This window comes from uncultured Sneathiella sp., assembly GCF_963973085.1.
In the GTDB taxonomy this organism is placed as follows: Bacteria; Pseudomonadota; Alphaproteobacteria; order Sneathiellales; family Sneathiellaceae; genus Sneathiella.
This window is the reverse complement of sequence record NZ_CAXAXA010000006.1, coordinates 1-56,138: the sequence shown is the minus strand read 5'-3', so window position 1 is coordinate 56,138 and position 56,138 is coordinate 1. Positions and strand designations below refer to the sequence as shown.

Below are 56,138 nucleotides of genomic sequence, written 5' to 3'. Positions count from 1 at the left end.
ATGTTGCAGTGCGAGATCAAGTTGCTCAACATTATTTGCAAGGATTTTCAGCATGAATTAGCTTAGTCACGCTCCGGCGCTGACATGAAGCTGAACACCTTCATGCTGTCGCAGCGAGGCCATAAGCTTGGAGATATTCCCAAGACTGGGATTACCGCTTGCACTGAGCATACGCATCAGGCTTTGAGGTTTTTTATCTGTAAGGGTGCCGAGTTCCTGAAACCCGATAGTGGCGTTCACATAATCGCGTAGCAATGTTTTTGCCACATCCACTTCATTATTGAGAATGCATTCCGCCGCTTCTGTAAGCAGACCAACACGGAAGTCAGGGTCATTTTGCGCCCGCTGCTTGATGGTGTCTTTAAAATCACGTGTTAAAGCCATGGCTTTATCCTTTTCTCTTTCGGGTTTTGTAATCCTTCCAGTGCAGCTTTGCAGTCTCGATATCGCGGCTTTGCCGCTTTTTCGTACCGCCTCCTAAAAGGATCACCAGCTTATCGCCATCCTTGCCGAAATAAATTCGGTAGGCAGGGCCAAAATCAAGCCTATATTCGCTTACGCCCTGCCCTACGGATTTCACATTCGAGAAATTGCCGTTTTCCATGCGGGCTATGGCTGTACGAACCTTTAGCGCTGCGTGAACATTGAGGCTAGCGAACCAATTCGAATAAGGGTGCGATCCGTCTTCATTCTCAAATTCTACAACAACGATCATATTTATATGATAACATTTATGTTATTATCAAGCAATATCTAGTTTTACGGACTTTGAAGAACAATTGAGCTTATCGGCTTCCCCGCCCACATCTTCGAAAAACCGATCAAGCGCACTAAAACCAGACAGCGCAGCTAGCTGCGCTGTCTGGTCCGAGGGAGCAACTATACAACTTTCTCAAAGAGCTTTTTAACTGCCGCCCACTGGTCCATTGGGGGCAAGCCTTTGCGCTTGGTGTAGCCTTGCATTGGAAAGCGCATATAGCGTGGATGCCAGTCTTCGGGCATCTCAGAACCATTGCGGTCTTCCAGAAAGACTTTAATGGTCTCTTTTTGCAGCTTGGCGGTTTTGGTAACGCCATCTTTAGCAATGCGTTTTCCTGCAACCTCGCCAAGGATTGCATTGATGGCGGGTTTGTCGCGCAAAAGATCAAAAAACGTGTCTTCCGGCTCCCACCAATTCGCCATATCCACACTCAGGATTTGACCAAGCCCCTCAATAATGGGCGTGCCTGATGCAAGGGTTTCACCCATAGCAAAGGCAAGTACTCGCATTACCTCATTATCTTTAAGCTGCAAAGTCCTTGCAAATACAGCGGGAAGTTCCTGCACTCTTGAAAATCCATGGTTTTTCATCAGAGATTCACGCTCATCACCAAACCCTATGAGCTTCTTGATCGCTTCACGCTCCTTGGCAAAAGCCTTTTGCGCCTTGCTGGCTTCAATGCTTTGGGCGATTGCCTCATTGCCGCCCGCTCTCTGCGGCTCGGGCTTGACCTCCCATAAATCAGAGCCAGCAATGACATGGGCCACCATGAGCCGCAAAGCAATTTGCGGGGCTTTAAGTAACTCGACCCTGACCGCATTATGACGGTGCAGTTCAAGATAGCGGATCGCCGCTTTTGACAGTTCAGGCTTGGGGTTGGCTTTAACCTCGCCGCCCTCTTTCGCCGCTGCGTGGTCAAGGCGTTTGGCTTCTTTTTCTTCCAGCCAACCTTCATGAAACTCAACCTCACCATCGGAGCCACAGCGGATAAAAACCTTGCCGCCTTCCTTCTTACTGCGCTTTACCCTTTCATAGTTGCTCCAGTAATTCGAGTTTTCCAAGACAACGGCATCTGACCATCCATCTTCCAGATAGCGCTGCTGACGCTCGCCTACGACTTGCATTTGAAGTGTCCAGAACTTCCCAACATCATCAAAAAACTGTCCTTCTTCGAAGAGGTCCGTAATGATTTTTCCATTATAGATTTCAAGCGGGAAAAGCGCATGTGATACGGAGATTTCTTTGCCGCCAAACAGCCATGCTTTGAGCCATCTTCCGGTAGGTTCGCTTTCTTCTGGATCGCGGAAGAGTTTGAACCATGTTTTTTGCTGGGCCTTGCTCGCCATCGTCAAAGCCCGCAAGGTTTGGGCGTTAATCTCGTCTTTGCGGTAAGCGTTAAGAATGGGCGCATGAAGATTGGCTATCGCCAGCCTTTTAGAAACCAATAATTCGGTCACACCAAAATGCGCCGCAATATCTTCGATTGATTGGCCCTGTTTTTTAAGCATTGCAAAGGCTTCATACTGATCGATTTCATCCATCGGGAGGCGGGCGATATTTTCAGCTAGTGAGGCTTCAACAGCTTTGGCGTCTTCGCCGTCTTCAAGGATGATGCAAGGCAGCGGTTCAACTTCCCCGCCCTCTTCGGCAATAAGCTGACAGGTTCGCAAACGCCGTCCACCTGCTATAACCTCGTAGCCTTCGCAGTTCGGACGCACCAAGAGCGATTGAATAACGCCGATATTACGGATGCTCGGCAGCAAATCACTCACATCATCGCCGCCATGCTTACGCACGTTAACAGGTGAGATTTTTAGATTTTTGAGTTCGATATGTTCAAGTTTCATTGTTTTCTTCCTTCTATAAAGTTGGTTTCGCATCACACCGACACGCAGGAACGCACTAGCTAGGAGAGAGCCAATGCGCTCGCGCAAAGCGGCCCTAATACTCATCGGCAAGCATGATGGTGAGGACGCGGAAGGTTTTTTCGGGGTCTGCAGGGTCTTCGCTTAAATGCTGGCGGTCCGGCGCGTAGTAATCGAACTTCCAAAAAACCGTTCCCGCGCCTTCAATCTCAAGACTGCCAAAATCATGTTCACCACACGGATCGTTTGCCTCGGTAAATTCATCAAAGTTGCGGGTCTTGATGCAGATTTCGGCTTGAACCTCGCTCGGCAAATTGGCGACGCCTTGCGTAAAAATAATCACGCCCTCCCCTGTTCGCTCTGTTCGAAACACGCCCACTTGTGAACGGCAACGGTCATTTAATTCCGCAATGCGCTGCGCCTTAAGGTCTTGGTCGTCTGTGTGATTACTCATTGCGCAACCTCCTGTTCAGAGATGGTCAAAGGCGCGGCATGAGCCTCGGCGCTTTCCAGCGCAAAATCTGCTGCTTTCTGAGCGTGGCTTGCCGCGCTGATAATGAATTTTGGATCGCTGCGCTGATTGGTGAGCCAACCCTTGATATATTGGGCGTGATCGAGGCGCGGGGTTTGCGAAAGGCCAAGCGCGCCGCAAAGCATGGCGCTGCCAAGCTCGGCAACCAGTTCTTCAAAAGCGTAAGCCTGATCGCCAAAACGCCCTGACATATCGCGGTTCAGACGGTTTGCATTGCCTGTTGAATGGGTGATTTCATGGGCGAAGACGCTGTAATAGCTCTGGGGACAATCAAACTGACCAAGCTCGGGCATGGCGATATGCTCGGCAATACCTCCGGCGTAATAGGCACGATCAGAAACCCGCACAGGCAAACGCTCGCCAGCAATATAGTTTTTGACGAAACTCTCAGCCTCGGCAATCGGGTTATGGTCCTTGAGTTTGTCTTTAAATTTCTGCTCTACGCCCCGCGCATGCTCGCCTTCCACCTGCTCGGAATTGAACACGCGAAAATAACGGGTAGATACGGCACCAATTTTGCCGCTGTCATTGCCTTCATCATCCGTTTCATTAAAAAATTTCCACAAAACGACAATCTGCGAGCGCTCGCCTTTACGAACATTGCACTCTTTATCCTGCCACTGTTTGAAGGTTGCCCATAGGTTCGAGGCGTAGCCCGAATGAGACAGCAAAATATGATTGATGCCTCTATATGCTGTGCCCCTTAGATTGATGGGGGAGTGCCCCACACAAAACCACGGCGTTTTAAAATTGTTGGGGTCAACCTGCTCCAGTTGCCTGATGATTTGGTCTGTGACCATTTGATAAATTTTGTTCGACATTTCATTTGCTCCTTTGGTTCCTTTTTGGCACCGGATGGGCCAATTTCTCTGCACAACCGCGCGCATGAACCCTTGGCTAGCGCCGAGCGTCAGAACAAAAAAAGCCCCCGCACGTCTCTTTTTGCGGGGGCTTTTCTGGCGGGAGATCGAAGAGCGGATGCCTCAAGCACTTTTTGTACGCCACACGGATATTTGGCGCGGGCCAGCGTACAAAAAGTGTTTGAAACAGGTATCCGAAATTCGATGTAAGCTTGGAATTTGGGTTCCAAGCGCACCTTTTTTCAGGTGCGCTTTTTAAAACAGCTCATGCGCCGGCGGCGCATGCCTTTTCTCTCACTTTACACCAAGGATCGTGACCCGTATGGGGAGAAACCGCTTTTTCGCGGGTTCGACAATGCTTGGTGAATGAATATGAGCCTAGCGGCGTAGAGCCTGACGCGCTGCATTTTGCAGCGGGGGGGCGGGTCGCTACTTTGCTTATTTTATCTTCAAATTGAAAAACAAATAACCGCCGTTACGGTGGATGGTTTCCGCCGATGTATGACGACGGTGAGTATGCCCGGCTTCCAACGTGCATTCCCGAGCGGAAATGAGCGGGGTCTCCATAGAAAGAAGAGATAAAGAAGGATCAAAAGGCCGGTGATGATCACAGGCACATAGCAATTGTTCTCCATTGAAGTAAAATAGGGAAAGGGATTGCCACGGCCAGGATTGCAAGCATAATAATGGCGCCTGCAAGAGACGTCGGTTCCGCCTTTTAGGGAGCTTGGGGATTGCCGGAAATGTTCCTGGCAGAGGCTCCTATCTTTTTTCTGTCTCCCGCCGCACCAAGGGCAAAAATTCTCTCCGCCTCTTTCCCTCTAGCCGACAACACCATATGCTTCCCATCACTAAGGAAACATTGAGTATCATGTTCTTATCTATTTGTGTTTCCTGTATGACGGAACGGAGGTTCTTCGGTACAGAGAAAATGGCTTTTGAATCTGCCGGATTATCACGGGAACATTGGGCCAGTTCTATACCCGTAAGGGAAGTTTTTAAACGCGCCCTTAATAACGCTGTTCTGCGGTATTACCAGACTCACTCCTTACGAAAAACGCATGTGATAGGGCTGATGGAGAACCGCCGCCGATATCAGAAGCCAGAATATTGGCCATGAACATGTTATGACCACTTACAATGCGTATGGAAAATTAAATATGGGCGATCAACGAAAAGCCTTTTTCCGCAACGGAAACAACAAAACTGTTTCGCAAAATATATTCAGCGAAGAACTGATCTAAAAATTGAGCAAAAGAACACAAAAATAGCGGCCTTTTATTTTTAAATCTAGTAAACAACCATAAAAATCATTAATTTTTTCAATATGATATAGAATTAACCCACTCACCTTTTAGGAAAAAAGCAGCGTTAGTGATAATGATAGGGCACTGTTGTCTGCCCGCCAATACCGCCTGATAAAGTATGCCATTGATAAACCTAGCGCCCAATGTTATATAACAGCTATGAAGAACGTTTTACTCTTGATATGTGCATTTGCTCTTTTCGCCACTGGCTTTGTTTCGGCGGCGCATGCGGATGGTGATATGCAAGGTTCTGACCAGCAGATTGAGTCAAGCATGGATCAGGATAATATGAACGACAATGCAGCCGATCCGTTAAATGATCAGCACTGTGGTCACGGTCATATTGATTTTACTGATCATGCAAAAACCAACCTTTCAGACATCAAATCAAAGTTATTTGCCACGCTTTCCGAAGCTCCGCTTCCATCCCTTATTTATGGACTTAAACGCCCTCCCTGGATTTAATTTTCAGGAATGTGGTGTATCTTTATTCAGGCCAAAAAAGACCACGAGTCTGTCTGATCTAATCTCCAACATTCCCCTATATGCTGCGTAGCGAAAGTTCTCTTTCGTCCGCTAACTGCGTTTTTGTAGATTACTAAAGGAATACTTAAATGGAACAACGATTACGAATACTCGCGATGACGACTTTGGTTTTGCCGCTTATGTTTTCCGGCGCGGCGCTGGCCCAGCAGGAACAAAAACCCAGTATAGCTGCTTTCATCAACCATATATGGCAGGCCAGTCCCGCTATCCATGAAGCCGAAGCACGGGTTGCTGCCGCGCAAGCCGGACAAAGAGCCGCTTCACGTTGGCAACATAATCCGGAACTGGAATTCGAGGTTGAAGACGTTGATGGTGAAGAAAAAACCATGCTGCTTGGTGTAAGCCAGACAATTGATTGGAGCGGTAAATTCCGCTCATCAGGAAAGACCGCTGAGTTTGAATTGCTGGCTGCTTCCGCAGAACGTGATGGGACACGACAAAATATCGCTGTGGGTGTGTTGTCGGCTTTGGCGGACAACAGGGCTGCAAAGGATATTTTCGGATTGGCGGCGCAACGTTCAAGCCTGATGGAGCGTTTCGTGGGGTTGGTCGAGAAGGGCTTTAAAGCGGGTGATATTGACCAGAGCGAGTATAACCTTGCTCAACTGGCCTTATCCGAAGCCTTGATTGAGCAGGCGGATGCGGGAACAACGCTGGCAGAAAGCAGGCAGGGTCTTGATACCGCCATAGGCTTTCCGCTGGAAAACGGCTTTGCTCTGCCGGATTTACCGGGAACCCTGCCAGAGTTTTCAGATAGTGGTGAAAGCGAAGACGATAATCTTATGAACCTTCCCGCCATTCGCGCCATGAAAAGCCGCGAGGAAGCCGCCAAATCAATCATCACACAAGCCAATAAGGATAGATTTCCTGACCCCACCATAAGCATTGTGGGCGGGGAAGATGCTGGGGCCGGTAAAATTGGTTTTTCGGTATCTGTGCCGCTGTATGTCTTTAAAACCTACAGAGCTGAAGTTGATGTGGCGAAGCAGGAAGCGATTGCCGAAGCCAAAGCCGGGCAAAATGCCTTTCATGCCGCTAAAGCGCGTCTGCTAGCCAGCCGCAACGCTTATCAGCTTTCAAGAAGGGCTTGGGAGAACTGGCAGGAAAACGGGGCGCAAGCCTTGACTGAGCAGTTTAACATTCTTGATCTCAAATTCAAGGTCGGAGATTTAAGCGCGACTGATTATTTGGTGCAGATTGAACAGGCTCTGGATACGGAAGTCGCTGCCAAAGAACTGCATAGCAAGGTGTGGCAATCGTGGTTTTCATGGCTAGCCGCATCAGGAAAAACTGAACAATGGATCCAAAATTCAGGACAACAACAATGAGACACATATTATTTTTAACCGTACTGATAGCTTTAACTTTCTCATATCCTGTTATGGCTGCTGATGATGACCATGGGCATGAGGAAGCTGATCGCGAAAAACATGGTGATGCTCAAGAAGATCATGGCAAAAAAGATAGTCACGGCGATGAAGAAGGCGGCCACGAAGGGGAAGATGAAGAGGAAGAACGCGGTGGGGTTGATCTTTCTCCTGAATCCCTAAAAGAGGCGGGCATTCTTGTTGAGCCTTTAACCCTGCAAAATCTGGAAGGTGAGGTTAAAGCGCCCGGTGAGGTCACGCTTAATTCTTATCTGAGCAGTAAGGTTACGCCGCGCATTGAGGCACAGATTGTGGCTCGTCATGCCAAGCTGGGCGATACTGTTGAAAAAGGCCAGCCGCTTGTCACACTTTCTGGTGTTGAAATGGCCGAAGCCATTGGTGAATTGCAGGTGGCCCATAAGGAATGGAGGCGCGTGCAACAACTTGGTTCATCGGCTGTTTCTGCTAAACGTTACAGTGAAGCCAAAATTGCCGATGAACAGGCGCGGGCTAAAGCCATGGCCTACGGTATGACCAAAGAGCAGGTTAAAGTGCTGCACGAAAAAGGTCTGGGCGTTACTCCCGGATCATTTCAGCTTATTGCGCCGCAGAGCGGCACCATTGTCAGCGATGATTTTATTGAGGGCGAGTTGATTGAACCGGGCCGCGTGTTGTTTGATATTGTCAATGAATCCGCTCTATGGGTGGAAAGCCGTCTGTCACCGGAACGTGCCAAGGACGTTGAGGTTGGCGCAGGTGCGCGGGTTCACATTCCTGATAACGGCTGGTTGCAAGGCAAGGTCGTTCAAAAACACCATCTTCTGGATGAAGAAACCCGCACGATTGGTGTTCGCATTGAAGTAAATAATGAAGAAGACCGTTTGCACCCCGGCATGTATTTGGACACACGGATTCAAGCAGGAGACGAACAGAAATATTTGGCCGTTCCCACGTCCTCCGTATTGCGTTCTCCCGATGGTGATTGGGTGGTTTTTGTCGAAACAAAGCCCGGTGAATTTAAACCGCAGGAGATCAAAACGCTACGCAACATTGAGGACCATACCGTGATAGAGGGTTTGCCGGAAGGCACTCGGGTTGTCACCGAAGGTGCATTTTTTGTGCAGTCGGAATTGGCGAAAAGTGGTTTTGCCGTACACAACCACTGAGGTAGGGATTAGGAGACAAATTATGCTGAATACAATTATTGACGGAGCGATACGACATCGCTTGATGGTAGTTTTGATGCTGGCGGCGATTTTGGTCGGTGCTGTAATGATCTTGCCGAAACTCAACCTTGATGCTTTCCCCGACGTGACCAATGTTCAGGTTACGGTCAACACCGAAGCCGAAGGATTAGCGGCGGAAGAGGTCGAACAGCTTATTACCTATCCGGTGGAAGCGGTGATGTACTCTCTTCCCGATGTAGAAGAAGTGCGTTCAATATCAAAAACCGGATTATCCCTTGTCACTGTTGTGTTCAAGGAAGGGATCGATATTTATTTTGCGCGTCAACTTGTCTTTGAGCGTTTACAGGATGCACGGGAGCAAATCCCCGAAGGCGTGGGAACGCCAGAAATGGGGCCGAATACCTCCGGGTTAGGACAGGTTTTTCAGTACATGCTAAGTACTGATAACCCTGAAAAATACGACACCATGGCATTGCGCTCTCTAAACGATTGGGTTGTAAAATTATTGCTTATGCCGATTGACGGTGTAACAGAGGTTCTCTCATTCGGCGGTGACGTTAAACAATATCAGGTCAATCTGGAACCCGCCAAACTGCTGTCTTATCAGATTCATTCCGAAGATGTTGTAGAAGCAATTGAAGAAAACAATCGTAATGCGGGCGGGTGGTATCTCAATCGCGGCGCAGAACAGCTTGTCATTCGTGGTGTAGGCTGGGTGCGTGGTGGCGAAGATGGCTTGCGTGATATTGCCAATGTTCCCGTCAAGGATGAAGACGGTATCGTTGTAAGGGTGCGCGATGTAGCAAAAGTGGGCTATGGCACTGAAATTCGCCAAGGCGCGGTCAGTATTACCATGCGAGACGAGGCCGGAAAACCGGAACAAATGGGCGAAGTCGTCACGGGCATTGTGATGAAGCGTATGGGCGCGAATACAAAAAACACGATTGACCAGATTTATGAACGTTTGCCAATCATTCAAAATGCCTTGCCGGAAGGCGTGGTGATTGAGGCTTTCTATGATCAAGCGGATTTGATTAGCAAGGCTGTTGATACAGTCAGCAAAGCCCTGATTGAAGCCTTTGTCCTGATTGTGATTGTGTTGTTTCTATTTCTAATGAATATTCGGGCAGCGGCGCTTGTTTTGCTTTCTGTGCCAATCTCCATTGCGCTGGCGCTGATGGCTATGGCTTATTGGGGCGTATCCGCGAACCTTATGTCTCTTGGCGGTCTGGCAATCGCTATCGGGATGATGGTGGATGGTTCGGTTGTGATGATGGAGAATATTTTTAAACATCTTTCCCACCATGATGAAAACCCCAATCCCGAAGGTGTCAAACTCCGCATTCTGGAAGCGTCCCGCGAGGTCGGGCGTCCGGTGTTTTTCGCGGTATTAATTATTATCGTGGTCTTTACCCCGCTTTTTACATTGGAAGGCGTTGAAGGAAAACTATTTCAGCCTATGGCGGTGAGTATTGTACTGGCTATGCTGGCTTCGCTGATGGTGGCGTTGGTTGTGATTCCGGCGCTTTCCACCTACTTGTTTAACAAGAACGTAGACCACAAAACCAACTTTCTGATTGATGCGTTTGATGCCGCATATAAAAAAGTACTTTCCGGCGCGATGAAAGCCAAAAAGATGGTGGTAATTATTGCTGTTGCTCTGTTTATCGGTTCTATGGCGCTGGTGCCTTTTTTGGGTACAGAATTTGTGCCTGAGCTGGAAGAAGGCACAGTCAATATCCGTGTTACGCTGGCCCCGTCTTCTTCGCTGGAGACATCTTTGGGTGTTGCGCAAAAGCTGGAACGCAAGCTAATGGAATTTCCCGAAGTGCTTTATGCTTCAAGCCGGGTCGGACGTGCTGAATTGGGTGGCGATCCTGAACCTGTCTCTAATGTGGAAATTTATGTGGGCTTAAAGCCGGTCAAGGAATGGACTTCCGCTAAAGACCGCTTTGGATTGCAAAAGCTGATGGAAGAAAAAATGTCCGTTCATCCGGGCTTGCTCTTTACCTTTTCACAGCCGATTGCTACCCGTGTGGATGAACTGCTCTCAGGTGTGAAGGCACAGCTTGCTATTAAACTGTTCGGCCCTGATCTCAATGTATTGGCTGAAAAGGGTAAAGCGATTGAAGGGTTAGTACGCAAGATTGAAGGCGCACAATCCGTAGAAATGGAGCAAATAGCTGGGGAGGCGCAGCTTGTTGTACGGCCTGACCGGGATAAGTTGGCGCGTTACGGTATTCCAGTGGGGCAGATCATGTCTCTTGTGTCTGATGCAATTGGCGGCAGCGACGCCGGGCAGGTTATTCAGGGCAATGAGCGTTATGATATTTACGTTCGCTTTGCCAAGGAATACCGCAATGACGCGCAATCCATAGCTGACCTGATCATGCAGGCACCCAGCGGTGCATGGGTGCGGATGGGTGATGTGGCCGATGTGTCTATTGAAGCCGGACCGCCGCAAATCCGCCGTGATGACGTGCAACGGCGTGTGGTTATCCAATCTAACCTCTCCGGACGCGATATGGGCGGCTTTGTTGAAGAAATTAATAGGCGCATCAAGGAAGAAGTGAAACTCCCTCCTGGCTATTCCGTGGTCTATGGCGGACAGTTTGAAAATCAACAGCGAGCACAGGCACGGCTTATGATCGTTGTGCCGATTTCGCTGGGCATGATCTTCCTGCTGCTGTTTTTTGCTTTTGGCTCAGTACGGCAAGCTGCGCTGATTATGCTGAACGTCCCGCTGGCCATGATCGGTGGGATCGCGGCGCTGTATTTTTCGGAGCAATATCTTTCTGTTCCCGGTTCTATCGGTTTTATCGCCCTGTTTGGTGTGGCGGTGTTGAACGGTGTAGTGATGGTCAACGCCATTAACCTACTTGTGGAAGGTGGTACGGAAGCCGACAAGGCTGTTTTTAACGGCGCGTTGTCTCGTCTGCGGCCTGTTCTTATGACAGCCTTTATTGCAGCGTTAGGCTTAATCCCTATGTTGCTGGCTACAGGCATAGGCTCGGAAGTGCAAAGGCCATTGGCGACTGTGGTGGTTGGCGGACTGGTTTCTTCAACGCTTCTGACACTGTTTGTACTTCCTGTGCTGTACGGGACATTTTCGCGGCGGCTTATTGAGGATTATAAAACTACTAATTAATAAAATAGAATTGGTCAAATGCGGCAATGGTGCGGCAACAGGACAAAAGAAAAGCCGCCCGAAGGCGGCTAACTTATTGATTTTATTGATTGCGAGAGGGCGCATTACGCGCCAGTATGGCGATTACCTCCAAAAGCGGGAGGCGTTGGTTGCGGGGGACCGCAGCTGCCCTGAGGAAATTAAAATTGATACAGAATTCTTCACGATGGTTACGGGAGATCGCAACCATCGTGAAGATCTTGTCACGACCTTTGATATCTCAAGTTCCCACAATCGCGAAGACAAAGAAATAGAGCACTCCTGTCTCCTTACCGAGAATAAAAGAAAGCATGCCACAAACACTTGCGCCGGTGTTGTCACATTAACTTAGTGGCTGGAGTCTACTGCCCACCATACGTATTTCTTTGTGTCTTGGACATCAAAACGGTATTTTGAATCCAAACTCACGGTCAATATTTTTGCGGGATTCGACAAGAAACCGGTCACCATTCATCAACTGTGATGTTTGCCTATCAGCTGAAAGATATTCATTCCCGGCAGCAAACAGTCCCTCGGGAAGAATCTCGACGTCTTTTTTAACAAGGTCATCGAAAATTCGAGCATATTCAGCGCCTTTGCTAGTGATTTCGGCATCAGTAGGCAACAGACCAGCTTTTTTCTGTTGGTCTCTCCAGGTTAACATTTTGCTTTGTATTGCCTCAAGATCCGCTGGTGATACGATTTCCGCAAACTCATTCTGGATGTGGCGCTGTGCCGCTTCTTCGCGCACAGCCGGTTCGTATTTCTGCCAGTCCCAGTCAGGCGGGAAAACTGCATCATCGTCTTTACTCATCTACGCCTTCCTTTACCACTATCGGGCGCGGGAAAATGGTTATTGTTGCGAGGTAACAATTCGCCGGACGGCGGATTATAGGTGCTTGATAGGTTCGGGCGCTGTCCGAAAAACGTGAGTGTTTTCTGATCGCTGCGCAGATTGAGCCTTGCCCTTGCCAGCGCCTGATCAAAAATATTGTCAAGTTGCCGCCCAAGGTCACCGTTCATGCCAAGCAGAAGATTATCAGATGGCAAACGCCCTTCTTTCACTTGACGTTCCCACCAATGGTTAAGCTTTATGCCTTCATAGTCAGTGCAAGTGAGGCTGCTGCCGGTGTTTAATAGCTGCCCGTTGGGCGCAGAGGCTTCCTGGGTCTGGGCCAACCGGTTCATCAACTCCGAAAAAGCCGGTTCGTATTTCTGCCAACCCCATTTAGATGGAAAAATTGCATCGTCATCTTTGCTCATCTGCGCCTTCCTTTGCCGCGATCAGGATCATGCGGTTTAAATGGATCAATTTTTTTAGATTTCTTTCCGGAGCGATCTTCTGCATGTTTGCGCGCCGTTTCTGCCGCTAGCTTGAACTCAAGCTGCAAGTCACCCTGCTCTATCTTTTTTGCGGGCTCGGCGCGCTTGCGCATCTCTTGCGCTAACGGCGAGGTATGGCGATTCTTGGCTTTGCTCACAGCCGCCTTCCTGCCTGGCGGGCCAAGCGTGAAGTTCATGGCAGGCATATGCGGCTGACCCTTTCTGGCTTGAACTGCCCCACTCTGTTCGAGCGAGAGGCGAAGCGATTTCTGTTCTTTGGCCTGCGTCTGGCTAAGGGCGCGGCGCTGGCGCTCTTGATCGAGCCTTTGCATGTTATGACGGCGCTCTAGCTCAAGACGCTCAACGCGCTGGCCCTCATGCAGCGCACGCTTGTCTTCAAGAAAGGCGCTGCGGGCTTTGGCATCGTTATACTTATGCAGCTGAGAGCGCAGCAACTCGACGCCGCTGGCTTTTGCCAGAAACGCGCTCAAACCTTTTGGTTTGGCCGCCTCACGCTCGGCCCTGATCTCGCGCGCCTTATTCACATAGTGCCGGGACACCGTTGTCCGCAGCGTGAGCTGGTCCTTTGACTGCTGCGCTTTTTCTCGCTCGTGCAGGGCGCGTTTGGCTTCAACCCGGCTTTCGAGATTTTCGCGCTGGTTCTTATGAATTCCATTCAGCCTTTCAAGTTGCTCGTGAATTTTACGCGATTTTTCCTGATCTTTCAGGGCATGCAAATGCTGCGCGGCCAAGTCCTTCGCGTCCTCAACAGATGGCAGGGTCTCTTCGGAATATTCATCGGCCAGAAATTCACGGACGGCTTTGGTCGTTGCTGATTTATCGTCAATGAGCTTGGGGAGCGAATTTGTATGACCGTGAATATCGACCAACACAAAAGGTCTCTTACCTTGGGCCAATATGTAACCGTGATATTCAAGAGCCTGAACAAAAGACGAGGCGCTATCGCGCTGGCGCCAAAGCTCTTTGACTACCTCCATGCGCTCTTGTTTGGAGATACCAAGCTGATTTTCCTGAGCTTTATCGTAAAGAGAAAGCTGGCGGTAATTCTGGCGCTTGCGGTCTTCAAGTTTGTAATAACCCGGCGCAAGCTGAATATCGTGATCACGCGCAAATGCGCGCGTTACGCCCATGAGCTTATCGTAGTCATAGGCCATGTGGATGGCCTTGCATTCCTGCACGTCGATACGCGACCAGACGACATGACAATGCTCTCGAAGCACGCCGCGCTTATCCTCCTTGATATGAAAGACGACCGCCCTGCCCTGCCCGTGCAGTCCCAACGCCTCTTCGGCGCGCTGTATGTAATCCGCATAAAGCGCGCGCGCCATTGGACCTTGCGCCGTGTCCGGATTGATCGACAGGCTATAGAGATAATTCTTGCATTTGGTCATGGCCTGGGCTTGCGCTTCGAACTCGGCAAAGGCGCCGTGGAGATCACCGGCCATAGCGCCGCGAATGTCGGCCACTTCGACATACTCGTTGTCGTGCGCATTGAGAAGATGAGCGGCCAAATCCGCACCGCCACCGCGCTGAGAAGCAAAAGGAATGAGGCTCATGGTTTTCGTCCCAACAACAAAAACAGCGCCGAACGGATCTCGATCAGGATGAGCTTGATGTCTTCGAGCAGGACTTTGATTTCCGGATCGCGCGCAGCCACAGCATTGAAGGGTTTAAGCCGCTCCACAATAGCTTGACCAAGACCAAGAACCAGCGCGAGCTTCCTGTTTTCAGCGGGGCGATGACGGTTTCGGCCAAAGACGGCTTCGGTGATAAAGGCGTTGAAAGACAGGCCGGACACAGAAACGCGACGCTCCAGCTCCGCTTCCAGATCTTTGGGCGGGCGGTATGAGCGTTTGCGCCGGGTATTTTTCTTAAGCTGCTGGGTCATAATCCTCCCGTTTTACAGTACGGCGAAGAGGCAAATCCTCGCACCGCGCAGGCACCGGGGTTCTTGGGGCACCGGATATGCCCCAAGTCGTCATGCGGATGGCCGAGATCATTTGGCGCGCATCCAAACCGCGAAGGGTTGGTCAGGTTTTCTAAGGGCGCTGAAAGCTCTTAGATCGGTGACGGCGGAGAACCGAAATCTCTGACCGTCCTCCAAGGAGCGTTCCTTGGCCGATGGCTAATCCAAATGGAGAGCGGGCGTCTCCAATTGGTCGTACTCCGGGGTGGCGAAACACCCGGTCGTGATTGAACGGCGAAACGTTCTCCTCGCTTGCATCAAGGCTCGATGCCTGATGTGAGCGACCAACCCCTTAGTGAAAACATGCATAGTGCGTGTTTGAACCTAGGGGTTCCAAGGGGGGTTAGCGGGGGACTGGAAGTCTCCCCTCAAGGTAAGCGGTGGGACCAGCGCATACCTTGTACCACCTCACGTCCTCTCATATTTCATAATACCATAGGTTATAGGCATTACAGGCAAATATCTGTGCTGCACCTGCGTAAGACGCACTGCGATATACACTACAATATTTAGGCTCACGAGGATACCGCGAGGAAATTGCATAACGCGGGCATTGATACTGACACGCTCCTAACCGGATGCATCCGGATAATCAAAATTGATGGAGTGTACATTCCGATGTCTGATCTTATGAGAACGGGTTCCGCCCTGCCGGACACGACTAAAAACTTCGATCCATCCTTGCGGCCAACCCAGGACACGTACGATGCCTTACAAAAGGCCTATGACGAAGCAAATTACGCGCTATTCGAAGACCAGCTTCCCAATTGCCTGATAACGCTGCAACGGCGCGCCCGGACGATGGGGTACTTCTCACCGAAACGTTTTGCGCGCGGTGACGGCCGCCACACGCATGAGATGGCACTTAACCCGGCATATTTCCACGAATGCGAATTGATCGATATTTTATCGGTCCTTGCCCATGAAATGGTTCATGTATGGCAAGAGCATTTCGGCAGGCCCGGACGCGGTCGTTATCATAACCGCGAATTTGCGGAGAAATCGAAAAGCCTGGGTCTTTACCCGTCCGATACCGGCGAGGCAGGTGGCAAAGAAACCGGCGACCGGATGAGCCATTATATTATTGAAGGCGGCGTGTTTGAGCGTTTTGCTCAAAGCCTGATCACCTCGGGTTTTGTGATCGAGTGGACGGAAACACCGGCTGAGCAGCCGAAATCTGTCATCGATGGCGAAGACGAACAGAAGCCAAACAAAGCAGGTAAGCGTGTTAAATATACATGTTTATCTTGTGGTCAAAATGCCTGGGCCAAGCATGAAGCCGCCCTTGTGTGCGGCAACGAAATGGGGCCAATGGTTCCGGCGGCAGGACTAGCGTCATGAACGGCTGGATGCTTGCACCGTTGCTAATGGCCATGACCGCACTCTATGCAGGCGGGGGTTACTATCTGAGCCTCTACGCCAAGGACAAGGCCGGACTTGCGGCTGTGTTTGGCTCTTTTGCGCTCTATGGACTTGGGAACCTGTTTTATTTGGTTGTCATCAAGGCACATGGCTATGGTCTGGCTGTCACGCTATCAGGCGTTGCCGTTACGATCGTCAATCTTGGCGTGGCGGTACTGATCATGGGAGAGCGCTTTTCAATTCTTCAAATGTTCGGTGCGGCTGTCGCGGTGATTGGCGTGACATTAATTTTGATACCAAGCTCAGGCATTACGAGTTAGCAGCGAAGGACATGGCGGTGCTCGTGCGGACCGGCAATGCGGGAGCTGGCGCACTGCCGTAAAACCCCATTTCACCACAGCATAAAAAAAGCCCCGGGCCGGTGCCCGGGGCTTTTGTCTGGGCAAAGCCGCTAGAAACTGCCGGCGCTGCTGGTATCGGCTGGGCCGTTCTGGCTTACACCGTTTTTCTTGGGACGTGAACGGCTCCATTTGAGCTGATAGCTACCGTCTTCTTCTTTGACCAATGCTCCCCATATGGCTTTGGAAAGCTCAGGCGTATCGATCATGGTATTGAGGTAGGCTTTGCCGGATTTTTTGCCAAATTCATGGCGGGCAAAACCAACTTCAACATCCGTTCCGCTCCGGTAGAGCCTGAAGTCCGGGCTGTTGCCAACCTTTTCTTCAATGGGGCGGTATTCGATATCGAAGCTGTTTAGTAGCGTCGTAGCGGTGCCCGAGATGGTGCCGTTTTCGTGTTTTGTGAAAGTTCCAAGGTTCATTGTAGTGCTCCTTTTTTTGTTTGGTGCCGCAGACCATCTGCGGCTTTCCATGGACACCGATCAGAAGATTGGGGGGGACGTGTTCACTGTCCCGCCTTTCGCATGAAATGGAAGAAAGGCAGGCGGGGCAGGAAAAAAGAATTTTGTTTCGCGATGGAATGACCTCCGGTCATCGGAAAATTCTTTTTGAACCCGTTCCCCCCAATCTTCAGGTTGACCAATTGGAAAGACCGATTTGGACTGCGCTCCAGGATCAAAGGGCAACTGCAATTTCCGTTGGGACATTTTGGAACTTAAAGTGGCTTTTCTAGAAACCCACGAGGATCATGCCCGCCTTCATATGCGAACCTGCCCGATTGCAGACATGCAACCAACCCTCAAAGGCAACTGGAGAAAGATCAATGAAAATTCGACCCGCCCCAATAAATATAATGGATAGCATTCCGCGCGGCATATCGACAAAATACTTGAAAGACCAGCGCATACCGCAAGCACGCTGGCAAACGCAGGAAGCGATAGAAGCGCATAAAGCACTGGAGTATGACCCGGAGAATCCGGACGGTAAGATCCTGATCGGCGCTATCGGCGATAAGCTGATTGGAGTTGCGGAAGATCGGCATATCGGAACGGTTGCAGGCAACCGCTCAGGCAAATCTGTCGGCGTGAAGAATAATCTCTTCTTCTATAATGGCTCTGTTGTCGTCATTGACCTCAAAACCGAACATGCAAACGATACGGCGGAAAGACGCGCGAAGATGGGTCAGGACGTTTTTATGCTCGACCCCTATGACCGTGCCCGTGGCAACGCCCGAAAATACCGCGCAAGATATAATCCGCTTCGCGCGTTGACGCTGGGCGATGTGAGCGTGATCGAAAAAGCCATGCAAATCGTTGACGGGTTAATCGTTACCAGCGGGCAGGAAAAAGATCCTCACTGGAATGAGACAGCAGGCGCAAGTCTGCTCGGCTTCATTCTCTATACGGCCTTTGGCGCAGACGTGCCGGATAAAGAGCGCCATATGGGAACTGTGCGCCGGTTTGTGCGCAGTGCACGGCGGCAAGAGCAAACCGATGACGGCGCCGTTTATACCTTGCCGCGCCGCATTATGGCGGGCATCCAGATACTCTATGATACCGGCCATGAGGACGTCGCCGAAGCCATCGAGTTTAGCGTGCGCGGCCTGTATGAAAAATCACATGAAGAAATGGCAGGCGTGGCATCGACCATGAACCGGCACACGGCTTTTTTAGATTCCATCTCCATGAAGGATGTCATGAGCGGGCATGATTTTGATTTGCGAGACGTGAAGCGCAAAAAGATGACGATCTATCTCTGCCTGCCCGCGACAAAGCTGGATGCGTGCAAGCGCTGGCTCAGAATATTCATCAACCAGCTCATTGATGCGATGGAAGAAGAAGAAACCGTGCCCGAAGCGCCGGTTCTGGCTATCCTTGATGAATTCCCGGTGCTGGGTTTCATGCAGCAACTCCAAAACGCCATTGGACAAATCGCTTCGTTTCATCTGCTCATATGGTGGATTATACAGGATTGGGGGCAAGGAAAATCATTATATAAAGACCGCTGGGAGAGCTTCACGGCGAATGCGGGTATCTTGCAGTGTTTTGCCAATGTGGATTTGGTCACGACAGAATATATCTCAAAGCGGCTCGGCAAAACGCCGGTGCTGGCAACGCGTCAGGGCGATACATCTTTTGATCAGATTGAGAAAGGCATGAGCGGTCAAAGTCAGTCAAAGGAAATGTATGATCTTCTTATGCCCGATGAAGTAGCGCGAGCGTTTGCCCGCTCCGACCCGCTCAAGCGCCAGCTTATCATGCTGGCCGGGCTGCATCCGATGATTATCCAGCGCTGTGAATATTTCGATGAAAGCGCTCCTTATCATCATCATTTCGCCGGAAAATATGAGGTTAAGGCGTAATGCGATAGCCTATCTCTTCCTTTCTCATCTAAAGATCAACCGGTACTGACAGCATGGCTCTGTTATGGAACGAACCGTTTGCGGGGGACTAGCATTACTGAAGTAACAGGAGATCCCACCGCCTTGTTTGAAACCTTCTTAGGCATAGGGTTTTGTCCCAAAGTAGTTGGGATCGCAAAACTGGATATCAGGAAGACAGGATCAGATTTGCATAATTATGCACCATTGCTTGGCTCACTGATTTGCCTCAATACGTATCAGGAAGAAGGTTTGTAGAATTGCCGCAATCATCGAAATGACAAAGACCAATGTCAGCCCGAATACAGTGGCAACAACCCCCGCCAACAGGGGAAGCAGGAAGGCAGGAGCTGTGATCGCATTGAAGTAACCGCTGTAGGCAGGGCGCAGGTTGTCAGGCGATATCTCCATCAGGAAGCCAATCACTGCGATCGTCAGACCATTGGCGAGAGCGCCGAGAATGAAGAATATCCCGACAAACACAAAAAACATCTGGTTGTCATCAAAAATTCTAGTGAAGAGGAGAAGCAAGATAAATGTGGGCGGCAGAATTCTTCCAACGGCAATGCCCTTCAAGAGGCTGGCCTTGCCGAAGTGGTCTCCCCACCAGCCCCACAGAGCGTTTGAGACCAATGCTCCCGCAGTTTGTGCTCCCAGCAACAGCGCTACGTTAGCAAGATCTATCCCGTTCGCATCAGCCTGCACGATATAGAAAGGCATTGCCATAAGAACAGCGCCACCACACCATTGTGCGTAGACGAACTTCCTGAATTTAACGTCAGTTCGAAACACTGCAACGCCATCTTTCAGATACTGAAAGAAAGTTGGTTTTTGCGGTGTTTTCGAGGTTGTTTCTGGCTCTCCCATTGCAGTGAAAACCACGGAGGACAAATACATCAAGACGGATGCTATTGCGATGATTGCCGCATAGGATAACGGAAAGGCAAGTGTGCTGGCCAAACGGTCTGCGATGGCCACAACCCCCAAAGCAAGAACACCGCCACCAAAAAAACGGGTGGCCAGCAAGCGGCTTCGGAGTTCTGAGGGAACGGAACGGGCAACGATATCATTGTAGGGAACTGCTACAATTCCGCTTATGAATGAATAGGCTGTCCAAATTAACAGAACCAGAATTGATAGTGTCAAGGTAGAAATATCTGATCCGATGGCGAGAAGTAACGCCAGCAACGCCATGCAACTAGCGCGGCCAAATGCGCCGATAACATAGTAGCGCATGCTGGAGCCGCCACGTTGAGCGAGAAAACCAACAATTAATTGCGGGAACAACCACCCAAACCTCAAGATTGCCGTGACAGCACCCACGGCAATTGGACTGCCTGTTAGTTGGTAGACCAACGAGGACATTATGGTAGCTGAATCAATGGCCGCGGAACCTGCCTGAAAAGTTATTCCAGCCGTCGCTACACTTGTGAAACGGCTTTTCGCCCTCATTGCCCAGACCAATCTGCAGGATCAACATAAAGCCCAAACCAGATCGACCAGAGGCCGAGCAAGGCAAAAACAACACCGATGAGCCATCGCATCCGTTTCATTTTCTGCCCCAGTGTTTCGAGCCATGATGCAAGACTGGGGTCGGCAGCAAACAGCGCGAGTGGTGACGACAGAAAAAGCCCGAAGAGAAACATCATAACGAATCCAGTCATGACGGTTCCCGTGGTTGCGGCCAGCCCTAACAATCCGAACAAAATAGGCGCGGCGCAGGCCGGTATATTGAGGCCGAAGGCAAGGCCTAAAGTGAGTGGGTTTCGGGCGTGCTTCCATGCTGTGGGAGCTAGATTTACTTTTTGCTTGATAAGACCAGCTCTGCCAGTCAAGAAGGCGAGTCCGATAGTGAGATAAATCACTCCGAATACCAACCAAAACCCTGTTTGTACGCCGATTAGTTTTTGACCAAGAAAGGCAATCAATGCTCCAAACAACCCTGACACAAGTGAACGTACTGCTACGAAAGTCGATACAGCACTGACTTTTTCACGCCTTGGTCGGTCAGCCTGAGTTTCAAGAAAGAGCAGATGCCCCCCGATTGTGCACGGTTCGACAAACCCCAAAAGACCCAAGCCGATTGGCAACAAGATAAGTTCCAGTGCTGTAAATTCCATATACGCTCCCGCGTTGGCTAAGTGAGTCTAATCCATTGTCAATACCATGCTCAAAAAGAGACACGTTTTGGCTCAAAGCATTTATTCTGCTTAGTGCCAGAAGGGGACATCATAGAATAAAAACTATTCTATTTTGAAGCTGCTATAAACTTACCCCATAATTTCTCGGTAAAACACCAAAGTCCGCCACCGCCAACACCGATTGTGATGCCAAGCCACTTCCAACCTTCTGGGCCAAGTGGAACAATATCAAAACCATGGAGTAAGACGGGAATGACCATGATAAGGAAAAAGGGTCCGGTGAAATAACAATGTGTGCGGCCACATCTTCTAGCGTTCAATAAGCACGCTGATCCCATCCATAGGAGGGACGCAGACCAAATAAGTGTTTTCGCCAGCGGAGGAAGCCATATCGCAATGACGAGAGCGACGGTTGGAATACCCCAAGCAAGAATATAATTGCGTCGATTGCTAACCCAATCTTTCTCAATATTTGGTGCTGGCGCAGACATTGGTTATCCCGCACAACATGACAGTTTGGAAACGTCTTTTTCAAATGTTTGAGCTGCAAGCTTTAATCCTTCAACAGTCGTCAAATAAGGGAAAATCATTTCTCCAAGTTCAACGAAGGTCATTTTACTGCGTATAGCGAGCGCTGCTGTTTGAATGCTGTCAGCCCCTTCAGGCGCCAATATATGTGCACCAAGTAACTGTTTGTTCTCGGCATTCGCAACAAGTTTTATCAGACCTCTTGTATCTCTGGCGGCAAGAGCTCGAGGAACATACTCAAGAGGTAACACGGAGGTTACGACATTGTAACCTGATGCTGTTGCCCCTGCTTCCGTAAAACCAACACTCGCCACCTGAGGGTCTGTAAACACCACGGCAGGCATAGCCGTATTATCATACCGCTTACTATCACCGTTAAGTGCGTTTTCGGCGGCTATTTTTGCTCCGTATGCTGCCATATAGACAAACTGATCGTTACCGGTTACATCGCCAGCGGCGTATACACCTGCTCGAGAAGTGCGCATGCGGTCATCAATCGTAACGCCGCCTCTGCTTGTGGTATCAATGTTGCCAACGTCCAAATCAAGCCCACCAGTATTTGGAACTCTGCCAGCAGTCAGCAGAACTTTCTCTGCGGATATGGATTGATCCACGCCATTAACAAGAACATTAAGTTCAATACCCGATCCGATTTGGGAGATATTTTTATAGGAGAGGCCGTCATACACGGTTATTCCTTCATCTTGCAAAATACCAGCCAACGCATCGCTAATTTCAGGCTCAGCTTCTGGCAGCAACCGGCTACGGGTCACGATTGTTGTGTCGACACCGCATCTTGAGAGCATTTGAGCTATTTCGCATCCGATATAACCACCACCTATTACCACTATAGAACGAGGGAGTTCTTCAAGTTCAAATGCGGTGGTGCTGGTGAGATAGGGAACATTTTCTATACCGGGAATAGTAGGTACGGCGGGGCTTGATCCTGATGCAATAATGATTTTGTCGGTTTTAAGGGGCTCGCCATTTACGGTCACGCCTTTCGCCGTAAAACGTGCAAGGCCTTCGATATATCCAACATTGTTATATTCCGGCAGTAAATCCATATACTTCACCTGACGAAGTTCGCCAACGAGCTCATCCTTCTGTGCGATCATCGCCTTCCAGTCAACGACACGACCCTCTGCATGAATACCGTGAAACCGGCTTGCGGTATTCGCATGATGCACGGCCTCCGCAGCGCGAATAAGGGTTTTAGATGGGACACAGCCAAAATTTACACATGTGCCACCTATGGTACCATGGCCGATCAACGCAACTTGTGCGCCCTGTTCGGCGGCGGTTATCGCTGCTGAAAAGCCTGCTGATCCCGCACCGATTATCGTGAGATCATAATTTCCACTTGGCTTAACGATATTGAAAGACGATTGAGAAGTGTTTGTCATGAATTATGTTCCAATTTGGAAGAGTTATTTGTTGAGCGTTCTGTTGCTAGTTTTCGACGGTGCAAATAGAACGCGTAAGCCGCAACTGCGACAACAGCAGCGACGGAAATACGGATTGCGAACCTGAATTCCAGCCAGAACAGAAGGGCTAATAGGACAACGACGGCGATAATAATAAACCTCTTTGGATTTGGTCCGATTTTCCCTGACCGCAGGTAAAGGGCATAAGCGACAACCCCCATCGACGCAAACATGACAGGAAACAGCGCATAATCGATCCAGCCTAGCCAAGCTGATATTCCGGCAAATCCAAACACGATAACGAGTAGAGGGGTAAAACAACAGACGGCGCCAATAAGGGTTCCGGTTATCCCCAGTCGAAGGCTCTTTTTTTCATTCATCTGAATTTTCCTTCATCGTCGATATCTCCCGACGGTGGTTTTTACGCCACCGGAAAAGGTAAAATGCTCCTATCGCGACAAGAGCCATAACAAGCATAATGCGTAGCGGATCAATGCCGCCTATCCAGCTGAAAATACCGGCGGCAAATGATGCAAACACTATTGGCCCCAGACAACAGATCGCCAGAAGCGGCGCAACGATAAGAGCGGTTATGAGGCCGCCAGTTGGTTTATCACTCATGACACACCTATTTGATGATGGATGCGGGATAGCCTAAATCCGACACCGCTGCGGTAAGCTGGGATGAGGAGCTCTTGGTGGGATCAAATGTCACGGTCGCTTGCTTTGTTCGGTAGGATACATCCGCTTTGACAACACCATCGACGTCTTCCAACGTTCTGCGAACAATCGTCGGGCAGGCTGCACAGTACATATTCGACACCTTCAACGTCGCGATCTGAAGTCCCTCTGTTTGCGCGGCCTGTAAATGTTCAATAGTTTTCCGAGAATCTATTGATTTAGACCCTGTGGCTCCGGCATAAAGTGATCCGACGACGAGCAGGCCAGCTATCGAGACTATCGAAATTAAACCAATATGTTTCATACCAATATTCCTTCTTAAGGTTCCAACAATAATGGCGCGATATAGGGAAAGGCGATTGCGGCGGCTACCAAGACAGTTGCAGCCCAAAGACTTATTTTGACAATATTGCTTGGTAGAGGGCGTGCGCAGCTGGCGTCATCTGCGCAGGCCTTTTTGGGTTTCCAGTAGACGAGATAGTATCCATATCCAAGGAACGCAAAAGTGAATGCAATGAAGACGGGTTGATATGGCGACAATGCAGATAGCTGTCCAATCCATGATCCACTAGCACCGAGACTGAATAACACAAGAGGGAGTATGCAACAGGAAGATGCCGCTATTGCGCCAAGAATACCACCCGCTGCCAAAAATCCTTGTTTTTGCGACTCAGCCCTCTGTGGCTCGTCATATAAGCTTGTTTCATTATTAGACATAATTCAGTTCATCTCACTCTTATGAAATGCTAAGGTACGACCTGTAGTAACTACAGGTGCAAGAGAAAAAAATGCGGTCTCACAAGAAAGTTATGAATGTTAATATGGCGATTGGTGCGCTTTCAAAGAGCACAGGCGTTCATATTGAAACCATCCGCTATTATGAACGAATTTCGGTTATGCCCAAACCTCCTCGGAGCGCTGCTGGACACCGAGTATACAACGATGAACATTTTAAGCGTTTGAGGTTCATAAAACGAAGCCGCGAATTGGGTTTTACACTTGATGAAGTCCGGGCATTGCTAAGTTTAGTCGATGGTGGCGATTATTCTTGTGATGAAGTGCGTACGCTAACTTTATTACACAGAGCAGATGTTCAAAAGAAGATCAAAGATCTCCGCCGTCTTGAAACCACACTTACCCAGATTTCTGATAAATGCGTCGGTGGTGACGTTCCCGATTGCCCCATTATCGAGGCATTGTATGAAGGGGCGGCAGATAGCAATTAGTTTAACATGGTGCTTGCCGTGTGGGTGACGAGCTAGTTGAGCTGAATTCCTGACTGCTGTCTGACTATTGTAAGGGCAAAGATTTGTCCTTAATTGCAACTCCACTGAACTGGTACAGGATGAACCGATGCAAGGAGGCAAGAGAGTGGCAACATCTTGATATAGTTACGATGGCAAATGCGTCGGATTCTCCGGCAAAAGCTTCCAGCACATCACGTGGATTTGATCAGTATGCTGTCCTAAAGTTGATTTTGATCAATGTTGTTTTTTTTGCCTTGCGTATCATTCCTACTTCTCCAAGTCAGATGAGGGATTGGATTTCGCTATGAAGAAAATACTCAGTTTATCTGCACTTTCACTTGTTCTCGGCATCGTTTTCCTTTCTCCCGCTTTTGCGCATTCAAATATGCAAAGCGGGCAGATGATGGACGGAGGATGCTCAATGATGAATCATGGTGGTATGAGTCCGGGCTCAATGCAGGGCGGTGGAATGCAAGGAGGCATGAGGCAAGGCAATGCCATGGGGCCAGACCGAATGAGTTCGATGACTGAAGGCCGCCTCGCCTTCCTGAAAGCAGAACTTCAGATTAATGAAGCCCAGGAAGGCGCTTGGAAAAATTATGCCGATGCCGTGACCGACCGGGTCGGCGTAATGCAAAGCGTACATCAGAATATGATGGAAGCAATGCAGAGCGGTAACGCGATGCAGCGGATGGATGCGCGCATACAAAGTATGGAAACAATGGTTGAGGCCATGAAGGCCGTTGAACCTGCTACCAGCCAACTCTATAACGCCCTGAATGATGAGCAAAAGGCACTCGCGGATCAACTCATCGGTATGGATTGCGGCGGGATGTAAGACGGTAAATCTTATTTCATCTTATGAGTTTTTCTTCTCTGGGTGGACTGGGCGTGACTGCTTTATTGCATCCACAATAAGGCAAAATACGCCGAGAAAAATCGCCGTATCTGCGAGGTTGAAGGCGGGCCAATGCATCTGCAGATAATGAAAATCAAGAAAATCTACCACCTGTCCTCGTATAATACGGTCCGCCACATTACCCAACGCGCCACCGAGGACCAGACAATATGAAAGCCTTGGCAGCCAAAGAGGCTTCTGGCGCAGCATCCATACAAGCCAGACCGAAACACCGAGCGCAAGTGCCGTTAAAAGATATCTTTGCCAGCCGCCCGCATCGGCCAGCATACCGAATGCGGCCCCACTATTTCGGTAATAAACGAGATTAAAAAAGGGCGTGATCTGGATCATCTCGCCATACGTGAAGTTATGGGCAATTGAGACTTTGACAATTTGATCAGCAAGTAGCACCGTTCCAACTATTATCCAGTTCATTTTCGCAGTAACCTTAAACCATTACCAACCACCAACAAACTTGCGCCCATGTCGGCGAACACGGCCATCCACATGGTCGCATCGCCTGTGATAGTAAGGACGAGGAAGACGGCCTTAATACCGAGCGCCAGGGCAATATTCTGTGCAAGCACATGGGCCGTTGTTCGAGACAAACGTATAAAAGTAGGAATTTTGCGTAAATCATCGTCCATTAAAGCGACGTCGGCGGTTTCAATTGCCGTATCCGTGCCAGCGACGCCCATAGCAAATCCAATATCAGCTCGCGCCATCGCCGGTGCATCATTGATACCGTCGCCAACCATTCCAGTTTTTCCATCCGCCGACAGCAGTTCAACTTCCCGCAACTTATCCTCAGGCAGCAAATTACCCTTGGTACGGTCGATACCAACTTGATTGGAAATAGACGCCGCAGTATGGGCATTGTCTCCGGTAAGCATTGTCGTACTTACACCCAAAGAATGCAATTCAGCGACGGCCTCTCGGCTGGTTTCCTTAACAGTGTCAGCGACCGCAAATAGGGCTTCTACTTTGTCATCATTGACAAGCATGACAACTGTTTTTCCCTGTTTTTCCAGAGCCGATAGTTTCGTTTCCAATTCCTCCGTGACAATTCCCATTTCCTTTAACAGACGCAGGTTTCCGAGATGATATGTCCTCCCTTCGATGACGCCGCGGACGCCTCGGCCCGGCAGCGCCGCAAATCCATTCACGTTAAGAAGATTAAGCCCGTCTGTTTGAGCTGCGAGCGCAATTGCGCGGGAGACAGGATGATCAGAGCGATCCCCCAGACTGGCGGCAAGTTGTTGTGTTTTGCCCGGTTCCGCCCCGCCCCATACCATTACATCCGTTTGAACCGGCTTGCCATATGTGAGTGTCCCAGTTTTATCAAGCGCTAACCATTTGAGCTTCCGACCTTCTTCCAGATACACACCGCCCTTAATCAAGATGCCATGTCGGGCAGCTGCTGCCAGCCCGCTTACAATAGTGACCGGCGTTGAGATAACCAGAGCGCAAGGACAGGCAATCACCAGCAATACAAGCGCCTTGTAAATTGAATCTAACCAAGTCGCTTCGAACAACAAGGGTGGAAAGACTGCCACCATCAATGCAAGCATAAATATGACGGGGGTATAAATTCGTGCGAATTTATCGACAAACCGTTGAGTAGGGGCACGGCTACCTTGCGCATCTTCGACCGCGTGTATAATGCGTGCTAATGTCGAGTTACTTGCGGCAGATGTAACCTTATATTCCAGTGAGCCAGATTGGTTGATGATTCCTGCAAAGACGAGATCGCCTTCCGCCTTTTCGATGGGCAAGCTTTCCCCAGTGATGGGCGCTTGATCCACCGTCGAAAAACCCTGCGTAACGACGCCATCAAGGGCAACCCTCTCACCCGGTTTAACGCGGGCAAGACTTCCAATCGTGACAGACTTCGCATCAATATCTGCCCAGCTGCCGTCCTGTTGCTGAACTGTAGCTTGTTCCGGGGCAAGGTCCATTAATCCTCGAATGGCATTCCGAGCGCGATCCAGTGATTTGGCCTCAATGACTTCCGCCAACGCAAACAAAACCATGACCATGGCGGCTTCTGGCCAATGCCCAATAAGGACAGCCCCTGTAACTGCAATTGACATCAACGCATTGATGTTGAGATTGAAGTTTTTAAGGGCAATCCAGCCTTTCTTATAAGTTGGCAATCCTCCGCCTGCAATGGCGATGCAAGCGAGCAGTATCACCAGCCAATTACTGTCGCCATTGAACCAGTAAACGGCTTCTGATAACGCTGCCATAATAGCCGCTGCTGCCAGCAACCAAAGCTTAGTATCGGACTTAGGTTTAGAAGGTTCTGCGCTACCTTCCTCTTGCAATTCTGCTTCAAATCCCAAGGACGCCAATGCTGTCAGGATTTCTGGAAGAGCATTCTTTGCATGGCCGACTTTCAGTTTGCGTTGAATCAGATTAAACTCCAGCGATGCTACGCCGCCCATTTTATCAAGTTTTGCGCGGATCAATGTTTCTTCCGTCGGACAATCCATCTTTGCGATGTTCAACGTCGTAACTTTTTCTGCCAAACAGGACCGAAGAGAAGGGCCGGTCATTTCTGACGTTTCATCGCTCGATTGTAAGTCATGACGGTCCTTGGTTTTTCTCTCGCTCATGGCGACTCCTTGGCTGTGGTGTTCAGGAATAACTAAACTAAATCCTCTAGTAGCTAGAGGATCAAGAAGAATTATAGGTCACAGTCGCCGATTTTGGTGATCACTCTCACAGAGGTTATGCTTTGAAAGCGCCTCTATTACATAACATTCTCCAACATTGTCACCGGAGCATTTAGTGGCGATACGGGATAATTCCTTTTCCAGACTCTTCAATTGTTTAATACGAGCCCTTATTGCGGTGAGATGGTTCTTCGCAATTTCATTCGCTTCCATACATGATTTTTCTGGACTATTGCTCAGCTCCACCAGTTCCCGAATATCACCGATGCTTAAACCAAGATCGCGGGAATGTTTGATAAAAGACAGCCGGTCAATGCCAGACTTCAGGTAGCGCCGCTGATTACCTTCTGAGCGCTCAGGTGCTTCTATAAGGCCCATTTGTTCATAGTAACGAATAGTTGGGATTTTTACGCCAGTGTGTCGCGAAAGTTCGCCTATGGAATACATCCTAAATCTCCCTAAATCTATAGTCACTAGAGAAATCATATACTACAGAATATTGCCTCAATCCACTCGCTAATCCATAACTATTTTAGTCAAGAGCGTCAGCCAGTAGCGTGATACTTACTGAGTGACGGAGCTTGTCGGCAATCTTAGTTTCCTCTGACAATGTAGTCTGCGAGCAAAGGCCGACAAAGTTTTGCGGCGGCTTGACGGAAAATATGGGGGGAAAGTTTAAAACAGCGTCCAAATAGGATGGTTTTAAATTCCATGACTTCCGCTCTTGGCACAAAGCAGACTGATCTTTAACTTTGAAGGTCCTGCAGGGTTTATGAAAACCCTTCATGATAATGGCCTCCTGCTCTTCTGCGCGAATCCAATCTTTTACCAATGAATGTGTTTCATTGCCGATTAGTAAGCCCCCTGCTTCTGCACGAGTTTCCAAACGAGCCGCTAGATTTACGGCACTGCCAATGATGGTATAGTCCATCCGCTCGTCACTTCCAAAATTTCCGACATTACATTAACCGGTATTGATGCCGACGCGGGTCTGAAAAGGTTGATCGATCAGGCCACGGTCTTGCCACCCTTGCTGGATATCTGTTAGACGATGTTGCATGACAATGGCCATATGAACACAAGCGGATGCACCCTCTTTCACACCCTTGCTTTTTGGATCTCTAGAATAAATGACCACAGCATCGCAGATAAATTTATCGATGGTGCCACCATGATCGAGCGCAATTTTCGATATTTCCGTCAAATATACATTCAGCAATGCAGTTAGTTCCTCGGATTGTCGCCTGATCGATGGGATGCCGTTGGCGCCATTATTTCCATTGCTGGAGCGTTAGTCATACTTTTGGCTCCTCGTTCTGTGTAATCAGAAGGGAATTTTTCCGCCATTCTGGGTATGTCTCTTAACAAACTCTTTTTGAGCCTGAACTAGCAAACTGCTCGTATATAATGTGTCAAAGGGAAGTACTTCAGGTCGACATGAATTCTATGGGAGTAAAATCGAAACCTATCGTTGCCAAGATTTTCGGCCAACGCCTTTAAATAACGATACGAAGCTATTATATCTGGACTATTCCGAAAGCGTTACCAAGCTGTGGCAATTTGCCCATTGACAAAAAAGCGGGAAGGCACCTTAATAAACGCATGAAATCTGTTTGTTCAAATATAGCTGCTTTACTGATTATGCTTATGATCGGTGGTCTCGTGGGATATACTCCAGCCGGAGCAACGACGCAGGACAGCATGTCTTTAGAGGTAACGGATTGTCAGGATTGCGGTGAAACTGGAAAAATGCAAAACACAGGTGCTGTATGTTCCAGTGTCTGCGTTGTTTCAGTATCGGTTGATAAGACTGCAATTAATACGACAACGTTACTTAATGCTAAAAAAACCCAATTTGAAATTCAGAATTCTCGCTTGCACGAACGCAGCGAATACCCTGAGCCTCACCCCCCCAAATATACATCCTAATTAATCGCTAGCCCAGCGTATTGGCCGCTGATGGCTGGTGCATGCTTGTCATAGCAATCTATAGCTAACCAAGCAGTTGCAATCCGTAAAAGACCTTTGAGTTTCTTTTGCGGCTGGATCAACGCCTTACGGATGTTTAACCTATGGATAATCAAAGAGTCCCGGCTTTTACGCGTCGAAGCGTAATTTCATCGACCGCAGCCGCCACAATTGGAGCAGTAATCCCGAACCTGTGGGTGCCAATTAGCAATGCCGCCTCCAACCCGAGGGTAAATCTTCATGCGGCACCAAGCCAAAGCAAGCTTGATTCTGATTTTGCAGAGCCCGCAACTCTATGGCGCTTTAATGGATCAGTCCCGGGACCTGAAATCCGTGTCCGCCAGGGAACGCAGTTACGGGTTACCGTAAATAACGGACTGGCGGAAGATACAACAGTCCATTGGCACGGCGTTCGCACCCCAAACGCTATGGATGGGGTTCCCTATTTAACTCAGAAACCAATCTCTCCGGGCAATCAGTTTGAATATGACTTCAATGCGGTTGATGCCGGAACGTACTGGTATCATCCGCACCAGCGAAGTTTTGAACAAGTGGGCCGTGGCTTGTATGGTGCCTTGATCGTCGAAGAGGAAAATCCGGTGCTAGTTGATCGTGATGTGACTTGGATGCTGGACGATTGGCGGTTGGAACAGACGGGAGAGGTCGAAGATGATTTCGGAAATTCCCATGACATGAGCCACAGTGGCCGAATTGGTAATTTTGTCACCATTAACGGCAAAAAACGGGGAACGTTTCCGGTCAGCAAGGGAGAACGCATACGCCTCAGGCTTATAAATGCCGCGAATGCACGTATTTTTTCGCTCGATTTTCAGGGGCATAAACCATCAATTATAGCACTGGATGGGCAACCCGTAACACCGCATCAACCAGAGAACGGAGTTGTCACCCTTGGCCCCGCAATGCGGGTGGACCTCATACTGGATATGACCGGAAATCCGGGTGAAAGCAACGAAGTCATTGATAGTTTTTACGATGGCCTTGCATATCAACTTACGCACATCAGATATTCCGACGAAGTTATTCGGGACCGCCCGCCCGACTGGCCAATCCAATTGCCAGCTAATCCTTTGAAAGAACCAGATATGAAAACCGCAAAACGTCATGAAGTGGTGTTTAGTGGTGGCATGATGGGCAATATGGTTGCGCGCGACATGGGCATAAACACGACCACGTCGAACTCGATGATGGGGATGATGGGGATGATGCATTCCAAAAAAATATGGTTCGTTAACGGGGTTGCGGCTGAAGGTCATATTATGGACCCAATGCTTACACTGGATCTTGACCGCAGTCACGTAATTGCAATGACAAACGCCTCTGCCTGGTATCACCCAATTCATCTCCATGGTCATTCCTTTAGAGTGATTTCTCGAAATGGAAAAACAACTAAACATCGGGAATGGCAGGACACCGTGTTAATGGCGCCGCGTGAAATTGTTGAAATAGCGTTTGTTGCCGACAATCCGGGGGACTGGATGTTTCATTGTCACATTCTGGAGCATCAAGCCAGTGGCATGATGGGTGTAATTCGCGTCGCCTGAAAATTTGTACATTTGAAGAAGGATAATTTCAATGATCAAGAAAGCTTTGGCCTTTATTACAATTGGCGTAATTGCAGTCGCGGCCTACATTTTTTATGGACAAGAGGCAGTTGCAACGGAAGTTACGCTTTATAAAAACCCTCAATGCGGATGCTGTGAGTCCTATGCGGATTATCTGCGAGAAAATGGCTTTGTCGTTACCGTAAAGCCTACGCATGATCTGGTTCCTATGAGTAAAAAGGCTGGAATTCCAGAAGAATATCAGGGATGCCATCTGGCCTTCATCGACGACTACGTGGTGAGTGGCCATGTGCCGATCGATACAGTCAACAAGCTCTTGTCAGAAAAGCCTGACATAAAGGGCGTGACGCTTCCGGGTATGCCGACAGGATCTCCCGGCATGGGAGGGCCTAAAACTGGGTCGTTCATCATCTATCAGATCAATGACAAATCACCAACAGTGTATGCAACAGAATGAAGGAGTAGAAAAAATGATGACCGATCCAAGCTGTATGTCAGGCGGAATGATGATGTGGGGAATGGGAATAACAGGCATTTTGGTCACAATCCTAGTGCTGTTCGCAATTGCGGCCCTAGGTAAGTACCTATTCAGCAGCAAGCATAAATGACAAGAAAAGGCATTATCGTAAGTTTGCTGATAGCGGTATTGGTGGGTGTTGTGCTGATTGGATTTAGTCGGTTATTCAACGCTGAACAGGACGGCATTTCGGCGTCGATATCGAATAGCGGCAGCGGCAAGCCGCCAACCATGATGCCGCTTAATGAAAAGCCACGTTCACTCAAACCGATTTCATTTGCGAATGCCGAAGGTGACGATCTTGACCTGTCTCATTGGCGCGGCAAGTTTGTATTGCTTAATATCTGGGCGACGTGGTGTGCACCTTGTCGGGAAGAAATGCCAACCCTCGATAACTTGCAGCAGCAATTGGGCGGGCCAGAATTTGAAGTTGTAGCACTTTCAATAGATCGGGCAGGCGTTGGCGTTGTAGAAAAATTCTATAAGAAAATCGGCATCAAGCACCTGAGCATCTATGTCGACCAAACCATGAAGGCATCAACAGATCTGGGAGCCTATGGGCTTCCAACAACACTGCTGATATCGCCGGAAGGACTAGAACTTGGGCGTCTCGCCGGACCGGCAACCTGGGACAGTGCGGAAACGATTTCTTTTTTACGCGCCCTTATTACCCAGAAATCAAAGGAGAACTAGATAATGAAGCCTGCTGTAGATCAAAGCTCAAATATATTGATTGACTATTTAGTCTATCACTATCGAACCCGCCGTTCGATGGTCCTGCTAATCGGCGGGATTATTATTGCAACACCATTATTGGCATTCAACTGGAGTTGGCTAACGGCAATAGGAGTGTCGACTATACTAATCAGTGTTTTGCCTTGTGTTCTCATGTGCGCATTCGGCCTGTGCATGAGAGGGGGCAAAGACTGCTCGAAGAACTCGGCTACCCGCAATACTCCTGACGAAGATGGCGGTAACCAGTAAAGTCTGGCTTTTCCAGGATAACACGTAAAACAAAGGAAAATAGGATGAAAAAAATATCAATAATAGTAGCGGTAGCTGTTGGATTTCTAGGGTCGATGTCACTGGCTCTGGCAGATACCAATCAAACTGAAAGCCAGGACATGAAACCACATTCGATGATGCAGGATAATCAGCCGCAGGGAGAAGAGGGAAAATCAAACAATATGATGGGCATGATGAATATGATGAGCAAAATGGAACCCATGATGAAGCAATGTAGCGAAATGATGGAGACTATGAACGACCATATGAAATCCGAAAAGGACGCATAAAACCTTTTGAATAGTAGCTAAAGCAGCTGACCTCTGGCCGATGAAATCCTGGCCGGAGGTTTTTCAAGTGTAGGAAAAAATGAAATCGATATATTTTGTATTAGTATTGGTTAGCGGCCTGATATTCGCGATGACGGCAAAAGCCAATCATCCCGGCAATAACCTTGACGAAGAGATGAGTGAGAAAGAAACTTATTTTCAGGCAATTGATAAACCAGTTGCACCTTCGTTTGAATTAGTCGACGCAAGCGGTGAATTGATAAAGCTTTCAGACTATGGAGAGAAAATTGTCATCCTGAACTTCATATTTGCGAATTGTGCGGGAGTCTGTCCCTTGCACTCTGTCCGGATCGTGGATCTCCAGGAGAAAATCAATACCACCCCGATGCGGGATCTGGTTCAATTCGTCAGTATTACGACAGATCCGGTCAACGATGTCGGCAGTACTCTGGAAGAGTACGGCGAAACCTATGGGCTTGATCCTATAAATTGGGTATTTCTAACAAAAAAACCAAACGACCCGGAAGATTTCACCCGAAAGCTCGCCGCAGAGTACGGCGTGAAATTCCAACCTGAAGAGGCTGGCCAGCAAATGCATGGTGTCGTGACTTTTATTATAGATCGGGGCGGTCGTTTCGCCGCCAAATTCCATGGCTTAAAGTTCAAACCAATCAATCTAGTTTCGTACGTGAATGGTCTTTCCCACCAAGAAAAAAGACTGGGAAAAAACTTTCTGGTTCGCTGGTGGGAAGCAGTTTCACATTATTTCAGTCAATAGATTTGTTGCGACAAAACTGAAAGGTACGATTGATGATTGAAATTTCTGGAATTGGTATAATTGCGACGTTTTTAGCGGGTATTATTTCGTTTCTCTCACCCTGTGTTTTGCCACTCATTCCAGGATACATTTCCTATATCGCGGGCGGCCAGAGCATAGCCTCCTCTCCTGAATTCAAAACTCGCGAGAAATTCGTAGCGGCCGCGTTGAGTGTGTACTTTATATTGGGTTTCTCTACCGTTTTTATCGCTCTGGGAGCAAGCGCCTCGACCATTGGTCGGGTGCTGATTGGATACAGTTATGAACTCAACCTGATTGGAGGGGGCATTATTATGATATTTGGCCTGTTTATGATCGGGCTAGCGCAGCTGGATATACTGCAAAGGGACATCCGATTTCATCCTGCAATTCCAGGAGGGCGTCTGGTCTCCGCATATGTACTCGGCCTTGCTTTTGGATTTGGCTGGACGCCCTGTATAGGCCCCATACTTGGTGCGATTTTAACCGTAAGTGCCACTACCGCAACTCTTAAAGAAGGAATTGTCCTATTGATGATCTACTCAGTTGGCTTAGGCATTCCTTTTCTCCTTGCAGCAATTTTTACAGATACTTTACGTCGTAAAATTCGGATCATCGGGCGGCTGGGTCGTCGGCTCCATCAGGGAGCTGGCGGACTGATGATCGTAATGGGAATTGCTATGATGACCGGAGAGCTCTCCAGGTTTTCGTATTGGCTTCTGAATGCGTTTCCAGTTTTGGGAAATATCGGCTAATTTTCACAATGTGATACATTGAAAAAATTGAATGTGAAATATAGTAATATTTTTTATTGAGCTATTAAGTGGTCTTGTTTTTCCGAACAGGTTTACGGCTCAGTTAAGGTGTATCGGGTTTGATTATCATGCTGCTTTTTCATATCATTACTGTCGAAGTATGCCTCGTCCGGCGTTTATTTATCAAAAGCCGCGTGGAGTCAGTCGGTGTTGTAGAATGTAATCCACTTGCGAATAAACCGTTCAGCCATAAAGCCGTCAGTCAGTTCGTGCAGGTAAACAGCTTCCGGCGTCAAGGATCGCCAGAGGCGTTCGATAAAGATATTATCGAGATACCGCCCGCGCCCGTCCATCGATATTTTCACGTCGGCTTCCGTCAACGTTATTATCCGCGCCGATCCGGTGAACTGTTTGCCTTGGTCGGTGTTCAAAATCTCTGGCGGGCAATAGCTTCTTGTAATGCGCCGACGCAAAAGCCGGCCACCATCGTACTTGATAAGGGCCACGAAAGTACCTTGCATGTTGCCCAATCTATAATGGCGACCAGATACAGAAAACCAAGTTTCCAAACTGTCATGGAGCATTGTTCCTTAGCAGTGTTAGGGCCGCTATACTTCGCTCGTTCACGAGCTCCTTTCTCAGGCTGGAAAACGTGCCTTGGTTCGATTTGCAAACGCCACGAGTGAGAGCATCACTGGTACTTCAACAAGTACACCGACCACTGTAGCAAGTGCAGCGCCAGAGTTAAGGCCAAATAGCCCAATCGCCACGGCAACAGCCAATTCAAAGAAGTTGGATGTTCCAATCATTGCGCAAGGAGCGGCAATCCGAAACGGAACTTTCAGGGCCCATGCAGCGGCATAGGCGATTGCAAAAATCCCATAAGACTGGAGAAGCAGTGGCAACGCAATCAGTACAATGAGCAGAGGTTGGGCCAAGATTACGCTGCCTTGAAAGCCAAACAACAAAACCACGGTCGCTAGGAGGCCTACTATTGAAAATGGCTTCAATTTGGCAGTAAATTCAGAAACTGCATCATCTGACCGCTTACCTCGCATCAGGGACTGGCGCGTCAATGCACCAGCAACAAGAGGGACCACCACGTAAAGAACAACACTGAGTACCAGAGTATCCCAAGGTACTGGAATATCGGTTACACCCAAAAGCAAGGCAACAATCGGTGCATAGGCAAAGATCATTATCAGATCATTCACACTGACTTGAACCAATGTATAATTGGCGTCGCCGCGTGTCAGTTGAGACCACACAAATACCATTGCTGTGCAGGGCGCAGCCCCCAGGAGAATCAAGCCGGCAATATAGGAATCAGCCTCCTCAGGATTTATCATGTCGATAAAAAGATATTTGAAAAACAGCACACCGAGCGCCGCCATGGTGAATGGCTTTATCAGCCAGTTGACCACGAGAGTAATTAACAAGCCCTTCGGCTGGTCTGTAACATGTCGAATACTTCCGAAATCAACCGACACCATCATCGGGTAAACCATCGCCCAAATCAGAACGGCAACCACTAGATTCACATGGGCGTACTCAAGGGCAGCAAGCGCTTGAAATACATCTGGCAAAACTTGCCCAAGAAAGATGCCAAGCGCGATGGACATGGCGACCCAAAGAGAGAGCCATTTTTCAAAAATACCGATGCCTGATGGCGCGGTCTGATCGTGGTGGTTTTCTTGCTGAATACTCATTTTATAAACTCATATCTTTGCCAATAGCATTAAGCTTTTGCGGGGGAGAAAGTCGGTCAATGCTGGCCAATGGCAATGCGGCAAAGATTGAAATTTGGCTGCTCAGCATTCTGAACGTATCTGAAAACGCGAGTGAAATCTCGGTTTCTGTGCCTTAGAATGCGGCTGGACCAGAAACACCCCAATGGGCTGACATGGGTTGGGTTGGCCAAACGGGACAAGACTCACCTGCTACATCGTCACAAACTGTAAAGACAAAATTCATTTTGGGAGCATCGGGAGTGGCAAACTCTTCCCAACTCTTTGAGCGAACAAATACCGTGCCAAATTTCATCCGATTTAATAGCGCAATGGATTGGGGATGCACCTCACCTTTGGTATGCGCCCCCGCCGAATAAGCCCTAAATTGCCCTTCTCCGGCACGATTCATCAGGGCCTCCGCCAAAGTCGAACGAGCGGAATTGCCAGTACAAAGAAACAAAACATTGTAGACGGTATCGCTCATTGCTTTCTCCTCAACAAGCGCACGCAATTTCATCAATGATGGGTTGGCAAAGCTCGGGCCGACCGCCACAACAATCTTCCATCAGGAAACCAAGAAGCCCTCGCACCGCATCAAAATCTGCGAAGTAACGGATTGTTCTGCCTTGTCGTTCGTTGCGAACAAGCCCTGAATTAAGAAGCACGGCCAAATTGGCTGACATGGTGTTTTGTCTGACTTCAAGTTGCTCTCCTAACTCACCAGCCAATAAGCCATCTGCGCCCGCTTTGATGAGCAGGCGAAAGACGTCTAGTCGCGTTTGCTGGCTAAGAGCGGAGAATGCAGAAATTACTTTTTTTGATTCCATATATCATGATTAATTGATATTTTTGACCTCGTCAATCAACATTTTAAAAACGGGCGGTGTTTTCCAGATAACCAGTATCTAAAATGTGTGTTGGTGATGTTCACTTTTTCCCGTCGAAACCCACTATCCGCTTTGATGAATGTCTCCAGGATGTGCGAGATCGAGTCTGCAACTGTTTCTGCCTTGCCGTATTCCTGTTCGTAGGCTTTTGAATAGTCCACAACATATCATTCAGTTCAGCGCTGACAGCAATCGTGATTTCGCGATCCCGCAGCTTGCCAAGTTTCAACGGTCTCATTGTTGCACTACTTCCATTGGCCGCAGGACAATGTCCTTGTTGACGATTACGCGAATTGACCAACCAGGTCGCGCAGTGATTATCGGTTGAATATCCAGTGTCCGCCCCACAATGCGTAAGGCAGCGAAGCCCCCTTACGCCGCCCTATATCAACCTAACTCAGTTCAGCGCTGATACGGTGCAAAATATCAAGATAGCGATCAATATCGTCAGGCTGGCGGCAGAGCTGAAAGCGGACAAGATTGCCAGCTTCATCCTGTGGCGTGGCGGTGAACCCCAGTGCACGCCGTCCCGTATTATCAAAAGCAAAACCATTAGCATCGTAGCCCGAGGTCCCACCCTTTTCACCGTCCAGAAAAAACAGAGCGCCCAGATTGGTAGCAAAGGATGCAAAGCCATCACGCATTGACCAGGAATCCCAACCCATGCTTTTCGAGCGCTGGACAAGTCCTTCGTCATCTTCACCTCTCCGGCGCTGGTATAGTGCACCGAAAAGGCGGATGCGAAAATATTGTTCATCAGGGATGAAATGGCATTGCAATACATACTCGCAAAGATCTTCGGCATTCAAAGAAGCGCCTAAAAAAGTGCCGCGAAATGTGCCTGCAAGCAACCTTTCATCGGCATAGCAGTCATACCCCTTGGCCGAAGCAACAAGCGCGGCGGCGTAAGCAGATTCGCTATGATCAAAAAGCGTAATCCGGGGCAGAAAACCATTGCCTTCAACAAACGCCTGCACCGCTTTATAGCGATCCGGCTTTGGCATTGTATAAATGCCTCGGCCCGTTTCTTTTTGGATGTAGTAATCGATATAGCGGCGCAGCCATTCCGATGACTCCGATGCATCAGAGTCAAAAAAAGAATTGTTCAGCTCTTCATCACTGAGCGGCATGATATCATTCTTAAAATCAAGCAATGTGCCGCGGCTCTTTAATGCTTCGCGCTTCTTGTGTACATAGCGGTAATCACGCCAGTAATTGGCCTGCGCCGCTGAACGGCGAACTTGTTCTTGATATTTACTCATGTGCTGTCCTCATTTTTGAATATGAAGTCAGCGAGGCCTCGCAAATACTTCGGTTTGGTTGTATTGACCGAAGAAATGATGGCATTAATGTGTAATGTCGAATAGAACAGCATGTGGGCGCCAACGTGTCACTCTGTGGTCACTTCGTCGCAATGTTCATAAAACATCGAACTAATGAGATAGTATTCGAATGCCTCTTCCACACCCCACAAAAAATTTCACGGTAAAAGAGGAATATGACACACGGCGGCGTAGAAATATCTGGTATATAATACAAAATTATAAACGTACTCAGGTATCAGCTCGAAAATTCTCACTTAATATGAAGAGAAGATACTTAGATGCATTCGGCCTTGGACAAGCGCCTTTAGAGAATGGAACTGGCAATATCTCAGTCAGATTAGTCAGAGATACGCAGAGGCGGAAATATTACAAATGGTCTGAAAAAGAAGCCATAGAAAGGATAGAAGACCCGACTTGGCGATTTCTCGACAGATTCTCGCAGCTTATTCTAGCTGATCTAAATCTTGGGGTGGTTCCAGCAATATTCGATTTCTTCAATTCTGAAGATTGTGTCCAGAGCAACGCTATTGGTGTCCACTCTGACACATTGTATTTTATTAGGCCAATCGGAGCAGAGGCCGGTCAAAAATCGGGTGTTTTGAAAGTCGGTGAACAGGTAGATAGCCAACATGCGAACGTAATTTTTTGGATGAACACACAGAGCATCTCAGATGTCGATTTAGCAGAACAGGAGTTTAGAGAAGGCAATAGAAGAAACTATATTCTGTGGAAAGGTCTTATGAAATTCCTGCTACCGCTGAGTAGGAAAGTGAACGACGACTATTTGTTTTCGAATCATGACGTGGTTGCAATTTTGCGCGAATACGGCAGCAATCAACCTGGCTCTTTGATTATTCGAAATCTCGCTGAAATCAAGCCAACGTCGACTCAAATCTGCTTGTTCAAAACACCTCATGCGGAACTAAAATACAAATTTATCTGTTCAGAAAGCAGCGGTTAATGATGGACGCTGCGCTACAGTTATTCGAGGCAATAGAAGCTGATGATATTCAGAGCGCTTCCGAGTTGCTTCGGACATCACCGTCTCTCGCAAATGCCACCAATGAGTACGGGCAAACCGCGTTCTGGCAAGCATCTAGCAGGGGCCGCATCGAACTTGTCCAGCAAATGTTGAATGATCCTATAGCTTCCATTTTAGAGCCGCTCACTCCTGATCGTTGGTCGCGTGATGCTCTAGACGCGGCGGAAGCTTACGGACACAGAGACATTGTTGCCTTGTTGGAACCGGTTTTCGAGGTTGGTATTTATCCGGAGACACCACTTAAGACGGAAACGCGAATGCAGCGTATGTGGCTTGGGGTTGCAAGTCTGAAGGATACTATCTTGTATGCTTTAGAAGCCAGCAGACCATCATGGGGGGTTGTTAGCGTCGGCTTGACAGTACTTATCGCCGCTGTGATGCTGACATTGTGGTTTTCTGACTATTCTCCGCAGAACCCGCAACGATACATTGCACAAAATATTGAGGAAAAGCCGATTAACGATGCGGTGCTAAGCGCAATCGGGGGCAATCGCACCAATTATGTGAAGTTAGAAGACCTGGTTGAACTCATACGCAATGATAGATGGGATGATATAACAATTGAAAAAATTATCGTTGCTCCTGCACCGGGAAAAATGGACAGATTGACGATTAGGTGCATCATTACTTTGACTAAAGATACTTTTTCAACTCAATGGGAAACATCTGTTTTAAATCCAAGTGCAAATTCACCCCAAGTAGAAACTGATTTCGACGATATGGTTTTTAAGTATAGATCCACAAAAATAGATGTAATTAATTATGCCATAAACTTTTGTTTTAATTAGACAATATTCACTCAATTTTACTTAAGTAGATACTTTATGATACCATTGCATATTAGGTATATGTTATGGATAATATTAAAAAAATATTTGAAGCCGTCGAGTCTCAGGATGTTAAGGAATATAAACGCCTTCTGGATGAAGATCCAACGTTGATCAATCAAAGAAACGAGCATGAACAAACCGTGTTCTGGCATGCTTGTGTCCGCCTTCCCTACGAAACCATCGAGCAAACTATTGTTGATGAAAAAATCAGTAGGGTTTTGGACGTGGATCTTTGCGATCGCTGGGGAAGATTCCCTCATGATGCCGCCGAAGCTTATGAACGGGAAGATGTCGTGAAGCTTTTATACAAAGTGGGACGAAAGGACTTTGACCCCGGAGAGCCTTAAGCGCGCCTGGTTTTCAAGGTAGGGCTGCTGCAAGGGAGTTGAAGAAAATCAATGAGTCTACGAACACACGTGAAACTACATTGCAGAAGAGCCAATAATGGCATTACATTAGCTAAACAAGACGGATAGTTCTGTTTGAAACCACAGTATCTTCGTTTATCCCATTAACAAACGGAAATTCACCGCCATTATAGGGCTGGGAAGAGTTTGTGATTAAGGCTTGCATTAGAAGCCCTCTACAAACAGCAACTTCGGAACGAACTTGTAAGCGCCGGAACTGGTGCACTTGTCCTGTTCCTCGACAGGCTTTTCCGACTTGCATAAAGCCCGCGCGTTTTTCTGTAATTTTCTCAAGCACTTTAAAAAAGCGCTTTCAGCTTCCTGAAAGCTATTGACGGTTGCCGGGCAGGTAGGAATATAAGTGTCAAAGTCTCCGGACTGGTTAAGTATGACTGCAGCAACGGAGTATTGAACAGGATTGGCGGACATATCAGGCATAGGCAGTGCCGTCTCCTTGTCACTAGGAAATGTCACGAGATAAGTTTCATACTCAAAAAATGTTGACAGGGCTTGCGAACGGGCCATTCGCACAAGCAGGGTGGCAATAGAAACCGTATTGTCCGGCAGTACACTCAGCACGAAATCTTGTTGTGGTTTGAACTTTGTATGCTCAGCTACCTCAAAGATGATCGTTGAAAACTCATTCCAAGGATTCATAGCTTGCTCCTTGAAAATTATTTGTTGCTCGGTCTTAATCTTACAACCTAACATCATGAGAGACAAACAACCCAGCATCAAATAGCCCAATATTTTCATTTGACGCTTTCGATAGAAATTGGTGCGTATAACTTCAAATATCATCACCGTAGAACAATTGTTACAGTTCTGTTTTGTGCTTCACCTGCCTTATCCGCAATCGGACGTTCACGGCCATATGACACCACTGCTATTTGGGATGGGTTAACTCCTTGCCTCATGAGATAGCTAGCAACAGCCGTGTTCCTGTCTGCTCCAAGGCGCAAAGTAGCCTCGCGCGTTACAAATTCACCTTCTTTATTTGCTGTACGTCCTTGAAGAAGAATATGCGCATCTGATGCTCTTACAATTTTGCGTGCTAATGTACTCAACTTTATTTGCGCGGTTCTGGATAAGATCGAGACGCTCTCCTCGAAAAAAACCTGCTCAAGAAACTCCAACTTAGCTGTTTTTTGAACTACGGGTGCCTCCTTTTGAGACGGAGACGGAGCGGCTTGTTTTTTTTGATAATCTGACCCAATTGCACGGGCAGCAGACACACCACCGTACCGACTACTGCAATGTAGTTTGCCATTAGCTAAATCACTAAACGCCCCCCAAAATATATCATTCAGAAAAACATTAACCTGCCTGGGTCGTAGCCGTTGACGGGCTAAACGTCCAACCGGTTCCAATGTTAAAACGCCGTTTGCATAATCATAAATATCTTCCCATTTCTCAAGCTTTGCATCGAACCTCATTTCAGCCGCTTCTCCGCCATGGCCGTCATCATAAAACCGCGTACTGAGATTCTCTGCTACTGCAACGCGGCCTCCATAGCTCAGCGTAAAGCCATTATATTCTGTCTGTTCATCTTTCCCCAGTCTCGGTGAACTCTCAGAATCGGTGAGATCATCTGGACTTTCAACAACCCCGGGCTTGAAACTCAAGGCCATGAACACACTATAAGATTCATCCTCATTTTTTATGCAGTCAACGGTTGCATAAACATCAGAAACGACGTCATGCGGAGACTGAACACCACCTAATGCCATAGATGAGCTACCGCTTCTTCGCCATACTAGGATGTCAAGGGTGATGGCATTTGCAGTTAGTAGCTCGTTCTTTTCCAAATAAAGCATTTCACCTTTATGGGTTTGTGATGCCTTGAGCAGAATATCAGATTTAATCCCCATGCTCCCCAGATGATCAACGATAAGCGCTGAATAGTATTGGGTCTTGGCGGTCTCATCTTTAAGCTTTAGTTGTTCTGCTTTGCTCTCCAGTTTCGGACCGATTTCATCTGATGCAAATCCGCGTCCTTCATAATACTGGTGTACACCAAGGCTTCCTCTTTTAGATGGGCCGTTCATCACGCGGTCAGCATTAAACAAAGTCAATTGCCTAGAAACCCCGCCAAAAAAGGCATAGGCGCACGCACTTTCACATTGCCCTCCACCCCAGCCTTCGGTCCAGGGATCATCGTGATACGCAGAGTCATCCTTTGATACCACTCGTGCAAGCGCAGTATTCAGACGCATATCGCGAATTATACGCCCCAGCTCCATACCTGCCAGAACATCGCCTCCTTTGCTGTGAAAACCCACCGTTGTGATTCCGGCCTTGTGCAAGTCACATATACCCTGCTCTTTACATTTCTTAGATAGAAATTCTGAAAACCTAGCAGGTGTGTCTTCCTTAATGACACCCTCGGCTGCTATCCAAGCGGGCGTTAGGCCACTAGGCACCAGGTGAAATTCCATTTCAGATACGTTTGAACTACCTTCCCACACAACGAACGACAGGGCAGCGATACCCAACACTCCAAAGACTGCCATGATCTTTAAAAATCTCTTCACTACAATCCCCTATACCGCGTGCATACAATACCGCATCACATGCACCCGCAATAATTAAATAACCACATCCAAGATACGCTTAGCTTAGCAACTTAAGCACGAGGAAATCAACTCTCCAACCCTGCCATAACGCTTTATACCCGCGCCGTTTCGAAAATTTGTACGAAGCCGGTTGTGTTTTTCGCACGTTGGCGCGGTGAACTGGCCTTGTACCGTTTGGAGCGTGCAGCATGAAGAAACAAATCCAATCCCCGTTTGCGGGTGGTCCACGAACCCAAGAAGATACCGACGAGAACGGCCAGCCGCGCATTACAGTATGGCTTACGGCTCTGACACCTCTACATGTCAAAATTGCTGACAGGCTGGCGGTTGCGTGCGCCGCAATGGTCGTCTGCGCCGTGCCGTATGGCATTTTCAAAATCGGTGAGGCTTCACTATGGCAGTTTGAGACACAGCAACTTTGGTTGCTCGGCGGAGTACTGGTTGCTCCTGTAGCTGCCTATTTTGGTGTGAAGCATGGTTTGTACGATGCTTTCAAAAACACCGTAAGCGTGGTGTTCACGCCAGAGCATTTCGTTGTGAAGAGCGCGCTTGGCGAGAAGCGTTTTGATCGAAACCAGCCGCATAGTTTCGCACTGTACCCGCACGATAAAACCAAACGTGAAGAAATCGTCCTTTCATACCGTGAAAGCAAATCCGCCCGTCGCTGGTGGCAAGGCGCACGGAAGCGATATTACGGGCGCTCTGGTGTTCTGTCCTTCACCTACTTCGATCAACGCAATGATATTCGCACGATTTTTGGTGCACAGGATTGCCGAGACTGCCTAACCCGGCTTACGGCATGTAGTCAGGTGATGGACCGCTATGCATTTAAAGGCGCTAAGCAAGCGCTAACGCCTGAAGGCGACTGGTCATCGCAGTCCGGCGATCTGCACTCAGTGTAATATAGGAGAGTTAATATGCCCGAAAAAACCAGATCAAACAAAGCGCCCGATATTGGAAGGGAATTCGAACGTAGTTCAGCCCCGAACAAAGCACTACCGGATTATTCGCTTGGCGGAACGGCCCGCGCAGAAATAGCAAACGTACAAAATCACGAAGCCACTCTGGATAAGCATGACCAGAAATGGCTGCGCGAACGCGATAGGCTTTCAAATAGTGCCATGTCCATACCAGAGTTCAATTTAGGCTCAAAAGAACACCGAAACCTGCTTGGTGAATATGAGGAAAGGCGCGGTGAGTGGTATCACCAGCAAGCCGCCATCAACATCCATTTTGGAAATCTGAAAAGTGAAATCCGCGAAAACGGCACCACCCTTTCATCCGCTTTCGAAAAAGAACGAGGTGTTGAATTCAAAGTCAATACGCCCGGGGTAAATCGGAAAAGGGAGCGTTAGAGACGCCGAAGCCCACAGAACCAGTGTGCTACACCCACGAGGAATCTCTTCTTCGGGCTTTGGTATCCAAGATGCATCTGAAATTTTCAGATGCATCTTTTTACTGCAAATGAGGCAACCAATATGGACCAACTTATTGCTGCTTATCGTAAAGGCGATCTCAAACTTGTCCGAAAAATACTGTTCGTGCTCGCCGCAGCTTCTGCGCTCTTCACCTATGGCGGCGCCTCTTTGGACGCACTTACTTTTGTTGAAAAAGCGCGTTCAACTGTGTTTGCCGTTGCCAGCGGCTGCGCGATTTACCTGATATGGGATTTGGCCATAAAGATCGTGCCTGCGCTTATGGAGTCTTGGAAAAAGGCTCTGGGCCTGGTCGTTATCTTGTGCTGGTGCGTCATCTTCTTTTTCCTCAGCAGTTCTTTCAATGCTGCCTGGCTCAAAGGGCGAGATGCGCAGGAGCTTCATCAATCTCGTTACGTCGAGGGTATGGGGGACGTACTCGATGCAACATTCACGCGCGCGCTGAGTGTCGAAAGCGTTAGTTCCGATTTGCGTCTGGAAGCTGCGCGCTACAAAACCGCTGCCGAGCAGGAATTCAAGATTGGTCTGTATTCAGGCAAGCCCGGACCCGGCGCGGTTTTTAACGCTCTGGGTGCAATTCAAAAGCGACTTATCGACCTTGATGATGAAGTGGCCGACTTTATTGAGAGATCAGGCGCGTTGAATGAACAGGCACGGCACCGGCTCGAAACAGTTCGTAAAATTGCCACATCCAGCAAATCTACAATCAAGCGGATGCGTGACATTGAAACAGAATCTGATGCTCTTCGCGCCAATCTGGCCCGGATGGATAGCGGGAACCTTACCGCCTCTATCGCCCGGACGCTAGAATCTCTACCGGGTGAAGTGGACTTGCAGACGGTGTATTCCAGCAATCGGCAACTGGCAAAGCGTCAAAGGCAGGCACTCGATAAGGTCCGCGCAGACATAGAGCGGACGAGCGGGAAGCTGCGCGCCTTTATTGACACATCGAACGCGCAGAACGCACCCCGGCTTCCGGCTTTTGAAAAAATGACCGCCGTACAAGCCGTCAAACACCACTGGGAGAGCTTTATCCCCTTTTGGGCGGGCAGCATAGCTTTGGACATTGCCCCGCTGGGCGTTGTGATTTTTCTCATGATCGGCATGTCGGCCAGAAGCCGTGAAGAACTAGCGTGGAATGACATCATGCAGCTAACGCTCGAGGACGTTGCCCGATCAAAGATGGGCAGTGAGGCACAACGTCTCATCGGAATTGATTCCGAGAGTGCCAACAGCATCAACCGCAAACTGCTTGGCCGTGAAGCCAGAAAAACAGAAGAAGAGGAAGATGTGTGATGATTATGCGGTTTGCACTGACGGTGAGAGATTTTGGCCTGGATTTACTGGTCGCGATATTCCTGCTTTGGGTCGTTTTTTTGGTGTTGCTGGATCTTGGTGCCTTTGTTGTGACAGGCAACAACACACCGACACCAGAGATCGAGGAAACACCAGTTCCCCATGATTCTCAATCGGGGTGTGTCGCCATCGATGGCATTAAAATCTGCGATTAAAAACAGGAGTTCGAGCTATGACATTTTCCCGCAGAAACTTTCTTTTAGGGTGTGGGTGCACTGCAGTTCTTGGGATCAACAGACACGCACTGGCCGACCCTGGTGATTTATTTTCAGGCAGAATTTGTGCTAAAAATAGTGAGCCAAATGTCGATGGCGTCGTCAATTACGGCACCCCTAGCCCCGAGGCCGTGAAGGTCACCACATGGTTTACCGATGTGGTTGGAATTCGTCAGAATTTCCAAATTCTGGCCGCCGACTTCACAGGAAACATGGAGAGAATGGCGGCATTTGCAACTATAAGAAAAGCTCAGCGATTTATCGTTTATGACCGAGCAAACTTTACATGGAAAAATGGGCGCACAAACTGGGTCGAAGTCGGGATTATGGGCCATGAAGTCGGTCATCATATTGCCTCTCACGTCTTTGCTAATGAGTATTCCCAGCACGAGCAGGAACTTGAAGCGGATCGATTTTCAGGCTTTGCCATGGCTAAACTGGGGGCGACGCTTGATCAGGCGCTCTCAATGGGTAAGGGGACACGCGCGTCAAGTGCAACCCACCCCTCAGCAGCCCAAAGCAGAATTGCTATCGAGTCAGGCTGGAAGCTTGGGCGGAAAACAAAGGAACCGGAAAACAACGCATGCAAAAGCGGCTGGCTCAGCGATGAAAAAGATGTAGACGGCTCCGCATGCCGTATCGTGAGAAGCTGCAAGGGCAACCAGGAAACAATCCGGCTGGCCTGCAAAGATTACGACGACCGCTGGCGCTGGATGCGTTGAGTAGGTGCCGCTTGTTTTCAGCGCTTCTTTATCACTAAGCGTGGAAAAACCAAACCTGTATCTTTGCGGTGCAAACTGTCCACCTTTTCCAGAACACTTTTTGTTTTGCTTACTTAATGGTAGTGCCCGTCGCTCGCCGTTCTTTGTGTCCTCTAATCGAATAACGTTTCGTTCAAAATCCACCTGCCGCCACCCCGCAGTTTAAATCTTGTTCTGATACAGCCGTTGCAACTCGTCAGGCTGGATACACAGGTATTCAAGCGTTTGGGCTTCGCTGCTATGACCGAAAGCCTTGGTCAGCAGTGACAGCGGTTCGTCATGCTGCACCCGTTGCTGATACCCCCACGTTTTACGCAACGTATGGCTGCCAAACCGCCCTGCCAATCCCGCCTCTTCACACCAACCCTTGACAATCTTGTGCAAGCTGCCTGCCAGTAGCGCCCTGCCCGTCTTGTGTGACCAGAACAGCGACGCACCGGCCTGCGAATTCGGATGGGCCGCAATGCAGCGCTGCACGGCTTCAACCGCATATGCGTTGAGCGTCACCCGGCGATACTTTCCCGTTTTGGGTTCCCGAAGCGCAAAGGAATCCCCTTCACGCAATTCAACAACATGACCAATTTTGATCAACACCAGTTCGCTTGCCCGAAAAGCCGTATTAATACCGAACACAAACAACGCCCAATTACGCGGGTTGCGCTCCAGCATCGACTTGATCCGCTTAATGTCGGCGGGATCAAAAATCGGCTCAATCTTGCCGGACGGCCCTTTCGCAGAGCGATTGGGGCTGTGTGAAGTCTCTGTTTTCACTGTAAAAAACACCGAACCCAAATGCTAACTTTTACACAGAAATTAGGATGCGGTGAAAAACCATTAACTTTCAGAGGTTTCCCCATCGCCGAGTACAAATATAATATTTCATAACCTTTATGGAACTTCAAGTTAAATAACTATAAATATAATAATGCTAACTTCTGTGTAAAAATCAGTATTATCATCAATATGTAAAGTATTAAAATAAGTAAAACTTGTAAACTGACTATGGTAATGCTATAAATAACGCATAAAAATAAAGGGTGTGTTCGCCTCACATATAAATTATGGGCTGAACACAATGGAATTAAGCGTATTAAGAAAGAATTTGTTGAATAAATTTGCCGGTGCCGCGATGATGGGCATAATGGCGATTGCGCCTGTCACCATGATGGGTACGGCTCATGCAGGTGAAGCGCAACCAGCTCAAACGTCCACAGAACCCGGCACAACGCTCACAGAAGAACAATTGCTCCAAACAGCATCCTATACAGGGATAGAAATTCTTAGAGACGCAGATCGTCCGGCGATAAAGTGGGCGAAAGAAAATCCCGGTATAGCCGTTTCTGTGTATTTAGGGCAAGAATCACCAATAACGCCAGATCAACTTATGTCAGCATTAACTCAAGATATTAATGGAGAAGGAGTCGAGAATGTTTCTTTCTTCTTTGAACAGCATGACGCACCCGGAACCGCATTAAGATATAGATATGGGTATGCGGCAAAGGGACCATTTAACCTTAATACCGCTAGACCAGAGGCCCGCAAAACTGCCCAAAAGTATCTGTGGCTGCAAAGAAATCCGCAGTTCTCTTATAATAACGAAGACTAAGAATTCATAAAATCGACAGATACAGTAGAAGCGCCCACGCCAAGGGTGTCAGGATCATTCGAGTCTTGGGGCTCTAAACCTGCGGTTTGTTCCTCTTCCAAGACCTCACCAGCTAAACCTTGTCGAGCTGCCGTCCCACTTTGGTTGTATTCTTCGATTAGTCGCTGACGCTCTTCGTCAGAAAGCGATGGGTTGGAAAGATCCTGCTCTAGCTTTTGGAGCCTTTCGCGGTCAAATTTAACCTGCGCCCACTCTGAGGCCCGTGGGTCGTCTTTATATTCTTCTTTTATAGATCCGTCCTCATTAAGCATCTCTTTCATGAGCGCGACCTCAAGCCTTTCGCGGTAATCATCCATAGACTCACCTGATTGGCGCTGCGGAATATCATCTGGATCAAGTATCTCAAGGGCGAATTGCTCACGCCAATCTTCACCGAATGTTTCTGCGTAGCTCTCTTCTGTTTGCTCCATTGCAGCACCAAGATCAGAAATTTGTCTGTTGATACCGTCCATCAACGCTATGTGCATGACCATATCAAACATCTTGGGGGTTTTACCTTCAGACATACGTTTCAACATCTGTTTGTTGAAATTCTGGAAGGCGCTGGCGCTCTTGAACTGATAGCCCGCGACAGAGCCGCCCAATTGCCCCATTTGCAGGGCATTTTCTTTAAAAGCCGCATGCTTGCTGAATATACGAGCAATTTCAATGTCTGAAATAGCCTCACTGACCACCTTAGAAAGGCTACCGGACTCTATGTCTTCTGCTGCTCTTGTGTATTTATCGGTGCCATTTAACACTATAGTCCCCTATTCATACGTAGGCCTTTGCCTACTCGAAATTAACTTGGGACAAGTGTAGCAATTTATGGTTAAACCGCTGTAAAGTTTGGATAAAACTTTAGTAAAATTGTATCAATTAGGGTCTCGTTAACTATTCGATCTGACCGCGCATTGCCGAAGTATTTCATCTATTCGGAATCTGGTTTGTCAGGCAGTGAAGCCAGCAGGTTTACGGTGAAATTGAACAGCCTGGCTTCAGCCGAAAGAGTCTGAGCATTTTTCCACGCGTTTATGACCGCAACACTCAGACCGGTCGGCGGATACTCAGCGATCTTCATCAGCTCAGACGACCCGATACCTGTGCGCTCAAACTGCTGCTGAAGCCTGCGCCGCAGATGCGGGGTGATCTTGATGTAATCATCTTGCCACGGGCGATACGGTGCCTTCGATTTAATTGGTGGTTCAATCACGCCGCGCTTTATTGTTGCAGCCTGAGGCCGGGCATCAGGAAGCTCGGTCAGGGTCGCCATTACCTTTGCCCATGTGGATGCCGGAACGCTTTTAAATGTCTTAGACTTCCAAATGCCAAGCACATTGACCGTCAGTCGTTTCCCCTCGCCAGTACAGGCCCGCGCCAATGCGCTCAGCGTAATACCAGTTCGATCTAGCTCCCCAAGAAAGTTCGCATGCATTTTTTTAGTTAGAGGAACATTGCGCTCTTTTCGCTTGGGTTTCGCGCGGACATAAGGCTTCGCGCCAGGCGAGGTGGGTGTGTCATCGGTAGTCGGAATCCGTTTCATAGGCCCAGACTAAGGTTTGATCTCTTGGCCCGCTAATGTCGAGGCCGTATGCGACCAGATTATCTGTGGAAATCTCGGCCATTTCAAAATTTTATAATTTAATTTTGGAGAGCGAAGCACCTACTTTCTACCAATCTGCACTTTTGATTTTCGCCAGGGCGAAACCCTAAACGATGCGCAAATCATAGAGTCTGTCAAATGTTACCGCGCTTTCTAGATGCATCCAAAAGACATTGCTGCAGAGCTAGGTGTACATGAAGAAACGCTGCGGCGTCGTTTTCGGGAATTGCAAAAAGCAGGACTAGACGAGCTTTTTTGTAAGCCGTTGTAAATGGATGTTCTGGATAGGCGATTTTGCCAAATCTATGATCGCTAGCCAAATCGCTAGCCATGCCAATGTTTTGTTTCAAAACCCTCTGAAAATGGTCGGAGTGGAGAGATTCGAACTCCCGACCCACTGCTCCCAAAACAATATTTACAACTTATTATAGTATAACATGTTTCAACATGATATGATTATAAGTATTACTCAGTATTAGTTACAGCAAAAGAAAGCATCCCATATTGAACCATGTTGTTTCATTAAATAACCCTTCAATCGCTAGCCAAATCGCTAGCCAAAAAAGGGAGGAAATTTCCTTTACGGACAAGACCATAAAGTATCTAAAGCCATCAGACAAACGCAGAATAGTTTGGTCAACAGGTAATAGCGGACTTGGCTTAAGAATAAGCCCGAATGGTCGAAAAACATTCATTTACATGTACAAGTTCGAAACAAGAGATCGCATGATCTCCTTAGGTGTGTATCCAAAAATGAAACTTTCCCGAGCATTGGAGAAGTACGCAGAGTTTATGGGTCTTGTGGAGCGCGGGATTGATCCGGGCGATAAACATGTCGATGACCATACAAGAACCAGACAAGCCCCAACAGTAAAACAGCTTGCCAACAGCTATATCAAGAAATACGCCAAGATTAATAAGAAGACATGGGCAGAAGACGAACGAATTTTGGAGCTGGATATAATTCCCCAATTGGGAGCAATGAAAGCATCCACAGTAACCAAGAAACATATCATTGCACGTATTGATGAAATCGTTGCAAGAGGTGCCCCTGTGTCTGCCAACAGGACTCTCGGCGTTGTCAAAGCAATGTTCCGGTGGGCTGTTGATCGGGACCTTTTGACGGCTTCACCCTGTGATGGTGTGAAAAGGCCGTACAAAGAAAAACCCAAAGACAGGTTTCTAAGGCTCGACGAGGTTAAAACCTTTTGGGCCCGTTTACCAGACGCCCCCATGCATGGACACACTCAACTGGCGCTGAAACTCTTACTCGTGACCATGCAACGTTCTAACGAAGTTCTCGGGATCAATATCAAAGAGTTTGATCTGGTCGCCGAGACGTGGATTATCCCATCCGAGCGAGCAAAGAACAATCAGCCGCATTTGGTTTCCCTCTCCCCTCCAGCCATTGAAATAATAAATGAACTGCTTCCGCATGCTACGGATGACGGTTTCCTATTCCCCGGGCGTTGGGATAATACACTCATGTCCGAGACAGCCTTATCACACGCAGTCAGAGATAATCTCGAGTTTTTGGGGCTAGAGAAGTTTACGCCTCATGATTTAAGGCGTACTGGCTCAACTTTACTTGGGGCTTTCCGCGTCTCTAGGTTTGACCGTGAGAGAGTACTCAACCACGCAGATAGCAGTATTGGCGCAGTGTACGATATCTATGATTACGAGGACGAGAAGCGTGCAGCGCTGAACCTATGGGCGGACATTATCCTCAAATGCGCTGAGTCGGACGGCAGCGTGAACGAAAAGGCTCTGAAAGCCAAACTCAAATATCGGGACTATTTTGAGGACTAACCCAACCGGTGGGATCGGCCAGCCAGTCTTTAACGTCGCGGATACGGTATCCAACACGTCCATCTGAGATTTCTTCAGGCTCGGGAAACTCTCCGGCCAACCGCTTGCGATGTATAGCCGTCCTGCTCAGACTTGTCGCCGTGATAACCGCTTTCTCATTCATAAAAGCATTGAGCTTTAACAGAAGCTCCGGGCTGGGTTGTCGTATGGACTTATCAGCATCATTCTCCATCATCACCACTCCTTCATAAATATTCTATATCTCATAATCCCGGGCCGCCGATCTGTAAGGACCACCGCTATGAAGTGTTTTGACTTCCGTTCCCAACGGGTCGCGGCAAAGCACTTCATCCCCAAAGCCATTCGTCGGTGTCACATAAATTGTAATGTCGCGGACATACCGGACTGCAAAGCGGTCTTCCATTTGTTGGGTTTGCTCAAATATCGCCTGACGTAGTGCTGGGATCGTCATTTCTCCTGTGATTTTTATCTTCATCCAGCCTCCCATAATATGGCTTAACTATATATTTACATAATACAACCTTAAGTATTAATAATTGCTTTAAAATACCCTATAATTTCGTCATAAAGTACGCTGCTTTGCAGCAATCAGCGCGGCTTTCCGTCAACCAATCCCGCTTCTACTTCCAGATGAGTGCTGAGCGCTTAAATGCTTCGCGTGATCCAGTACTTCCCAATGTTTCTTGTGTCGGCAGTGTACCTGCCCGCTTCCTATCGGGCTGCCTTTTCGTGCTTCTCAGGCATGGGGCGGTGAAAGCAGAAAAGGTCCCGATGTTTGGGGCTTACGCCGAAAAAAGGAAACGAAAAATGTCCAAGATCATCACAGTGTATGAACTTCAGAATCTCACTCATAGCGAGCTATATGGCTTGCAGCGCAAAACCCGCAATGAGCTTACACGCAGCGTCCCCGGCTCCGCCGAACGGCGCAACGCACTTGCAAGTCTTGAAAATATTACCGGCGTGGTAAATAGCCGCGCAATGAAGCCTGCTTTCAAATAGCTATTTTTAAAACCTACCAATACCCTTGCCTTTTCACGGCGAGGGTTGCGCGAGGAATCAATTGACCGCGCGCTGCAATGCTGCTCTCCATGACCAATCAGCGTTCAAAACAACCCCAAACAGCCCCAGATAATGCCTCGCTTTCGGTCCATGATCCGGCGCTGAACGAAGTAGTAAAATATTTTGCCGAGTGGTTGGCAGAACGCGACTTTGCCCGTATAATTGAGAACGAAGATAGAACATCTCATGACTATGCAAGGCGAAGGAACCGTCCATGAATACCGTTGCGATCTATGCCCGTTACTCAACGGACATGCAGCGCGAAGCCTCCATTGAGGACCAGATACGCTTATGCACGGAGCGCGCAGAGAAAGAAGGCTGGCAGGTTGCAGGCTGCTATAGCGATCACGGCATTTCCGGTGCAAGCCTGATACGCCCGGGCGTGCAAGGGCTTCTCTCTGATGCACGAGCGCATAAATTCGATATCGTGCTGGCAGAATCCATAGACCGCCTCTCTCGCGATCAGGAAGACATTGCCCATATCTATAAGCGCATGGGCTTTGAAGATGTTCGCATTGTCACGCTTTCCGAAGGCGAGGTGAATGAACTGCATATCGGCCTTAAGGGCACAATGGGCGCACTTTTCCTTAAAGACCTGGCTGACAAGACGCGCCGGGGCATGCGGGGCCGCGTAGAAGCCGGTAAAAGCGGCGGCGGCAATGCTTATGGCTATGATGTTGTGCGCAAAGTTGATGCAAACGGCGAAGCTGTGCGCGGTGATCGAAAGATCAATGGAGTTGAAGCCGGAGTAGTCCGGCGCATCTTCAATGAGTATGCCAACGGTAAATCGCCGCGCGCCCTTGCCCATACGCTGAACAATGAAAAAATCCCTGGCCCCTCGGGTAAAGGTTGGGGGCCAAGCACGATCAACGGCAACCGTCATCGCGGCACTGGAATTCTCAATAACGAGATTTATATTGGGCGGCTGATCTGGAATCGTCTGCGCTATATCAAAGACCCTGAAACCGGCAAGCGGGTTTCGCGCCTGAATGATAAGAGTGAATGGGTCATCCATGATGTACCGGAACTTCGAATTATTGATCAGGATCTATGGGATCAGGTCAAAGCGCGTCAGGGTGCGCTTAAAGCCTGTATTACAGGTAAGAACAGCCCCGGCATGTGGGACCGCCGCCGCCCGCGTTATTTGTTCTCTGGCCTGATGAAATGCGGTGTATGCGGCGACGGCGCTATACAAGTCAACTCGGAGCGGATCGGCTGCGCTGCTGCGCGCAACAAAGGCACCTGCGATAACCTGCTGACCATACGCCGAGATGATCTTGAGGCATTGGTGCTGGATGGCCTTGGAAAACACATGATGGACCCGGCCCTCACAGAAGTCTTTTGCCAGCATTATGCGCAGACAATGAACCGGCTGGTGGCTGAGCATAACGCCACGTTCCACACCAAACGCATTGAGCTGGATAAAATCGGGCGTGATCTGGACAAGCTGGTGCAGGCCATTCTCGATGGTGTACCGGGTAATCAGGTCAAAGCCAAAATGAACGAGTTGGAAAGCCGCAAGGAGCTTTTACAACGTCAACTTCTTGATGTAAAAGAAATGCCGGTTCTGTTGCATCCCAATATGGCAGGCTATTACCGAGAGAAAATTGAGCAGCTACGCGAAGCCTTAAGTGATGAGAATATGCGCGGGCGGGCTGTTGAGGTTGTCCGCTCCCTCATCGAGCGGATCGAGCTAACACCCATTGGCGAAGAGGGCAAACAAGTTCCCTCAATCAGTTTGCAAGGGCGGCTTGCGGGCATTCTTGCGCTTGCTACGGACAAGCAAAAACCGTCCTTTAGGGACGGTTTTGATGACGAGTCTATAAAGTTGGTTGCGGGGGTAGGATTTGAACCTACGACCTTCAGGTTATGAGCCTGACGA

The 56,138-nt window shown here is 48.5% G+C and carries 60 protein-coding genes and 3 pseudogenes; 29 read left to right on the top strand and 34 right to left on the bottom strand.

Translation table 11 applies throughout. From position 1 onward, the window contains the following. Positions 1–66 precede the first annotated feature (66 nt). The 5 genes from AACZ19_RS14580 to AACZ19_RS14560 form a co-directional block, all read right to left on the bottom strand. Entirely contained in the window at positions 67–384 is a 318-nt protein-coding gene (locus AACZ19_RS14580) for a transcriptional regulator (RefSeq protein WP_339635207.1), read from the bottom strand. Positions 385–388: 4 nt separating this feature from the next. After that, a complete protein-coding gene (locus tag AACZ19_RS14575; protein ID WP_339635206.1) occupies positions 389–715 on the bottom strand; it encodes a type II toxin-antitoxin system RelE/ParE family toxin in 327 nt (108 codons plus the stop codon). A 164-nt stretch (positions 716–879) separates the two neighbouring features. Next, complete coding sequence (locus AACZ19_RS14570; protein WP_339635205.1) at positions 880–2,607, bottom strand: ParB/RepB/Spo0J family partition protein; 1,728 nt, start codon at positions 2,605–2,607, stop codon at positions 880–882. Positions 2,608–2,701: 94 nt separating this feature from the next. After that, on the bottom strand, positions 2,702–3,079 hold the full coding sequence (locus AACZ19_RS14565) for a DUF3768 domain-containing protein (RefSeq protein WP_339635204.1): 378 nt from the start codon (positions 3,077–3,079) through the stop codon (positions 2,702–2,704). Next, entirely contained in the window at positions 3,076–3,978 is a 903-nt protein-coding gene (locus AACZ19_RS14560) for a zincin-like metallopeptidase domain-containing protein (RefSeq protein WP_339635203.1), read from the bottom strand. Before AACZ19_RS14560 ends, AACZ19_RS14565 begins: the two co-directional genes overlap by 4 nt. Positions 3,979–5,411: 1,433 nt before the next feature. Between AACZ19_RS14560 and AACZ19_RS14555 the strand changes: the two genes are divergently transcribed. From AACZ19_RS14555 to AACZ19_RS14535, 5 genes are all read left to right on the top strand, one after another. Then, positions 5,412–5,789, top strand: a complete 378-nt coding sequence (locus tag AACZ19_RS14555) for a hypothetical protein (RefSeq protein WP_339635202.1) — start codon at positions 5,412–5,414, stop codon at positions 5,787–5,789. A gap of 149 nt (positions 5,790–5,938) precedes the next feature. Beyond that, complete coding sequence (locus AACZ19_RS14550; RefSeq protein WP_339635201.1) at positions 5,939–7,198, top strand: TolC family protein; 1,260 nt, start codon at positions 5,939–5,941, stop codon at positions 7,196–7,198. Next, on the top strand, positions 7,168–8,403 hold the full coding sequence (locus tag AACZ19_RS14545) for an efflux RND transporter periplasmic adaptor subunit (protein WP_339635200.1): 1,236 nt from the start codon (positions 7,168–7,170) through the stop codon (positions 8,401–8,403). Before AACZ19_RS14550 ends, AACZ19_RS14545 begins: the two co-directional genes overlap by 31 nt. A gap of 22 nt (positions 8,404–8,425) precedes the next feature. Continuing rightward, the gene (locus AACZ19_RS14540; protein WP_339635199.1) at positions 8,426–11,572 is read left to right on the top strand and encodes a CusA/CzcA family heavy metal efflux RND transporter; all 3,147 of its coding nucleotides are present in this window, start codon (positions 8,426–8,428) and stop codon (positions 11,570–11,572) included. After that, positions 11,547–11,942 (top strand): hypothetical protein, encoded by a 396-nt coding sequence (locus AACZ19_RS14535; RefSeq protein WP_339635198.1) that lies wholly within the window; start codon positions 11,547–11,549, stop codon positions 11,940–11,942. The genes AACZ19_RS14540 and AACZ19_RS14535 overlap by 26 nt, the downstream gene beginning before the upstream one ends. A gap of 48 nt (positions 11,943–11,990) precedes the next feature. On the opposite strand, the gene AACZ19_RS14530 is transcribed toward AACZ19_RS14535, so the two are convergent. The 4 genes from AACZ19_RS14530 to AACZ19_RS14515 are packed head-to-tail and all read right to left on the bottom strand — an operon-like array spanning position 11,991 to position 14,822. After that, the gene (locus tag AACZ19_RS14530) at positions 11,991–12,404 is read right to left on the bottom strand and encodes a hypothetical protein (RefSeq protein ID WP_339635197.1); all 414 of its coding nucleotides are present in this window, start codon (positions 12,402–12,404) and stop codon (positions 11,991–11,993) included. Beyond that, a complete protein-coding gene (locus AACZ19_RS14525; RefSeq protein ID WP_339635196.1) occupies positions 12,401–12,853 on the bottom strand; it encodes a hypothetical protein in 453 nt (150 codons plus the stop codon). Before AACZ19_RS14525 ends, AACZ19_RS14530 begins: the two co-directional genes overlap by 4 nt. Then, positions 12,850–14,490 carry a hypothetical protein gene (locus AACZ19_RS14520; RefSeq protein ID WP_339635195.1) on the bottom strand — a complete coding sequence of 547 codons (1,641 nt, stop codon included), beginning with the start codon at positions 14,488–14,490 and terminating at the stop codon, positions 12,850–12,852. Before AACZ19_RS14520 ends, AACZ19_RS14525 begins: the two co-directional genes overlap by 4 nt. Next, complete coding sequence (locus AACZ19_RS14515; RefSeq protein WP_339635194.1) at positions 14,487–14,822, bottom strand: hypothetical protein; 336 nt, start codon at positions 14,820–14,822, stop codon at positions 14,487–14,489. Before AACZ19_RS14515 ends, AACZ19_RS14520 begins: the two co-directional genes overlap by 4 nt. A gap of 696 nt (positions 14,823–15,518) precedes the next feature. Between AACZ19_RS14515 and AACZ19_RS14510 the strand changes: the two genes are divergently transcribed. Both AACZ19_RS14510 and AACZ19_RS14505 read left to right on the top strand, forming a co-directional pair. Beyond that, positions 15,519–16,241, top strand: a complete 723-nt coding sequence (locus tag AACZ19_RS14510; RefSeq protein ID WP_339635193.1) for a SprT-like domain-containing protein — start codon at positions 15,519–15,521, stop codon at positions 16,239–16,241. Then, entirely contained in the window at positions 16,238–16,582 is a 345-nt protein-coding gene (locus tag AACZ19_RS14505) for a hypothetical protein (RefSeq protein WP_339635192.1), read from the top strand. The genes AACZ19_RS14510 and AACZ19_RS14505 overlap by 4 nt, the downstream gene beginning before the upstream one ends. A gap of 131 nt (positions 16,583–16,713) precedes the next feature. Here the strand turns inward: AACZ19_RS14505 and AACZ19_RS14500 are convergent, their stop codons facing one another. Then, positions 16,714–17,082: a DUF736 family protein gene (locus AACZ19_RS14500; protein WP_339635191.1), complete on the bottom strand. Its 369-nt coding sequence runs from the start codon at positions 17,080–17,082 to the stop codon at positions 16,714–16,716. 401 nt (positions 17,083–17,483) lie between these two features. On the opposite strand from AACZ19_RS14500, the gene AACZ19_RS14495 reads away from it, so the two are divergent. Beyond that, entirely contained in the window at positions 17,484–19,022 is a 1,539-nt protein-coding gene (locus AACZ19_RS14495) for a type IV secretory system conjugative DNA transfer family protein (RefSeq protein ID WP_339635190.1), read from the top strand. A 234-nt stretch (positions 19,023–19,256) separates the two neighbouring features. On the opposite strand, the gene AACZ19_RS14490 is transcribed toward AACZ19_RS14495, so the two are convergent. The 8 genes from AACZ19_RS14490 to AACZ19_RS14455 all read right to left on the bottom strand — a co-directional run bounded on the left by AACZ19_RS14490 (position 19,257) and on the right by AACZ19_RS14455 (position 24,534). Continuing rightward, positions 19,257–20,363, bottom strand: coding sequence for an MFS transporter (locus AACZ19_RS14490; RefSeq protein ID WP_339635189.1), 1,107 nt, complete (start codon positions 20,361–20,363; stop codon positions 19,257–19,259). A 125-nt stretch (positions 20,364–20,488) separates the two neighbouring features. Continuing rightward, a complete protein-coding gene (locus tag AACZ19_RS14485; protein ID WP_339635187.1) occupies positions 20,489–21,160 on the bottom strand; it encodes a cytochrome c biogenesis protein CcdA in 672 nt (223 codons plus the stop codon). 128 nt (positions 21,161–21,288) lie between these two features. Next, entirely contained in the window at positions 21,289–21,672 is a 384-nt protein-coding gene (locus tag AACZ19_RS14480; RefSeq protein WP_339635185.1) for a hypothetical protein, read from the bottom strand. Between the two features lie 3 nt (positions 21,673–21,675). Then, a complete protein-coding gene (gene merA / locus AACZ19_RS14475; RefSeq protein ID WP_339635183.1) occupies positions 21,676–23,115 on the bottom strand; it encodes a mercury(II) reductase in 1,440 nt (479 codons plus the stop codon). Further along, entirely contained in the window at positions 23,112–23,516 is a 405-nt protein-coding gene (gene merF, locus AACZ19_RS14470) for a mercury resistance system transport protein MerF (protein WP_339635181.1), read from the bottom strand. Before merF ends, merA begins: the two co-directional genes overlap by 4 nt. Continuing rightward, on the bottom strand, positions 23,509–23,757 hold the full coding sequence (locus AACZ19_RS14465; RefSeq protein ID WP_339635179.1) for a hypothetical protein: 249 nt from the start codon (positions 23,755–23,757) through the stop codon (positions 23,509–23,511). The genes merF and AACZ19_RS14465 overlap by 8 nt, the downstream gene beginning before the upstream one ends. Positions 23,758–23,764: 7 nt before the next feature. Beyond that, entirely contained in the window at positions 23,765–24,121 is a 357-nt protein-coding gene (locus AACZ19_RS14460) for a cation transporter (protein WP_339635177.1), read from the bottom strand. Between the two features lie 14 nt (positions 24,122–24,135). After that, positions 24,136–24,534 carry a mercuric transporter MerT family protein gene (locus AACZ19_RS14455; protein ID WP_339635175.1) on the bottom strand — a complete coding sequence of 133 codons (399 nt, stop codon included), beginning with the start codon at positions 24,532–24,534 and terminating at the stop codon, positions 24,136–24,138. Positions 24,535–24,638: 104 nt separating this feature from the next. Between AACZ19_RS14455 and AACZ19_RS14450 the strand changes: the two genes are divergently transcribed. Next, entirely contained in the window at positions 24,639–25,043 is a 405-nt protein-coding gene (locus AACZ19_RS14450; RefSeq protein ID WP_339635173.1) for a helix-turn-helix domain-containing protein, read from the top strand. Between the two features lie 325 nt (positions 25,044–25,368). Next, positions 25,369–25,902: a Spy/CpxP family protein refolding chaperone gene (locus tag AACZ19_RS14445; RefSeq protein WP_339635171.1), complete on the top strand. Its 534-nt coding sequence runs from the start codon at positions 25,369–25,371 to the stop codon at positions 25,900–25,902. Positions 25,903–25,923: 21 nt separating this feature from the next. Here AACZ19_RS14445 and lspA read toward each other — a convergent pair whose 3' ends face one another. From lspA to AACZ19_RS14425, 4 genes and pseudogenes are all read right to left on the bottom strand, one after another. Next, a complete protein-coding gene (gene lspA / locus AACZ19_RS14440) occupies positions 25,924–26,397 on the bottom strand; it encodes a signal peptidase II (protein ID WP_339635169.1) in 474 nt (157 codons plus the stop codon). Beyond that, positions 26,394–28,520, bottom strand: coding sequence for a heavy metal translocating P-type ATPase (locus AACZ19_RS14435; protein ID WP_339635382.1), 2,127 nt, complete (start codon positions 28,518–28,520; stop codon positions 26,394–26,396). Before AACZ19_RS14435 ends, lspA begins: the two co-directional genes overlap by 4 nt. A gap of 138 nt (positions 28,521–28,658) precedes the next feature. Continuing rightward, positions 28,659–29,087, bottom strand: a complete 429-nt coding sequence (locus AACZ19_RS14430; protein ID WP_339635167.1) for a helix-turn-helix domain-containing protein — start codon at positions 29,085–29,087, stop codon at positions 28,659–28,661. Between the two features lie 85 nt (positions 29,088–29,172). Next, positions 29,173–29,889, bottom strand: a pseudogene (locus tag AACZ19_RS14425) (adenylate/guanylate cyclase domain-containing protein). A gap of 311 nt (positions 29,890–30,200) precedes the next feature. Here AACZ19_RS14425 and AACZ19_RS14420 point away from each other — a divergent pair. The 7 genes from AACZ19_RS14420 (at position 30,201) to AACZ19_RS14390 (ending at position 35,554) form a co-directional block, all read left to right on the top strand. Continuing rightward, a complete protein-coding gene (locus AACZ19_RS14420; RefSeq protein ID WP_339635165.1) occupies positions 30,201–30,569 on the top strand; it encodes a hypothetical protein in 369 nt (122 codons plus the stop codon). Positions 30,570–30,712: 143 nt separating this feature from the next. Further along, positions 30,713–32,170, top strand: a complete 1,458-nt coding sequence (locus AACZ19_RS14415; protein WP_339635163.1) for a multicopper oxidase family protein — start codon at positions 30,713–30,715, stop codon at positions 32,168–32,170. 31 nt (positions 32,171–32,201) lie between these two features. Further along, positions 32,202–32,648 (top strand): DUF411 domain-containing protein, encoded by a 447-nt coding sequence (locus AACZ19_RS14410; protein ID WP_339635161.1) that lies wholly within the window; start codon positions 32,202–32,204, stop codon positions 32,646–32,648. 147 nt (positions 32,649–32,795) lie between these two features. Next, complete coding sequence (locus AACZ19_RS14405) at positions 32,796–33,401, top strand: TlpA disulfide reductase family protein (RefSeq protein WP_339635159.1); 606 nt, start codon at positions 32,796–32,798, stop codon at positions 33,399–33,401. Positions 33,402–33,736: 335 nt separating this feature from the next. Beyond that, a complete protein-coding gene (locus AACZ19_RS14400; RefSeq protein ID WP_339635158.1) occupies positions 33,737–34,003 on the top strand; it encodes a hypothetical protein in 267 nt (88 codons plus the stop codon). 79 nt (positions 34,004–34,082) lie between these two features. Next, a complete protein-coding gene (locus AACZ19_RS14395) occupies positions 34,083–34,781 on the top strand; it encodes an SCO family protein (RefSeq protein ID WP_339635156.1) in 699 nt (232 codons plus the stop codon). Positions 34,782–34,813: 32 nt separating this feature from the next. Further along, complete coding sequence (locus AACZ19_RS14390; protein WP_339635154.1) at positions 34,814–35,554, top strand: cytochrome c biogenesis protein CcdA; 741 nt, start codon at positions 34,814–34,816, stop codon at positions 35,552–35,554. 200 nt (positions 35,555–35,754) lie between these two features. Here the strand turns inward: AACZ19_RS14390 and AACZ19_RS14385 are convergent. The 5 genes and pseudogenes from AACZ19_RS14385 to AACZ19_RS14365 form a co-directional block, all read right to left on the bottom strand. After that, positions 35,755–36,119, bottom strand: a pseudogene (locus AACZ19_RS14385) (DDE-type integrase/transposase/recombinase); the annotation flags it as partial. A 73-nt stretch (positions 36,120–36,192) separates the two neighbouring features. Beyond that, the gene (arsB, locus tag AACZ19_RS14380) at positions 36,193–37,263 is read right to left on the bottom strand and encodes an ACR3 family arsenite efflux transporter (RefSeq protein WP_339635152.1); all 1,071 of its coding nucleotides are present in this window, start codon (positions 37,261–37,263) and stop codon (positions 36,193–36,195) included. A gap of 1 nt (position 37,264) precedes the next feature. Then, positions 37,265–37,768 (bottom strand): annotated as a pseudogene (locus AACZ19_RS14375) (arsenate reductase ArsC). A gap of 10 nt (positions 37,769–37,778) precedes the next feature. Continuing rightward, positions 37,779–38,111, bottom strand: coding sequence for a metalloregulator ArsR/SmtB family transcription factor (locus tag AACZ19_RS14370; protein WP_339635150.1), 333 nt, complete (start codon positions 38,109–38,111; stop codon positions 37,779–37,781). A gap of 452 nt (positions 38,112–38,563) precedes the next feature. Further along, on the bottom strand, positions 38,564–39,433 hold the full coding sequence (locus tag AACZ19_RS14365; protein WP_339635148.1) for a hypothetical protein: 870 nt from the start codon (positions 39,431–39,433) through the stop codon (positions 38,564–38,566). Positions 39,434–39,623: 190 nt separating this feature from the next. Between AACZ19_RS14365 and AACZ19_RS14360 the strand changes: the two genes are divergently transcribed. The 3 genes from AACZ19_RS14360 to AACZ19_RS14350 all read left to right on the top strand — a co-directional run bounded on the left by AACZ19_RS14360 (position 39,624) and on the right by AACZ19_RS14350 (position 41,715). Further along, positions 39,624–40,457 (top strand): hypothetical protein, encoded by an 834-nt coding sequence (locus AACZ19_RS14360; protein ID WP_339635146.1) that lies wholly within the window; start codon positions 39,624–39,626, stop codon positions 40,455–40,457. Beyond that, positions 40,457–41,326: a hypothetical protein gene (locus tag AACZ19_RS14355; RefSeq protein WP_339635144.1), complete on the top strand. Its 870-nt coding sequence runs from the start codon at positions 40,457–40,459 to the stop codon at positions 41,324–41,326. Before AACZ19_RS14360 ends, AACZ19_RS14355 begins: the two co-directional genes overlap by 1 nt. A gap of 65 nt (positions 41,327–41,391) precedes the next feature. Beyond that, positions 41,392–41,715: a hypothetical protein gene (locus AACZ19_RS14350; protein ID WP_339635143.1), complete on the top strand. Its 324-nt coding sequence runs from the start codon at positions 41,392–41,394 to the stop codon at positions 41,713–41,715. A gap of 225 nt (positions 41,716–41,940) precedes the next feature. Here the strand turns inward: AACZ19_RS14350 and AACZ19_RS14345 are convergent, their stop codons facing one another. Continuing rightward, on the bottom strand, positions 41,941–42,531 hold the full coding sequence (locus tag AACZ19_RS14345; RefSeq protein ID WP_339635141.1) for a hypothetical protein: 591 nt from the start codon (positions 42,529–42,531) through the stop codon (positions 41,941–41,943). Between the two features lie 44 nt (positions 42,532–42,575). After that, entirely contained in the window at positions 42,576–44,288 is a 1,713-nt protein-coding gene (locus AACZ19_RS14340; RefSeq protein ID WP_339635139.1) for an OmpA family protein, read from the bottom strand. Between the two features lie 251 nt (positions 44,289–44,539). Here AACZ19_RS14340 and AACZ19_RS14335 point away from each other — a divergent pair, with 251 nt between their 5' ends. From AACZ19_RS14335 to AACZ19_RS14315, 5 genes are all read left to right on the top strand, one after another. After that, the gene (locus AACZ19_RS14335) at positions 44,540–45,253 is read left to right on the top strand and encodes a hypothetical protein (RefSeq protein ID WP_339635137.1); all 714 of its coding nucleotides are present in this window, start codon (positions 44,540–44,542) and stop codon (positions 45,251–45,253) included. 15 nt (positions 45,254–45,268) lie between these two features. After that, positions 45,269–45,706: a hypothetical protein gene (locus AACZ19_RS14330; protein WP_339635135.1), complete on the top strand. Its 438-nt coding sequence runs from the start codon at positions 45,269–45,271 to the stop codon at positions 45,704–45,706. Positions 45,707–45,829: 123 nt separating this feature from the next. After that, positions 45,830–47,083, top strand: a complete 1,254-nt coding sequence (locus AACZ19_RS14325) for a hypothetical protein (protein WP_339635133.1) — start codon at positions 45,830–45,832, stop codon at positions 47,081–47,083. Then, complete coding sequence (locus AACZ19_RS14320) at positions 47,083–47,298, top strand: hypothetical protein (protein WP_339635131.1); 216 nt, start codon at positions 47,083–47,085, stop codon at positions 47,296–47,298. Before AACZ19_RS14325 ends, AACZ19_RS14320 begins: the two co-directional genes overlap by 1 nt. Positions 47,299–47,315: 17 nt before the next feature. Next, a complete protein-coding gene (locus AACZ19_RS14315) occupies positions 47,316–48,080 on the top strand; it encodes a hypothetical protein (RefSeq protein WP_339635129.1) in 765 nt (254 codons plus the stop codon). A 201-nt stretch (positions 48,081–48,281) separates the two neighbouring features. On the opposite strand, the gene AACZ19_RS14310 is transcribed toward AACZ19_RS14315, so the two are convergent. Next, positions 48,282–48,890: a tyrosine-type recombinase/integrase gene (locus tag AACZ19_RS14310; protein ID WP_339635128.1), complete on the bottom strand. Its 609-nt coding sequence runs from the start codon at positions 48,888–48,890 to the stop codon at positions 48,282–48,284. Positions 48,891–49,194: 304 nt separating this feature from the next. On the opposite strand from AACZ19_RS14310, the gene AACZ19_RS14305 reads away from it, so the two are divergent. Next, the gene (locus AACZ19_RS14305; protein ID WP_339635126.1) at positions 49,195–49,725 is read left to right on the top strand and encodes a hypothetical protein; all 531 of its coding nucleotides are present in this window, start codon (positions 49,195–49,197) and stop codon (positions 49,723–49,725) included. On the opposite strand, the gene AACZ19_RS14300 is transcribed toward AACZ19_RS14305, so the two are convergent. Both AACZ19_RS14300 and AACZ19_RS14295 read right to left on the bottom strand, forming a co-directional pair. After that, the gene (locus AACZ19_RS14300) at positions 49,722–50,525 is read right to left on the bottom strand and encodes a hypothetical protein (protein WP_339635125.1); all 804 of its coding nucleotides are present in this window, start codon (positions 50,523–50,525) and stop codon (positions 49,722–49,724) included. The two genes, AACZ19_RS14305 and AACZ19_RS14300, sit on opposite strands and share 4 nt — an antisense overlap. Before the next feature lie 170 nt (positions 50,526–50,695). Beyond that, positions 50,696–51,307 carry a hypothetical protein gene (locus AACZ19_RS14295; RefSeq protein ID WP_339635123.1) on the bottom strand — a complete coding sequence of 204 codons (612 nt, stop codon included), beginning with the start codon at positions 51,305–51,307 and terminating at the stop codon, positions 50,696–50,698. 564 nt (positions 51,308–51,871) lie between these two features. Here AACZ19_RS14295 and AACZ19_RS14290 point away from each other — a divergent pair. After that, the gene (locus AACZ19_RS14290; RefSeq protein WP_339635121.1) at positions 51,872–53,176 is read left to right on the top strand and encodes a tyrosine-type recombinase/integrase; all 1,305 of its coding nucleotides are present in this window, start codon (positions 51,872–51,874) and stop codon (positions 53,174–53,176) included. On the opposite strand, the gene AACZ19_RS14285 is transcribed toward AACZ19_RS14290, so the two are convergent. Together AACZ19_RS14285 and AACZ19_RS14280 are read right to left on the bottom strand one after the other, a co-directional pair. After that, positions 53,148–53,411, bottom strand: coding sequence for an AlpA family phage regulatory protein (locus tag AACZ19_RS14285; RefSeq protein WP_339635119.1), 264 nt, complete (start codon positions 53,409–53,411; stop codon positions 53,148–53,150). The genes AACZ19_RS14290 and AACZ19_RS14285 overlap by 29 nt on opposite strands. 21 nt (positions 53,412–53,432) lie before the next feature. Further along, positions 53,433–53,672, bottom strand: a complete 240-nt coding sequence (locus tag AACZ19_RS14280; RefSeq protein WP_339635117.1) for a hypothetical protein — start codon at positions 53,670–53,672, stop codon at positions 53,433–53,435. Between the two features lie 332 nt (positions 53,673–54,004). Between AACZ19_RS14280 and AACZ19_RS14275 the strand changes: the two genes are divergently transcribed. Both AACZ19_RS14275 and AACZ19_RS14270 read left to right on the top strand, forming a co-directional pair. After that, positions 54,005–54,196, top strand: coding sequence for a hypothetical protein (locus tag AACZ19_RS14275; protein ID WP_339635116.1), 192 nt, complete (start codon positions 54,005–54,007; stop codon positions 54,194–54,196). A gap of 274 nt (positions 54,197–54,470) precedes the next feature. After that, positions 54,471–56,129, top strand: a complete 1,659-nt coding sequence (locus AACZ19_RS14270) for a recombinase family protein (RefSeq protein ID WP_339635115.1) — start codon at positions 54,471–54,473, stop codon at positions 56,127–56,129. Positions 56,130–56,138 lie beyond the last annotated feature (9 nt).

Bases quoted from the DNA above. Each gene is read 5' to 3' on its own strand.
- AACZ19_RS14530 (WP_339635197.1), bottom strand. From the start codon at position 12,404: ATGAGTAAAGACGATGATGCAGTTTTCCCGCCTGACTGGGACTGGCAG.
- AACZ19_RS14360 (WP_339635146.1), top strand. From the start codon at position 39,624: ATGCCTCTTCCACACCCCACAAAAAATTTCACGGTAAAAGAGGAATAT.
- AACZ19_RS14500 (WP_339635191.1), bottom strand. From the start codon at position 17,082: ATGAACCTTGGAACTTTCACAAAACACGAAAACGGCACCATCTCGGGC.
- AACZ19_RS14340 (WP_339635139.1), bottom strand. From the start codon at position 44,288: ATGGCAGTCTTTGGAGTGTTGGGTATCGCTGCCCTGTCGTTCGTTGTG.
- AACZ19_RS14545 (WP_339635200.1), top strand. From the start codon at position 7,168: ATGGATCCAAAATTCAGGACAACAACAATGAGACACATATTATTTTTA.
- AACZ19_RS14450 (WP_339635173.1), top strand. From the start codon at position 24,639: ATGGCGATTGGTGCGCTTTCAAAGAGCACAGGCGTTCATATTGAAACC.
- merA (WP_339635183.1), bottom strand. From the start codon at position 23,115: ATGACAAACACTTCTCAATCGTCTTTCAATATCGTTAAGCCAAGTGGA.
- AACZ19_RS14435 (WP_339635382.1), bottom strand. From the start codon at position 28,520: ATGACCGGCCCTTCTCTTCGGTCCTGTTTGGCAGAAAAAGTTACGACG.
- arsB (WP_339635152.1), bottom strand. From the start codon at position 37,263: ATGAGTATTCAGCAAGAAAACCACCACGATCAGACCGCGCCATCAGGC.
- AACZ19_RS14430 (WP_339635167.1), bottom strand. From the start codon at position 29,087: ATGTATTCCATAGGCGAACTTTCGCGACACACTGGCGTAAAAATCCCA.
- AACZ19_RS14540 (WP_339635199.1), top strand. From the start codon at position 8,426: ATGCTGAATACAATTATTGACGGAGCGATACGACATCGCTTGATGGTA.
- AACZ19_RS14570 (WP_339635205.1), bottom strand. From the start codon at position 2,607: ATGAAACTTGAACATATCGAACTCAAAAATCTAAAAATCTCACCTGTT.
- AACZ19_RS14365 (WP_339635148.1), bottom strand. From the start codon at position 39,433: ATGAGTAAATATCAAGAACAAGTTCGCCGTTCAGCGGCGCAGGCCAAT.
- AACZ19_RS14510 (WP_339635193.1), top strand. From the start codon at position 15,519: ATGTCTGATCTTATGAGAACGGGTTCCGCCCTGCCGGACACGACTAAA.
- AACZ19_RS14520 (WP_339635195.1), bottom strand. From the start codon at position 14,490: ATGAGCCTCATTCCTTTTGCTTCTCAGCGCGGTGGCGGTGCGGATTTG.
- AACZ19_RS14560 (WP_339635203.1), bottom strand. From the start codon at position 3,978: ATGTCGAACAAAATTTATCAAATGGTCACAGACCAAATCATCAGGCAA.
- AACZ19_RS14280 (WP_339635117.1), bottom strand. From the start codon at position 53,672: ATGAAGATAAAAATCACAGGAGAAATGACGATCCCAGCACTACGTCAG.
- AACZ19_RS14565 (WP_339635204.1), bottom strand. From the start codon at position 3,079: ATGAGTAATCACACAGACGACCAAGACCTTAAGGCGCAGCGCATTGCG.
- AACZ19_RS14465 (WP_339635179.1), bottom strand. From the start codon at position 23,757: ATGAGTGATAAACCAACTGGCGGCCTCATAACCGCTCTTATCGTTGCG.
- AACZ19_RS14410 (WP_339635161.1), top strand. From the start codon at position 32,202: ATGATCAAGAAAGCTTTGGCCTTTATTACAATTGGCGTAATTGCAGTC.
- AACZ19_RS14495 (WP_339635190.1), top strand. From the start codon at position 17,484: ATGAAAATTCGACCCGCCCCAATAAATATAATGGATAGCATTCCGCGC.
- AACZ19_RS14455 (WP_339635175.1), bottom strand. From the start codon at position 24,534: ATGTCTAATAATGAAACAAGCTTATATGACGAGCCACAGAGGGCTGAG.
- AACZ19_RS14480 (WP_339635185.1), bottom strand. From the start codon at position 21,672: ATGTCTGCGCCAGCACCAAATATTGAGAAAGATTGGGTTAGCAATCGA.
- AACZ19_RS14330 (WP_339635135.1), top strand. From the start codon at position 45,269: ATGCCCGAAAAAACCAGATCAAACAAAGCGCCCGATATTGGAAGGGAA.
- AACZ19_RS14305 (WP_339635126.1), top strand. From the start codon at position 49,195: ATGGAATTAAGCGTATTAAGAAAGAATTTGTTGAATAAATTTGCCGGT.
- AACZ19_RS14295 (WP_339635123.1), bottom strand. From the start codon at position 51,307: ATGAAACGGATTCCGACTACCGATGACACACCCACCTCGCCTGGCGCG.
- AACZ19_RS14395 (WP_339635156.1), top strand. From the start codon at position 34,083: ATGAAATCGATATATTTTGTATTAGTATTGGTTAGCGGCCTGATATTC.
- AACZ19_RS14575 (WP_339635206.1), bottom strand. From the start codon at position 715: ATGATCGTTGTTGTAGAATTTGAGAATGAAGACGGATCGCACCCTTAT.
- AACZ19_RS14345 (WP_339635141.1), bottom strand. From the start codon at position 42,531: ATGAAAATATTGGGCTATTTGATGCTGGGTTGTTTGTCTCTCATGATG.
- AACZ19_RS14370 (WP_339635150.1), bottom strand. From the start codon at position 38,111: ATGGAATCAAAAAAAGTAATTTCTGCATTCTCCGCTCTTAGCCAGCAA.
- AACZ19_RS14515 (WP_339635194.1), bottom strand. From the start codon at position 14,822: ATGACCCAGCAGCTTAAGAAAAATACCCGGCGCAAACGCTCATACCGC.
- AACZ19_RS14400 (WP_339635158.1), top strand. From the start codon at position 33,737: ATGAAAAAAATATCAATAATAGTAGCGGTAGCTGTTGGATTTCTAGGG.
- AACZ19_RS14350 (WP_339635143.1), top strand. From the start codon at position 41,392: ATGGATAATATTAAAAAAATATTTGAAGCCGTCGAGTCTCAGGATGTT.
- AACZ19_RS14355 (WP_339635144.1), top strand. From the start codon at position 40,457: ATGATGGACGCTGCGCTACAGTTATTCGAGGCAATAGAAGCTGATGAT.
- AACZ19_RS14325 (WP_339635133.1), top strand. From the start codon at position 45,830: ATGGACCAACTTATTGCTGCTTATCGTAAAGGCGATCTCAAACTTGTC.
- AACZ19_RS14525 (WP_339635196.1), bottom strand. From the start codon at position 12,853: ATGAGCAAAGATGACGATGCAATTTTTCCATCTAAATGGGGTTGGCAG.
- AACZ19_RS14445 (WP_339635171.1), top strand. From the start codon at position 25,369: ATGAAGAAAATACTCAGTTTATCTGCACTTTCACTTGTTCTCGGCATC.
- AACZ19_RS14275 (WP_339635116.1), top strand. From the start codon at position 54,005: ATGTCCAAGATCATCACAGTGTATGAACTTCAGAATCTCACTCATAGC.
- lspA (WP_339635169.1), bottom strand. From the start codon at position 26,397: ATGAACTGGATAATAGTTGGAACGGTGCTACTTGCTGATCAAATTGTC.
- AACZ19_RS14390 (WP_339635154.1), top strand. From the start codon at position 34,814: ATGATTGAAATTTCTGGAATTGGTATAATTGCGACGTTTTTAGCGGGT.
- AACZ19_RS14415 (WP_339635163.1), top strand. From the start codon at position 30,713: ATGGATAATCAAAGAGTCCCGGCTTTTACGCGTCGAAGCGTAATTTCA.
- AACZ19_RS14460 (WP_339635177.1), bottom strand. From the start codon at position 24,121: ATGAAACATATTGGTTTAATTTCGATAGTCTCGATAGCTGGCCTGCTC.
- AACZ19_RS14320 (WP_339635131.1), top strand. From the start codon at position 47,083: ATGATTATGCGGTTTGCACTGACGGTGAGAGATTTTGGCCTGGATTTA.
- AACZ19_RS14270 (WP_339635115.1), top strand. From the start codon at position 54,471: ATGAATACCGTTGCGATCTATGCCCGTTACTCAACGGACATGCAGCGC.
- AACZ19_RS14505 (WP_339635192.1), top strand. From the start codon at position 16,238: ATGAACGGCTGGATGCTTGCACCGTTGCTAATGGCCATGACCGCACTC.
- AACZ19_RS14335 (WP_339635137.1), top strand. From the start codon at position 44,540: ATGAAGAAACAAATCCAATCCCCGTTTGCGGGTGGTCCACGAACCCAA.
- AACZ19_RS14285 (WP_339635119.1), bottom strand. From the start codon at position 53,411: ATGATGGAGAATGATGCTGATAAGTCCATACGACAACCCAGCCCGGAG.
- AACZ19_RS14550 (WP_339635201.1), top strand. From the start codon at position 5,939: ATGGAACAACGATTACGAATACTCGCGATGACGACTTTGGTTTTGCCG.
- AACZ19_RS14315 (WP_339635129.1), top strand. From the start codon at position 47,316: ATGACATTTTCCCGCAGAAACTTTCTTTTAGGGTGTGGGTGCACTGCA.
- AACZ19_RS14580 (WP_339635207.1), bottom strand. From the start codon at position 384: ATGGCTTTAACACGTGATTTTAAAGACACCATCAAGCAGCGGGCGCAA.
- AACZ19_RS14405 (WP_339635159.1), top strand. From the start codon at position 32,796: ATGACAAGAAAAGGCATTATCGTAAGTTTGCTGATAGCGGTATTGGTG.
- merF (WP_339635181.1), bottom strand. From the start codon at position 23,516: ATGAATGAAAAAAAGAGCCTTCGACTGGGGATAACCGGAACCCTTATT.
- AACZ19_RS14485 (WP_339635187.1), bottom strand. From the start codon at position 21,160: ATGGAATTTACAGCACTGGAACTTATCTTGTTGCCAATCGGCTTGGGT.